The 55,621-nt window shown below is 64.8% G+C and carries 55 protein-coding genes, 1 other RNA gene and 1 pseudogene (2 of these 57 running past the window's edge); 22 read left to right on the forward strand and 35 right to left on the reverse strand.

Annotation, left to right across the window (positions count from 1 at the left end; all coding sequences use genetic code 11):
* A protein-coding gene (locus ACERIT_RS01925; protein WP_373673123.1) for an HTTM domain-containing protein crosses the window boundary here: on the reverse strand, positions 1 to 1,017 show its 5' portion. The gene continues 561 nt to the left of window position 1, outside the view; 1,017 of the gene's 1,578 nt are visible here — the first part of the coding sequence; its start codon is at positions 1,015 to 1,017; the stop codon falls past the left edge of the window.
* A 161-nt stretch (positions 1,018 to 1,178) separates the two neighbouring features.
* On the opposite strand from ACERIT_RS01925, the gene ACERIT_RS01930 reads away from it, so the two are divergent.
* Together ACERIT_RS01930 and ACERIT_RS01935 are read left to right on the forward strand one after the other, a co-directional pair.
* Entirely contained in the window at positions 1,179 to 1,676 is a 498-nt protein-coding gene (locus tag ACERIT_RS01930) for a metal-dependent hydrolase (RefSeq protein WP_373673355.1), read from the forward strand.
* A 120-nt stretch (positions 1,677 to 1,796) separates the two neighbouring features.
* Positions 1,797 to 1,946, forward strand: coding sequence for a hypothetical protein (locus ACERIT_RS01935; protein ID WP_373673124.1), 150 nt, complete (start codon positions 1,797 to 1,799; stop codon positions 1,944 to 1,946).
* Between the two features lie 10 nt (positions 1,947 to 1,956).
* Here the strand turns inward: ACERIT_RS01935 and ACERIT_RS01940 are convergent, their stop codons facing one another.
* Entirely contained in the window at positions 1,957 to 2,394 is a 438-nt protein-coding gene (locus tag ACERIT_RS01940) for a DUF5799 family protein (RefSeq protein ID WP_373673125.1), read from the reverse strand.
* Positions 2,395 to 2,558: 164 nt separating this feature from the next.
* On the opposite strand from ACERIT_RS01940, the gene ACERIT_RS01945 reads away from it, so the two are divergent.
* On the forward strand, positions 2,559 to 4,313 hold the full coding sequence (locus ACERIT_RS01945; protein ID WP_373673126.1) for a rhomboid family intramembrane serine protease: 1,755 nt from the start codon (positions 2,559 to 2,561) through the stop codon (positions 4,311 to 4,313).
* Here ACERIT_RS01945 and ACERIT_RS01950 read toward each other — a convergent pair.
* Positions 4,310 to 4,969, reverse strand: coding sequence for an METTL5 family protein (locus ACERIT_RS01950; protein WP_373673127.1), 660 nt, complete (start codon positions 4,967 to 4,969; stop codon positions 4,310 to 4,312). The genes ACERIT_RS01945 and ACERIT_RS01950 overlap by 4 nt on opposite strands.
* 3 nt (positions 4,970 to 4,972) lie before the next feature.
* A complete protein-coding gene (locus ACERIT_RS01955; RefSeq protein WP_373673128.1) occupies positions 4,973 to 5,374 on the reverse strand; it encodes a hypothetical protein in 402 nt (133 codons plus the stop codon).
* A 265-nt stretch (positions 5,375 to 5,639) separates the two neighbouring features.
* Here ACERIT_RS01955 and ACERIT_RS01960 point away from each other — a divergent pair, with 265 nt between their 5' ends.
* A complete protein-coding gene (locus tag ACERIT_RS01960; RefSeq protein ID WP_373673129.1) occupies positions 5,640 to 6,590 on the forward strand; it encodes a transcription initiation factor IIB family protein in 951 nt (316 codons plus the stop codon).
* Positions 6,591 to 6,601: 11 nt separating this feature from the next.
* Here ACERIT_RS01960 and ACERIT_RS01965 read toward each other — a convergent pair whose 3' ends face one another.
* From ACERIT_RS01965 to ACERIT_RS01985, 5 genes are all read right to left on the reverse strand, one after another.
* Complete coding sequence (locus ACERIT_RS01965) at positions 6,602 to 8,251, reverse strand: flippase activity-associated protein Agl23 (protein WP_373673130.1); 1,650 nt, start codon at positions 8,249 to 8,251, stop codon at positions 6,602 to 6,604.
* Positions 8,252 to 8,290: 39 nt separating this feature from the next.
* Positions 8,291 to 9,091 (reverse strand): ribonuclease H-like domain-containing protein, encoded by an 801-nt coding sequence (locus ACERIT_RS01970; RefSeq protein WP_373673356.1) that lies wholly within the window; start codon positions 9,089 to 9,091, stop codon positions 8,291 to 8,293.
* Between the two features lie 52 nt (positions 9,092 to 9,143).
* Entirely contained in the window at positions 9,144 to 10,109 is a 966-nt protein-coding gene (locus ACERIT_RS01975) for a cation diffusion facilitator family transporter (RefSeq protein ID WP_373673131.1), read from the reverse strand.
* Positions 10,110 to 10,172: 63 nt separating this feature from the next.
* Positions 10,173 to 10,694 carry a hypothetical protein gene (locus ACERIT_RS01980; protein ID WP_373673132.1) on the reverse strand — a complete coding sequence of 174 codons (522 nt, stop codon included), beginning with the start codon at positions 10,692 to 10,694 and terminating at the stop codon, positions 10,173 to 10,175.
* A complete protein-coding gene (locus ACERIT_RS01985) occupies positions 10,691 to 11,656 on the reverse strand; it encodes an RsmB/NOP family class I SAM-dependent RNA methyltransferase (RefSeq protein WP_373673133.1) in 966 nt (321 codons plus the stop codon). The genes ACERIT_RS01980 and ACERIT_RS01985 overlap by 4 nt, the downstream gene beginning before the upstream one ends.
* Positions 11,657 to 11,764: 108 nt before the next feature.
* Between ACERIT_RS01985 and ACERIT_RS01990 the strand changes: the two genes are divergently transcribed.
* Positions 11,765 to 12,505 carry a proteasome assembly chaperone family protein gene (locus ACERIT_RS01990; protein WP_373673134.1) on the forward strand — a complete coding sequence of 247 codons (741 nt, stop codon included), beginning with the start codon at positions 11,765 to 11,767 and terminating at the stop codon, positions 12,503 to 12,505.
* 22 nt (positions 12,506 to 12,527) lie between these two features.
* Here ACERIT_RS01990 and ACERIT_RS01995 read toward each other — a convergent pair whose 3' ends face one another.
* Positions 12,528 to 13,895: an isochorismate synthase MenF gene (locus tag ACERIT_RS01995; RefSeq protein ID WP_373673136.1), complete on the reverse strand. Its 1,368-nt coding sequence runs from the start codon at positions 13,893 to 13,895 to the stop codon at positions 12,528 to 12,530.
* 32 nt (positions 13,896 to 13,927) lie between these two features.
* Positions 13,928 to 14,521, reverse strand: coding sequence for a sulfite oxidase-like oxidoreductase (locus tag ACERIT_RS02000; RefSeq protein WP_373673137.1), 594 nt, complete (start codon positions 14,519 to 14,521; stop codon positions 13,928 to 13,930).
* A gap of 178 nt (positions 14,522 to 14,699) precedes the next feature.
* Between ACERIT_RS02000 and ACERIT_RS02005 the strand changes: the two genes are divergently transcribed.
* The 4 genes from ACERIT_RS02005 to ACERIT_RS02020 all read left to right on the forward strand — a co-directional run bounded on the left by ACERIT_RS02005 (position 14,700) and on the right by ACERIT_RS02020 (position 18,095).
* On the forward strand, positions 14,700 to 14,915 hold the full coding sequence (locus tag ACERIT_RS02005; protein WP_373673138.1) for a ribbon-helix-helix domain-containing protein: 216 nt from the start codon (positions 14,700 to 14,702) through the stop codon (positions 14,913 to 14,915).
* A 143-nt stretch (positions 14,916 to 15,058) separates the two neighbouring features.
* A complete protein-coding gene (locus tag ACERIT_RS02010; RefSeq protein WP_373673139.1) occupies positions 15,059 to 15,337 on the forward strand; it encodes a UPF0058 family protein in 279 nt (92 codons plus the stop codon).
* Between the two features lie 298 nt (positions 15,338 to 15,635).
* A complete protein-coding gene (locus ACERIT_RS02015) occupies positions 15,636 to 15,785 on the forward strand; it encodes a hypothetical protein (protein ID WP_373673140.1) in 150 nt (49 codons plus the stop codon).
* Between the two features lie 69 nt (positions 15,786 to 15,854).
* Positions 15,855 to 18,095, forward strand: coding sequence for an AAA family ATPase (locus tag ACERIT_RS02020; RefSeq protein ID WP_373673141.1), 2,241 nt, complete (start codon positions 15,855 to 15,857; stop codon positions 18,093 to 18,095).
* A 152-nt stretch (positions 18,096 to 18,247) separates the two neighbouring features.
* On the opposite strand, the gene ACERIT_RS02025 is transcribed toward ACERIT_RS02020, so the two are convergent.
* Positions 18,248 to 19,435, reverse strand: coding sequence for a redox-regulated ATPase YchF (locus tag ACERIT_RS02025; protein ID WP_373673142.1), 1,188 nt, complete (start codon positions 19,433 to 19,435; stop codon positions 18,248 to 18,250).
* Positions 19,436 to 19,571: 136 nt separating this feature from the next.
* Positions 19,572 to 19,778 carry a DUF5800 family protein gene (locus ACERIT_RS02030; RefSeq protein WP_373673143.1) on the reverse strand — a complete coding sequence of 69 codons (207 nt, stop codon included), beginning with the start codon at positions 19,776 to 19,778 and terminating at the stop codon, positions 19,572 to 19,574.
* Positions 19,779 to 19,916: 138 nt separating this feature from the next.
* On the opposite strand from ACERIT_RS02030, the gene ACERIT_RS02035 reads away from it, so the two are divergent.
* Complete coding sequence (locus tag ACERIT_RS02035) at positions 19,917 to 21,212, forward strand: amidohydrolase (protein WP_373673144.1); 1,296 nt, start codon at positions 19,917 to 19,919, stop codon at positions 21,210 to 21,212.
* Positions 21,213 to 21,301: 89 nt separating this feature from the next.
* On the opposite strand, the gene ACERIT_RS02040 is transcribed toward ACERIT_RS02035, so the two are convergent.
* Complete coding sequence (locus ACERIT_RS02040) at positions 21,302 to 22,672, reverse strand: geranylgeranyl reductase family protein (protein ID WP_373673145.1); 1,371 nt, start codon at positions 22,670 to 22,672, stop codon at positions 21,302 to 21,304.
* A 161-nt stretch (positions 22,673 to 22,833) separates the two neighbouring features.
* On the opposite strand from ACERIT_RS02040, the gene ACERIT_RS02045 reads away from it, so the two are divergent.
* Together ACERIT_RS02045 and ACERIT_RS02050 are read left to right on the forward strand one after the other, a co-directional pair.
* Positions 22,834 to 24,693 (forward strand): SLC13 family permease, encoded by a 1,860-nt coding sequence (locus tag ACERIT_RS02045; protein ID WP_373673357.1) that lies wholly within the window; start codon positions 22,834 to 22,836, stop codon positions 24,691 to 24,693.
* A 60-nt stretch (positions 24,694 to 24,753) separates the two neighbouring features.
* Positions 24,754 to 25,884, forward strand: coding sequence for a pyridoxal phosphate-dependent aminotransferase (locus ACERIT_RS02050; RefSeq protein WP_373673146.1), 1,131 nt, complete (start codon positions 24,754 to 24,756; stop codon positions 25,882 to 25,884).
* 24 nt (positions 25,885 to 25,908) lie between these two features.
* On the opposite strand, the gene ACERIT_RS02055 is transcribed toward ACERIT_RS02050, so the two are convergent.
* The 4 genes from ACERIT_RS02055 to ACERIT_RS02070 form a co-directional block, all read right to left on the reverse strand.
* Entirely contained in the window at positions 25,909 to 26,382 is a 474-nt protein-coding gene (locus ACERIT_RS02055) for a Zn-ribbon domain-containing OB-fold protein (RefSeq protein ID WP_373673147.1), read from the reverse strand.
* 2 nt (positions 26,383 to 26,384) lie between these two features.
* Positions 26,385 to 27,557 (reverse strand): 3-ketoacyl-CoA thiolase, encoded by a 1,173-nt coding sequence (locus ACERIT_RS02060; RefSeq protein WP_373673148.1) that lies wholly within the window; start codon positions 27,555 to 27,557, stop codon positions 26,385 to 26,387.
* Positions 27,558 to 27,738: 181 nt separating this feature from the next.
* Positions 27,739 to 28,182, reverse strand: a complete 444-nt coding sequence (gene cdd, locus ACERIT_RS02065; protein ID WP_373673149.1) for a cytidine deaminase — start codon at positions 28,180 to 28,182, stop codon at positions 27,739 to 27,741.
* A gap of 172 nt (positions 28,183 to 28,354) precedes the next feature.
* Positions 28,355 to 28,828: a MaoC family dehydratase gene (locus ACERIT_RS02070; protein WP_373673150.1), complete on the reverse strand. Its 474-nt coding sequence runs from the start codon at positions 28,826 to 28,828 to the stop codon at positions 28,355 to 28,357.
* Positions 28,829 to 29,172: 344 nt separating this feature from the next.
* Between ACERIT_RS02070 and ACERIT_RS02075 the strand changes: the two genes are divergently transcribed.
* The gene (locus ACERIT_RS02075; protein ID WP_373673151.1) at positions 29,173 to 30,426 is read left to right on the forward strand and encodes a Glu/Leu/Phe/Val dehydrogenase; all 1,254 of its coding nucleotides are present in this window, start codon (positions 29,173 to 29,175) and stop codon (positions 30,424 to 30,426) included.
* 9 nt (positions 30,427 to 30,435) lie between these two features.
* On the opposite strand, the gene ACERIT_RS02080 is transcribed toward ACERIT_RS02075, so the two are convergent.
* Entirely contained in the window at positions 30,436 to 30,831 is a 396-nt protein-coding gene (locus ACERIT_RS02080) for a thioredoxin (protein WP_373673358.1), read from the reverse strand.
* Between the two features lie 126 nt (positions 30,832 to 30,957).
* On the opposite strand from ACERIT_RS02080, the gene ACERIT_RS02085 reads away from it, so the two are divergent.
* Positions 30,958 to 31,872 carry a PLP-dependent cysteine synthase family protein gene (locus ACERIT_RS02085; RefSeq protein ID WP_373673152.1) on the forward strand — a complete coding sequence of 305 codons (915 nt, stop codon included), beginning with the start codon at positions 30,958 to 30,960 and terminating at the stop codon, positions 31,870 to 31,872.
* Positions 31,873 to 31,927: 55 nt separating this feature from the next.
* Here the strand turns inward: ACERIT_RS02085 and ACERIT_RS02090 are convergent, their stop codons facing one another.
* From ACERIT_RS02090 to ACERIT_RS02105, 4 genes are all read right to left on the reverse strand, one after another.
* Positions 31,928 to 32,380 carry a DUF5804 family protein gene (locus ACERIT_RS02090; protein WP_373673153.1) on the reverse strand — a complete coding sequence of 151 codons (453 nt, stop codon included), beginning with the start codon at positions 32,378 to 32,380 and terminating at the stop codon, positions 31,928 to 31,930.
* A gap of 126 nt (positions 32,381 to 32,506) precedes the next feature.
* Positions 32,507 to 33,709, reverse strand: a complete 1,203-nt coding sequence (locus ACERIT_RS02095) for a methionine adenosyltransferase (protein WP_373673154.1) — start codon at positions 33,707 to 33,709, stop codon at positions 32,507 to 32,509.
* Positions 33,710 to 33,861: 152 nt separating this feature from the next.
* The gene (locus ACERIT_RS02100; protein WP_373673155.1) at positions 33,862 to 35,304 is read right to left on the reverse strand and encodes a glycerate kinase; all 1,443 of its coding nucleotides are present in this window, start codon (positions 35,302 to 35,304) and stop codon (positions 33,862 to 33,864) included.
* Positions 35,305 to 35,406: 102 nt separating this feature from the next.
* Positions 35,407 to 36,132 carry a protein sorting system archaetidylserine synthase gene (locus ACERIT_RS02105; protein WP_373673156.1) on the reverse strand — a complete coding sequence of 242 codons (726 nt, stop codon included), beginning with the start codon at positions 36,130 to 36,132 and terminating at the stop codon, positions 35,407 to 35,409.
* A gap of 157 nt (positions 36,133 to 36,289) precedes the next feature.
* Here ACERIT_RS02105 and ACERIT_RS02110 point away from each other — a divergent pair, with 157 nt between their 5' ends.
* The 3 genes from ACERIT_RS02110 to ACERIT_RS02120 all read left to right on the forward strand — a co-directional run bounded on the left by ACERIT_RS02110 (position 36,290) and on the right by ACERIT_RS02120 (position 40,608).
* A complete protein-coding gene (locus ACERIT_RS02110; protein ID WP_373673157.1) occupies positions 36,290 to 36,742 on the forward strand; it encodes a plastocyanin/azurin family copper-binding protein in 453 nt (150 codons plus the stop codon).
* Between the two features lie 96 nt (positions 36,743 to 36,838).
* The gene (locus ACERIT_RS02115) at positions 36,839 to 37,705 is read left to right on the forward strand and encodes a sulfite exporter TauE/SafE family protein (RefSeq protein ID WP_373673359.1); all 867 of its coding nucleotides are present in this window, start codon (positions 36,839 to 36,841) and stop codon (positions 37,703 to 37,705) included.
* Positions 37,706 to 38,010: 305 nt separating this feature from the next.
* Entirely contained in the window at positions 38,011 to 40,608 is a 2,598-nt protein-coding gene (locus tag ACERIT_RS02120; RefSeq protein WP_373673159.1) for a heavy metal translocating P-type ATPase, read from the forward strand.
* Positions 40,609 to 40,802: 194 nt separating this feature from the next.
* Here ACERIT_RS02120 and gatA read toward each other — a convergent pair whose 3' ends face one another.
* Genes gatA through ACERIT_RS02140 form a run of 4 tightly spaced genes read right to left on the reverse strand, consistent with a single transcriptional unit; the run spans position 40,803 to position 43,129 of the window.
* Positions 40,803 to 42,086, reverse strand: a complete 1,284-nt coding sequence (gatA, locus tag ACERIT_RS02125) for an Asp-tRNA(Asn)/Glu-tRNA(Gln) amidotransferase subunit GatA (RefSeq protein ID WP_373673160.1) — start codon at positions 42,084 to 42,086, stop codon at positions 40,803 to 40,805.
* Positions 42,087 to 42,425, reverse strand: a complete 339-nt coding sequence (gene gatC / locus ACERIT_RS02130) for an Asp-tRNA(Asn)/Glu-tRNA(Gln) amidotransferase subunit GatC (RefSeq protein ID WP_373673161.1) — start codon at positions 42,423 to 42,425, stop codon at positions 42,087 to 42,089.
* 58 nt (positions 42,426 to 42,483) lie between these two features.
* Positions 42,484 to 42,795 (reverse strand): hypothetical protein, encoded by a 312-nt coding sequence (locus tag ACERIT_RS02135; RefSeq protein ID WP_373673162.1) that lies wholly within the window; start codon positions 42,793 to 42,795, stop codon positions 42,484 to 42,486.
* A 46-nt stretch (positions 42,796 to 42,841) separates the two neighbouring features.
* On the reverse strand, positions 42,842 to 43,129 hold the full coding sequence (locus ACERIT_RS02140) for a zinc ribbon domain-containing protein (RefSeq protein ID WP_373673163.1): 288 nt from the start codon (positions 43,127 to 43,129) through the stop codon (positions 42,842 to 42,844).
* A gap of 140 nt (positions 43,130 to 43,269) precedes the next feature.
* Between ACERIT_RS02140 and ACERIT_RS02145 the strand changes: the two genes are divergently transcribed.
* The gene (locus ACERIT_RS02145; protein ID WP_373673164.1) at positions 43,270 to 43,560 is read left to right on the forward strand and encodes a hypothetical protein; all 291 of its coding nucleotides are present in this window, start codon (positions 43,270 to 43,272) and stop codon (positions 43,558 to 43,560) included.
* 37 nt (positions 43,561 to 43,597) lie between these two features.
* On the opposite strand, the gene ffs is transcribed toward ACERIT_RS02145, so the two are convergent.
* An RNA gene (ffs, locus tag ACERIT_RS02150) (signal recognition particle sRNA) lies at positions 43,598 to 43,910 on the reverse strand.
* A 72-nt stretch (positions 43,911 to 43,982) separates the two neighbouring features.
* A complete protein-coding gene (locus ACERIT_RS02155; RefSeq protein ID WP_373673165.1) occupies positions 43,983 to 44,399 on the reverse strand; it encodes a hypothetical protein in 417 nt (138 codons plus the stop codon).
* A gap of 148 nt (positions 44,400 to 44,547) precedes the next feature.
* Between ACERIT_RS02155 and ACERIT_RS02160 the strand changes: the two genes are divergently transcribed.
* From ACERIT_RS02160 to ACERIT_RS02170, 3 genes are all read left to right on the forward strand, one after another.
* On the forward strand, positions 44,548 to 44,976 hold the full coding sequence (locus ACERIT_RS02160; protein ID WP_373673166.1) for an EamA family transporter: 429 nt from the start codon (positions 44,548 to 44,550) through the stop codon (positions 44,974 to 44,976).
* A gap of 130 nt (positions 44,977 to 45,106) precedes the next feature.
* The gene (locus ACERIT_RS02165; RefSeq protein ID WP_373673168.1) at positions 45,107 to 45,571 is read left to right on the forward strand and encodes a PH domain-containing protein; all 465 of its coding nucleotides are present in this window, start codon (positions 45,107 to 45,109) and stop codon (positions 45,569 to 45,571) included.
* Positions 45,568 to 47,268, forward strand: coding sequence for a PH domain-containing protein (locus ACERIT_RS02170; protein WP_373673169.1), 1,701 nt, complete (start codon positions 45,568 to 45,570; stop codon positions 47,266 to 47,268). Before ACERIT_RS02165 ends, ACERIT_RS02170 begins: the two co-directional genes overlap by 4 nt.
* Positions 47,269 to 47,307: 39 nt before the next feature.
* Here the strand turns inward: ACERIT_RS02170 and ACERIT_RS02175 are convergent, their stop codons facing one another.
* The 5 genes and pseudogenes from ACERIT_RS02175 to ACERIT_RS02195 form a co-directional block, all read right to left on the reverse strand.
* Entirely contained in the window at positions 47,308 to 48,066 is a 759-nt protein-coding gene (locus ACERIT_RS02175) for an ABC transporter permease (protein WP_373673170.1), read from the reverse strand.
* Positions 48,063 to 49,154: an ABC transporter ATP-binding protein gene (locus ACERIT_RS02180; RefSeq protein ID WP_373673171.1), complete on the reverse strand. Its 1,092-nt coding sequence runs from the start codon at positions 49,152 to 49,154 to the stop codon at positions 48,063 to 48,065. Before ACERIT_RS02180 ends, ACERIT_RS02175 begins: the two co-directional genes overlap by 4 nt.
* Before the next feature lie 132 nt (positions 49,155 to 49,286).
* Positions 49,287 to 50,693, reverse strand: coding sequence for a heme o synthase (locus ACERIT_RS02185; protein WP_373673172.1), 1,407 nt, complete (start codon positions 50,691 to 50,693; stop codon positions 49,287 to 49,289).
* A gap of 45 nt (positions 50,694 to 50,738) precedes the next feature.
* Positions 50,739 to 51,269, reverse strand: coding sequence for an adenylyltransferase/cytidyltransferase family protein (locus ACERIT_RS02190; RefSeq protein ID WP_373673173.1), 531 nt, complete (start codon positions 51,267 to 51,269; stop codon positions 50,739 to 50,741).
* 113 nt (positions 51,270 to 51,382) lie between these two features.
* A pseudogene (locus ACERIT_RS02195) lies at positions 51,383 to 51,871 on the reverse strand (Mov34/MPN/PAD-1 family protein); the annotation flags it as partial.
* Between the two features lie 141 nt (positions 51,872 to 52,012).
* On the opposite strand from ACERIT_RS02195, the gene ACERIT_RS02200 reads away from it, so the two are divergent.
* Positions 52,013 to 54,097: a DHH family phosphoesterase gene (locus tag ACERIT_RS02200; RefSeq protein ID WP_373673174.1), complete on the forward strand. Its 2,085-nt coding sequence runs from the start codon at positions 52,013 to 52,015 to the stop codon at positions 54,095 to 54,097.
* On the opposite strand, the gene ACERIT_RS02205 is transcribed toward ACERIT_RS02200, so the two are convergent.
* Positions 54,094 to 55,621 carry the 3' portion of a phosphatidylserine/phosphatidylglycerophosphate/cardiolipin synthase family protein gene (locus ACERIT_RS02205; RefSeq protein WP_373673175.1) on the reverse strand. 356 nt of this gene lie beyond the right edge of the window, so only the last 1,528 of its 1,884 coding nucleotides appear in the window; its start codon lies off the right edge, out of view; the stop codon is at positions 54,094 to 54,096. The genes ACERIT_RS02200 and ACERIT_RS02205 overlap by 4 nt on opposite strands.

The raw sequence follows: 55,621 nt of genomic DNA on the forward strand, positions 1-55,621 counted from the left end.
GGAATGATCAACTGGTTGCTCGGAGTGACCGCCCGACACCGACCGCCGGAGTGGAAGTATCCGGGTGACCGTCGTCTCGACTCGGTCCCACATGCCCGGACCGAAAAAGACGAGCAGCGAAACGAACGACACGAGCGGGAAGATCGCGATCGCCATCGTCACGGTCATGCCGAGATGTCCCCCTGCGATCCCCGCCGCAAGGGCCGTGCGTAGTCGTCCGGCGGCAAGAACGAGAAGCGGCGACACGACGAGCAGACCGAGCCAGAGGTAGTTGATCGCGGTCAACACGGGGGGCGACTGGGCGATCCACGGGCCCGCAAGGACGGTGAATTGGTCCATGCTGAAGGCGATCGCCGCTCCGTCTCCGGCGGCCCAGTGATCGCCTCGAAACTTGAAGATCGCATTCGAGACGTACACGAGCGTCACGTGAACGAGGAGAGTGACCGTCGCGAGCGAGGCTACTCGTTCCGGATCGTCGCCATCGGCGACGTCGACTCCGGTCCGGTCGTCAGCGCGGCCACCGGTACGTGTCGAATCGATCGACCACCGCGACCCGACCGGCAGAAACAACGACAGGGCTAGCAACTGCCACAAAAGCAGATCGCCGGAGTTGAGCACGAAGGGGTTTCGCGCCTGCAACGAGAGCGCCAATGCGAGCGAGACGGCGACGGCGATCCGGGTCCGGTAGCCGATGAGGAGCGCGAACGCCGCAATCGCCGCGAGCACGAAGAGGAACGCGACCCCGGCGGTCCCCGCGAGGGCCTCGGCGTGAACGTGCAGCGAGTACGTTGCAAGTGGCGGGTACGCGCTCGCGAGCGCCTCCCGCGAGAGCACGCCGGACTCCGTATAGAGCGCGGTCAGATCCCGACTCCGCATCAGGAGGTCGATCAGGATCACGGTCCCGAGCCCGATCCGGAACGCGGCGAGTCCGCGAGGATCGATCGCGGCTCGGCGACGGACGGGGGAAGCGATCCGGTCGATCGCGGCGTCAAGCCGGCGACGAGCGTGGAGGACCATCTATCCACGAACTATCGCGTTCCCGCGAATATGCTTTGTGGGGCCCAACGCAGCTTTGTGGAGTTTGACCAACACGGCTTTGTGGAGTTCGACCAACGCGGCGATCCCGAGTGCGGTCCGAAACCCGACGGTTCATGGTCCCCCAACGCCGACGGGGACGCGTGTATCGAACGGGTCATCTCGGCGTCTCGATCGCGGTTTACGCGCCGATCGGGGCGGGACTGTTCGTCGCCGGCGCCGATACGCTCGCAGTCCTCGCTGGCGCCGTAATGTTCTGGTTCACGATGTTACCGGACGTCGACCACAAACTCCCGATCGTCCCTCACCGCGGGCCGACGCACAGCCTCGTGTTCGCGGTCCTCATCGGCGGCGTGGGCGCGGCGACAGGAACGCTGGCCGCATCGGAATTCGGCATGACCGCCGCGATCAGTCTCGGGGCGTTCGGGTTCCTCCTCGGCCTCGCGACGGTCCTTGCACACCTACTCGCCGACGCCTTGACCCCCGCGGGCGTGCCGCTATTGTGGCCGATGTCCGGACGGACCTACTCGCTTTATCTGTGGGGGGCGGACAGCACGGTCGCAAACTACGGACTCTTCGTTGGCGGTGTGGTGACCGCGATCGGTGTCTTCGTGGTCGTCGCCCGTCTGGTTGGGTTCTGAGATCGCGATCGAGAACGTCCCGGATCGAAATCGATCGCAGCGACGCTCCTCGATTCGAGACCACACCGGGGCCGTCCCGCGGTCCGATCACTTATCACTCCTCCGGGCAGAGAACTGACCATGCCACAGATCCACCTCGATGAAGAGACGATCGAGCGCCTCGATGGTCTCCGCGCCGACGGAGAGGAGTACGACGAGTTGATCAATGAACTGATCAATATCTACGAGGTCGAGGAACTGACGCTATTTCACAGCGGCGACGCCGAGTGAGCCGGTCGGGTCACTCCTGGTAGGCGTTCCGAGTCTGCTCCCAGGATCCGGTCGACTCGAGGCGATCCTGTAACGCGTCGGCGTATTCTTGAACCAACCGCTCTGCCTCCGCGAGTCGATCGTCGTCGGCTCCATCGCCGAGACCGAGCGCGTTCCGAACCGCATCGAGAATTCCTCCGGATCCGCCGGCGGACCCGCCGCCACCCCCGCCGGCCGCGGGCATTCGCTGGCGGATGTTCTCGATCTCCGGCATCATCTGCGGGAGCTTCGAGGTGTCGGCGACGAGGCGGGCACGGTCAGGATCCTCGGGATGTTCGATTTCGAACTCCGTTGCGGTCATGATCAGGCCCCACTCCTGACTGGAAAACTCCGAGTCGGCGACGCGGTCGTTGAACTCCCGATCGACGGCCATCCGGTCTCCGACGATCGAGTCCATCCAATCGCTCATGGAAATCGATAGGCGGACGACTCAAAAGAACGTTGTGCTCGTCGACTTCGCGATCCCGGATGCGGATTCGAACGTGACGACGCGACGATATCCCCTTCGATGGCAGTCGATCTCCGCGCCACGTACCCCGCGGTTTCTTTAGCCATGGCGACCGAGTCGGGCGTATGATCCCCGACTGGCTGCCGCTCCATCGGTTGGTCATTCCGATCGCGTTCTGCCTCGCGTTCGCGGTCATTGTGGCGGTCGACCGCCCTCGGGGGTCCTGGGGGCGGAAGCTCCGATCGCGGCTCCTCCTCGGCGTTCCGTGGGGGACGATCATCGCCGTCGGAATCGTCATCTGCGTCTACCTGTTTGTTCAGCGGGGAATCGACGACCCGACCGATCCGGTCGTGATTCCGTTTCGTGCATGGTCGTACGTCTATCCGGAGGGAATGGTGCTTTCGGGACTCTCACACGCGAGTCTCAATCACGTCGTCGGAAATCTCCTGGCGACGCTCGTGGTCGGGAGCCTCGCCGAATACGCCTACGGTCACTTTCCGCGACGACGCGGAGCGATTTCCTTTCGAACGCTCGGCGAGAACCCCGTCTTCCGGGCGTTTCTCGTCGTTCCGGTCGCGATGATCGGCGGTGCCATCATCGCGAGCATGTTCTCGATCGGGCCCGTGATCGGCTTTTCAGGCGTCGTTTTCGCGCTGTGGGGGTTCACTCTGGTTCAGTATCCGCTCGGTTCGATCGTCGCGCTTGCGGGCGCCTCGCTCCTGAACGTTCTCTATCGGGCGTTTCGAAACCCGGTCGTCGAGGCCTCCGCTAACCCGTCCTACGGGGGACCGTGGTGGGCGAACATCTCGATCCAGGGTCACGCGATCGGGTTGATCCTCGGCGTCCTCATCGGGGCAGTCCTCGTCCGTCGGCGCGAACGACATGCCGCGACTCGGGGATCGATCGAACGCGAGAAGTGGACTCGACGGCCTGCGATCGTCGTCTTTACTGGCGTGTTGCTTTTCGCCTCCTCTCGGTCGCTGTGGGCGGTTTACTGGTTCCTCGGGAACGAACGATACGTGCTCTACCGGGCGATCGGGGTGGGCCTCATCGTGTTGTTGGCGCTGATAGTCGCGCTTGCGGCCGCTGGAGGTCGCGATCCGATCGTTCCATCGTGGGCAGTTCCGAATCCGGAGACGTTCCGGGAAGCAGTACGGTCGGCATCGCCACGAACGATCGGGATCGTGCTGTTGCTTTTCGGCTTCGGCGTGCTCGCGGGGCCCTCCATCGCACCGAATCTGAGCACCGTGAGTGACGAGGAGTTGCCCGGCGACCCGATCGAAGTGGAGGGCTATGAGGTGACCTACGCCGAGGACGTTCCAAACCAGATGGTGAACGTGATAGATATCGAGGCGTTCGATCGAACGACTCGGGTGAACACCTCGGGGGTGATCGTGAAAAACGCCGATCGCGGCATCTGGATCACCGCCGTCTCGCGGGGGAACCTCAAATACTGGGGGTCACGATCGGTCGAGATCGGCGGCCCCGGTTGGCGCGAGACGATCATCGCCCATCGAACCGGCTGGAAGGCGATCGGCACGGGGACGGCCTACCGCGTTGATCTCGAACACGCCGGCGATCGGCGAACGGCCTTCCGCTCGGATCCGGTCGAGGCCGAACCGACCATCGAGGGACGAACCGTCTCCGTCGCCGCAGTCGAGGGGGGATTCGAGGTCTCCGTGACTCGCGGAAATCGAACGAATTCGCGGACGAGTACGGAATCGAGAACGGAGACGGCACCACTTCCCGCGGAAAACGAGTCGGTCGAGTTACAGGGACTAACGCTCACGCGAGAGGAGCGTCGCATCTATGCGGAATCGAACGACACACGCGTTCGGGTGCTCGAACGGGAGCGATACGAAGGGCGCGAACGAAGCTAGGTGGCATCCGTCGACCGGGAGCGATCCCTCGGTCCGGACCACTCGATCCGGTAGACCTCGGTGTCGATCGTCTCGGTTTCGGCGTCGTGGTGTTCGAACTGGGCGTCGAGGTCGAACTCCGCTGCGAACGCGTGAGTCACCTCGCCGTCATGATCGGACGCGAACGACCGAAGGAATGCCTCACTACCGGCGTTGTGCACCGAATAGGACACGTCAGCGATCTTGCTTGCGGTCTCCAGGAACCCACGATCGGCATGGCGATGGCCGTGTTGTGCGCCGAAGGGGGGGTTCATCAGGACGGTCGTTTGCTCCGTCGGGCAAAGGGGGGCCCGGGTCGCGTCCGCCCGGATCCAATGGACGGGCGCGTTCGTCCCGACACGTCGCTCGTTCCCCCGGGCGGTCTCTATCGGGCCGGCGTCGATCTCGACGCCGATCACCCGCGCGGGTCCACGGAGGGCGGCCGCCAACCCGAGCATGCCGGTTCCCGTCCCCAGATCGACGACGGTCCGACCCTCGATGTCACCCTGGAGGTCGGCGAGATGGACGACGTGGGCAGCAAGTTCCGGCGGGGTGGGATACTGTTCAAGCGACGCGTCCGGCCGCTCGAAGCCCACGACGACCCCGAGTTTCGTCGCCAGGGAGCGTTTCGAGGCCATACCTCACCCGCCGATCGTCGAGTCGCCGGTCACTCGGAACGTAACTCCCTCTCTCGATGCGCGCTCTGAAAGCGCCGCGAGTGCGGGTTCGACCCGGTCGGGAGCCTCGATCTCGTCGACGGTGACCTCGATCCGACCGACACCGAGGAAGGCCGCAGCGCGGACGAAGCCCCGAAGCCTATCGGCCTCCTCCTGGGTGGCAATCGAACAGTCCTCGGCAAAACATGCCGTAACGGCGAGACCAGCGGGTTGATACCCCCGCCGTGACAGCTCGCCTTTCAGATCTCGGAGATATTCGGGAGCGGTGCTCTCGAGGTCCTCGCCGTCGATAACGACGGGATCGACGTCCGCGGGTCGACACCCCGTGATCGGTCCTTCGACGGCAGCGGAATCGGTGGTGCTCATGCACGGACATATTCTCTGGTTATACATATATCTTTGTAAATGTTTGGTGGTAATATCCCATGGCGGAATCGGGGGAAGATGGCGATCAAACTCCGACGGACAAGAAATCCGTCGCTTCGATCGTGAGGTAGCTCTCGAATCCCGACAGGGGCTTTCCTCCGGCGGCTCCGGCACACAGGGACGACGACGTTCGGGACGTAGCAGGGGTCATTTATCATCACCCTGTCACCAAGGTTTAAATACACCACTGACCACAAACCTTATAATGGAACGTCCGAGCAGACAGCGACAGCAGGAACAGGACACCGAACAGGAGGCCGACGAAACGCTGTCTTGTCCGGAGTGTGGATCTGCGGAGATTGTCACGGACGCCGACCATGAGCTAGTGTGTGATGACTGCGGGTTAGTTATCGACGAACAGCAGATCGACCGGGGCCCCGAATGGCGGGCGTTCAACCACTCCGAACGGCAATCGAAATCTCGAGTGGGCGCGCCGATCACGGAGACGATGCACGACAAGGGGTTGACGACGACGATCGACTGGAAGGACAAGGACGCCTACGGTCGATCGCTTTCCTCCGAGAAGCGGTCACAGATGCATCGGTTGCGCAAATGGCAAGAGCGCATTCGCACGAAGGACGCCGGCGAGCGGAACCTGCAGTTCGCGCTCTCGGAGATCGATCGAATGGCTTCGGCGCTCGGCGTCCCCCGGTCCGTTCGGGAGGTCGCCTCGGTGATCTATCGCCGCGCACTCGACGAGGACCTCATTCGCGGGCGGTCGATCGAAGGCGTCTCCACCTCCGCGCTATATGCCGCCTGCAGACAGGAGGGAATCCCCCGATCGCTCGACGAAGTTGCGGAGGTTTCACGCGTTCCCCAAAAGGAGATCGGCCGGACCTATCGGTATATCTCCCAGGAACTCGGCCTCGAACTCAAGCCGGTCGATCCGAAACAGTTCGTTCCCCGATTCGCCTCCGCACTTGACCTCAGCGAGGAGGTCCAAACGAAGGCAACGGAGATCATCGACGTCTCCGCCGAGGAAGGCCTGCTCTCCGGGAAATCCCCGACCGGCTTCGCCGCCGCCGCGATCTACGCCGCCTCGCTTTTGTGCAACGAGAAGAAGACTCAACGGGAGGTCGCAAGCGTTGCGCAGGTGACCGAGGTCACCATCCGCAACCGGTATCAAGAGCAGATCGAGGCGATGGGCTTTCGATAGCGGAGACCGCTTTAGGATTCTGCGGTCGCGAGGAATACGACGATCTCCCGGTTCCACAGGCCGAGCCGGACCGTTCTACTCTCGTGATCGGGAAGCCGCTCGGAAAGCGATCCCTCATGGGCCGGTTCCGCCAGTACGACGGCCGGCTCGCCGTCCAAATAGTTCGGTTCAGCAACGCTGGCCGTCTCGGCGCCGGTCCGTTCGACGTACCACGCCATCGGTAGCCGCTCGCGGAAGGCATCACGGTCCGTCTCTGTGTCGATCGGCGGGCGATCGAGGACCGATTCGTCACTCACCACGTAGGACTCGCCGACCCAGACGATCCGTTCGTTCCGAGGCGCCGCGCGCTGGAGCGATGCCTCCATCTCCCCGACGAGCGGTTCGAGATCGTCGGCCGGCTGGCCGTACTGTCCGAATCGATCGTCGGGGGACGGGTTCGTTCCGACGTCATCGAGGAGCACGACGGCGCCGTGTATCGCGACCGCCGCGAGAAGGAGCGTCGCTATTGCGGTGCGTGCGGCACGACGATCCCCGTCACGTTCACGGCGGCCGTATCGATATATCGCCGCCACCCCGACGCCGGCTGGGATCGATGCCGGAACGAGGACGTGAACAAGCGTCCAGGGCGCGGACACCGTCGCGACGACCGGGTACCCGATCACTCCGAGCCCAGCCCACGCCGATGCGAGAAGCACGACCCGCCGGTGTCGGTGCTTTGCCGGCGCGATGAGCCCGTATCGGTCCGCAAGAAAGCCGGCCAACGCGACCACGAGGAGGGGCCCCGAGGTGACGACGGCCGTTCCGATCGCATCCGAGAGAAACGGGAGTAACTCGGTCCCGGCCCGGCCGAGCACGCGAACACCGAGGAACGCCGCCACGGGCTCGCGCACGGTCTGCCGAGTGAACGCGATCGGATCTCCAAGCGAACTCCACACACCGCCGCCACGGGGAGCAAAAACGACTATCCACGTCCCCAAGAGCACGAAAACCGCACGCGCAAGCGGCGTCGCTCGCTCGACGAGCCACTGACCGGTCGCAGCGACGCCGGCGGCGAGCCCTCCGGACGTGCCCTCAATGCGGCTGTGGTCGGCAGCGACGAGCGACGCCGCGATCACGAGCACGAGCGTCGCGACGGCGAATCCCGAAAACCCGACGGCGATCACCCACGCTGCGACGCCGGCATAGAGGTATCCATCGTTGACGTCGATGTCGCCCGTCCACCGATGGAGCCAACCGACGGCGAAAAGCGCTGCTCCCGCGGCGAGAACGTCCCCGCGCAGGAAGCGACTGTAATGAACGAAAAGCGGTGTGAATCCCAAAACGACCGCGACCGCGATCGTCTCATCGTCCCGGAGCCGGTCACGAAAGGTGAGTGCAGCGGCTGGTAGCAGGCCGGAAAGGATCGCGACCGGAACTCTCGCGACGAAGTCACTCGGCTGGAACGCGGCGAGGACCCGTCCACCGATCAGGTACAAAAGCGGCCCGCCCGCGACCGGCCGATACTCGTGGACGCCGGTCTCGACGTACCGAAGCGTCCAGTAGCCGACCCGAGCCTCGTCCCAGTGGAGGGGACGGTCGCCGAGTCCGACCACCCGAAGGAGAATGGCGACCGCGACGATGGCGGCCACGCTGGTCCGCACCCGGACCGGATCGTTCGACATACCGGTGGTCTCGTCCTCGTGTGGCAGGAACGTTTCGGTTCACTCGTCGCGATCGATCCCGTCCGCCGACTCCGCCGGCCCCGCCGAAGCGAACGACTCGAAGACGTCCCGGTGGAGCGATTCACAGACCCGATCCGCCAGCGTCTCCAGGTTCCGCGTGTCCGCCCGGTTGTAGGAGACGAGCGTCTCAAGCGCCTCGTCGTCGCCGCGTTCGTACTCGTGCCACAGTCGAACGGCATCGCGTCCGGACAGATCCGGGCGATCTCGGCGAATCCCGATGTCGGTCTCGATCGATTTGAGCCCGCCGGAGAGACCGAGTCGGCGACACGGGTACATGAGATCGAGGTGGGGCGTGTCGACGTTGATGTCGAGTGACGTCTCGAGGAAGGGTACATCGAAGCGCGCGCCATTGAACGACGCAATAAGCGACGCCCCCGAGAGGCGCTTGCGGACCGCCTCCCCGGTCAGGTCCTCACCGCGGACCAGGGTCGTCGTCTCCCCATTGTGATGAAAGCTGACGGTCGTTACCCGGTCTCGGTGCTCGTCCAGGCCGGTCGTCTCGATGTCGAAAAAACACGTCTCCGATCGGAAGTCCTCGTAGAGCCGCCATCGCTCGGAACCGGGGAACGCGTCGTCGAAGAACCGGGCGTTTCTCTCCGCGAGGTGATTCCGGGCGTGGTCAATGAACGTCTCGATCCGCTCTGCGGTCGTCGATCCGACGCCCGGAACGTCGATCGAGGGGTCGAAAGCGTCCCAGTCGGTGATCCCCCGCTCCCATAGTCGTCGTTCCGTGGCCTCCCCGACGCCGCGAACGGGGATGAAGCTGTTCTCGATGCGCACGTCTCCACTCCAGCGTTCCGTCCCCTTGAAACTCGCGACGTGCCCGCCGACCTTACTCGGCGGTTCGATCGGGGACCGGATCCCCGTCATCGATCGTCGAGTCGCCTCCAACCGGCACATTCGCTTCGCTATCGGGGGCGTCCTTCCACTCGCCAAGTCCCGAGGGATCGAGGTGGACGTGTGCATCTCCGACCTCCGGAACGTCCCGAATCCGGGTGATGAGTTCCGTCTCCAGGTCGTGGGCTTCCCGAAGCGTCATCTCGCCGTCGACCTCGGCGTGGACCTCGACCTCGATGTCGGTCCCATCGTAGAACACCCGCAGGTCGTGGACCCCCTCGACGGCCGGATGGGAACGCAGGGATCCGCGGATCCGATCGTAGTCCTCATCGGGGGGCGCAGCGCCTACCAGATAGGTCACGTTCTCGCGGGCAATCTGGATCCCCTGATGGATGACGAGAAGACTGACGAATCCACCGGCGATCGCATCGAGGGATGGGACGCCAAGAAGGACCCCGAAGACACCGACGACGGCCGCAATGGACGTGTAGATGTCGTTGAGGCTGTCGATCATCAGCGCATCGAGCGCGGACGACCCCAGATCGACATTCACCCGCATCGTGTATCGATACAGCAGATACATATCGGCGATCGAGAACCCGAGTGCGCCGAGCAACGCGACATCGAAGACGACTTCGGGTTCGCCGATCAGCGCCGTGACGGATTCATAAAACAGGTTTCCGCCGAGCAAGACGATGATCGACCCAACGAAAAGCGCGGTCAACGGCTCGATCCGCTGGTGGCCGTGTGGGTGGGTCTCGTCGGGATCGGTGTAGACCGACCCGCCCCACACGAACACCACGAGACTCGCAACCAGGTCGGCCACGGAATGGGCGGCGTCGGCAACGAGAGCGACGCTTCCGAACGTGAGGCCGACCGCTCCCTCGACGACGATCTTCACCGCGTTTCCGAGAACGTTGACCCCGGCCGCACGCTTGAACCGCCGTCCCTCGCTCGTCATACCTCCACTCGGGGACCGGGCGTTCTTAAGCGATCGCGTCTCACTGCGTCCCGCTGCCCGTCTCTATCCCAATTGACGGCGGCTCCCCTTTGGAATCCGCGATCGCAACTCGCCATGGAGATAGAGCCCGACGCCGATCGGCTCCCGGCCGCCGGCGATCTCGTGGGCCGCGATGAGGTAGCCCCAATCTCCCTCCCACCGGTCGATCGGTTGGTCCTCGCCGGCCAGAAACGCCTCCGCCTCGTCGGGTTCGAGTTCGATCACGTTCCGGCTCGCGTGTCGGCCGAACCGTGAGACGGCGCGGGTCGTGGGCTTCCAGTGTTCCTGACGTGTCCGCAGAAACGTCATTCCAAGCGCCTCGATCCGGGACGGATTCGTGGCCTCGCCGGCGTACACCCAGACCTTCCCGGCGCCTTTCACGTAGAACGCGTAGGGTTCGAGGACGGCCGGCGGGATCCCGAATCGTGTCTCCCACCAGTCGATCACCTCCTCGCGCGTTGGTCGTCCGGGCACGGTTCGATCGTCGGCGGTCGCCGGGAGCCGGTCGAACCGTTGACCGACGTTCGTCGGTGAGTCGTCGGTCATGTCGCGGTCACCTCCTCCGATCGCCGTTTTGAGTTCTCGTTGGCCTCCCTTTCGCCGTCGGTGACGCGCAACTTCGCACAGAAGAACCCGCCGGTGTCGTTGTGGTGTGGGTAGACCCGGTGGGCCTTCTCCATCGCGTCGTCGAATCGTTCGCCCTCCCACTCCGTGATTCCTGGTTCCGTTCGGATCGGGAGATCGAACTCGACGAGTTCGCACGGTTCCGTCTCGAGAACGTGCTGGAGGACCGCCTCGTTCTCCTCGGGGGCGAAGGTACACGTGGAGTAGACCACGGTGCCGCCCGGCCGAGTCGCCTGGACGGCGCGTGCGGCGATCCCCTTTTGCACCCCCGCAATCGCCTCGACGTGTTCGAACGTCCACTCATCGAGGACGTCCGGATTCTTCCGACAGGTCCCCTCACATGAACAAGGAACGTCGACGAGCGCGTGGTCGAACGCCTCGAAGGGAAACGGCGAAAGCGAGAGATTGCGGGCATCCTGATTGCTAACGGCGACGCTCGTGGTCCCGAGTCGCTCCGCGTTATGTCGTAATGCCGAGAGCCGTCCGAGGTTGTTGTCATTTGCGACGACCGTCCCCCGATCGTCCATGTCGGCCGCGATCTGGGTGGTCTTGCTTCCCGGCGCGGCACAGGCGTCGAGGACGCGATCGCCCGGTTCCGCTTCGAGCGCGAGGGCCGGCAGCGTCGAGACCTCCTCTTGGCCGTGGATCCAGCCGTGGACGTACGGCCAGTTCGTCCCCGGACTTCCGTCGGGAAGTCGCAGGAGTCCCTCGTGCCAGTCGACCGGATCAAACGTGACGTCCTCCTCCCGAAGCGCTCGTCGAACCCGATCGGGGGTCGCCTTGATCGTGTTCACACGAACGACGGACGGAAGGGAGCGATCGCACGCCGCGAGGAACGCTTCCTCGTCGTCGACGAGCGGTACATACCGCTCGAGTGGATTCATACTGCCCATTCGGGGACGTCGGATTTGTCCATTTCGACTCACGGTGGGGACGCTCATCGCCTCGAACGCGCGGTTGCGTATAAGGGGATCCGCCCGAAACGATCGTCCATGGCACGGATCAGCGTTCTTGAGGACGATCTCGAACTGGATTCCCCGTTCCTCGTCGAAGGGCTACCGGGAATCGGTCTCGTCGGCAAGATCGCGGCCGATCACCTCGTCGAGACGTTCGAAATGGTGCACTACGCGAACGTCCACTGTGAGGGCATTCCGCCGGTGGTGAGGTATATCGAAGACGACCCGCAGCTTTCAACCCCCGTTCGTATCTACGCCGATCCGGGCCGGGATTTGCTCGTCCTCCAGAGCGACGTTCCGATCGCCCCGTCGGCCGCCATCGAGTTTGCCGACTGTCTGTCGGGATGGTTCGACGACCGCGGCGTCACGCCGGTGTACCTCTCGGGACGTCCCGACAACAAGGGGCCTGCGCCGCCGTCGGTATACGGGATTGCCGCCGGCGAGGGCGGAGCGCACCTGGAACGCGTGGGAATGGATGCGCCCACCGAAAGAGGACTCGTCAGCGGACCGACCGGCGCGCTACTTTCACACGCGGTCGAACATGGCGTCACCGCGGTCGGGTTCGTCGTCGAATCGGATCCGCAGTTTCCCGATCCCGAGAGTGCCCGCGCGCTTCTCACCCACGGCATCGGACCGCTGGCGGACGTCGAGGTACCGACGGACGAACTCGTCGACCGGGCCGACGAGATCCAGCGTGCGAAAGAACAACTCGCCCTCCGCATGCAGGATCTCGAGGAGGAAAGCACCGAGGCGCATCCGCTCCGGATGTATCAGTAGGTGTCGACGGCCACACGCACCATCAATCCCGTCCGCCCGCTTCGTTTCCTTCAGTCGCCTCCAACTCGTTCAGGATCGGCTGATACTTGAGTTGGATCTCGTCCCACTCCGTCTCCGCGTCGGAGTCGACGACGATCCCGACGCCGGCAAAGAGGGTAGCTTGTGAGTCGTCGGCCACTGCCGAGCGAATGCCGACGGCGAACGTGCCGTTCCCCGCGGCGTCGAACCACCCGATCGGCGCCGCATACCACCCGCGATCGAACGGCTCCGTCTCCCGGATCGTCGACAATGCCGCTTCGGGCGGAAGCCCGCCGACCGCCGGCGTTGGGTGTAACGCCTCGACGAGCGCCAGCACGTGGGTGTTTCCTTCAAGTTCCGCCGTGATCGGCGTGTGGAGATGTTGGACCGTCGCAAGACGTTTGACCCGTCGATCGCCGGCGGCAATCGAGGCCGCAAACGGCGACAGCTGATCGCGAATGGCGTCGACGACGAGTTCATGTTCGTGGACGTTCTTCTCGTCGGCGGATAACTCGGCGGCGAGCCATTCGTCCTCCTCCGGGGTCTCGCCGCGACCGGTGGTGCCTGCAAGCGCATCGGTTTTGACGGTTCGACCGCGCATCGAGACGAGCCGCTCCGGGGTCGCCCCGAGAAACGCGGCCCCGTCCGTGCTGGCCTCGACGAGGAACGGGTAGCAGTTCGGATGGCTCTCACGGAGCCGTTCGATCGTTGCGCCCCGGGAGAGTTCCCCCCGAAGCGTGGCCGCCAGGGCCTGTGCCAACACGACCTTATCGAGTTCGCCCTCGCGGATGCGGTCGATCGCTGCCTCGACGCCGACGCGCCACTGCTCGCGTGTTGTGGTCCGACCGAGTTCGGCGATTCCGGGGCGTTCGGGACGGTTCGATCGGGGACCGTCATCGAGCCCGTCGAACGTCTCCGTGGCCCGATCGAGTCGCTCCTCGACGTCCGCGGCGTCCGCATCCGGCTCGAGAGCGTTGACGGTGAGCCACGTCCCGTTGTCCGCATAGGTGACCTGCACCCGCGGCAGAACGAAGCGGGCCTCCGGAAACGACTCCCAGGGCGCCCCATCGGTCGCGTTCTCGTGAAAGGCGAACCCGCCGAACAGCCGCGGGCAGGCGGCCTCGGTCCCGGCGTGAACGTCACCCGAGGCGAATACCGCCTCCGCCGTCTCGCGGATCGACTCGAATCGATCGGGACCCGAGGCGGTGAGCGTGGCCGCGCTCCCGCCGGCGACGACGGTCGCCTCCGCCGGCGCTCCCCAGACGGTTCGTGGGCGAGGAACTGCCTCGAAGGCCGCCCGAAATCCCGGCTCCCGGATCCGGCGGGTGCGGCTCACGAGCCGCACGGCGTCGGCGGCGGGTGAGGGATCCATCGACACGTCCTCGGGGAGCGAGGGCCTTTATCCTAACTATACCGCTCCTCACACCAGGGGTTCGCGGTCCCCGAGTAGCCGCGCTTCTCCCAGTAGCCGCGCTCGGGTTCGGTGAGAAATTCAACGCCAGTCACCCACTTTGTCCCCTTGTAGGCGTACTTGTGTGGGGTGACGACGCGGACCGGCCCGCCGTGGTCGGCGGGCAGATCGTCGCCGTCGAGCGCGTGGGCGAAAAGCACCTCCTCGCGCGAACAGTCGGCAAGCGGGAGGTCCGTCGTGTAGCCATCGAGCGCGTGAAACAGGACGTGGACGGCGTCATCATCCACGCCCGCACGCTCCACGATATCGGGAAACGGGATTCCGGTGAACATACAGTCGAACCGGCTCCAGCCGGTCACACAATGGAAGTCCTGTTTCTGAGTGACCGAGGGAAGATCGCGAAACTCATCGAGATCGTAGGTCAGCCGGCGGTCGACGGCGCCGTACACTTCGAATCGCCACTCGGAAGGGTCACAGGACGGCGTCTCGCCCTTCGAAAGCACCGGAAACCGATCGGTGCACCGCTGTCCCGGGGGGAGGCGCTCGTCTCCGTACTCCCGGTAGAGATCCGTTACGTCGTCGGTCATGGCGACCGTTCGAGTTCGATTCACCTAGGGTTACCGACTCACCGAGGTATTTTCTCAGAAACATAACCCTTCTTCGATATCAAAAACAGAAATTTAAACGATCGCTCATTCGATTTTTCAGATTCGGAGAGTGCGACAGTAGATTTATATATCCCCTCCAATAACGAGCGAGTAGAGAATGCCGAAAGTCGAGATAACGATCCCGGAGCATCTGGAGATGCAGATCGCCCAGATGGTAGAACAGGGCGAGTTCCTCAACCGCGAAGAGGCGATAGAGGAACTGCTTTCGACCGGGATCAAGGCCTACAAGACGAGCGGACCGACCGATGAGGAGGAGGGCCCCGGATTCGAGGACGAGGGGATGATGGGCCACGAGGACGAGTACGTCTTTTGACCGCGACCGGCGTTCGATCTCGTGCGGTTCACGACTCGACGCTCCTGTTTGTACCGCTATCGTCCCGTCTGGAGGCCGATATCGCACCGTCCATGAGAGGGATCGCCAAAAACCCTTAAACCGATCTCCGCCCTAATGGATGTATGCACAAAGAAGAGCTTTTAGAGCTTCACGAGCAGATGGTGACGATCATGGAACACTTCCGCGAGCGCGAGGACGTCGATCCGGAGCTGTTCGAGCCGTACGAACAGCTCGACATCGACCCCTCCCATGTGCACAAATCCAAAAGCGAGCACAAACACGCGGTCTTCGTGCTCGGAAACGCACTCGCCTCGGCGATGAGCGAGGACGAGTTCTCGGCGGCCGGCCGCGTCGGCAAGCGGATGCAGGAGCTTGCCGAGGACGCCGAAGGCAAGATGTAAGCCTCGCCGGAGGTCGAACGAAAACCCGAGGTCGGATCGCTTGCAGGCCGTGATCGAGCGTCCTCTCGTCCCGATCCGAAGACGAAAGCGACCACTTCAGTCTACGAAACGCAGTTTCTTCTGGGGAGCCCGCTGACGGATATGAAACCCCGAAGTGCTCTCCTCGCGATCGGATCGTCGATAGCCGCGGGATCGGTCGCTGCCGCCGGCTGCCTCGTGCCCACCGGGGAAACGCCGGCGGGAGACGGAACCGGCAATCGCGGCGGTGGGGCCGGTGATGGGATAAACGGCGACGGTGATGAAAACGGCGACGGCACCGCTCCGTTCGCAGGCGTCGGGTGCCCCTCCTTCGAGGAGAACGCACGCGTTCCGGATCGTCGGGTTCGTCGACAAGGAGTCCGAGGATCCAAGCCGTATCGAGTACGTGGTGCTGTTCCAGGGCAAGTGATATCCCGGATCCGAACGGGGAACCATCCGCCGGGCAAGCCTCAAGACCGGCGGCGTGAAACGTCCCGGCATGAACGAGCTCGCGGGCATCGATCTCACCGTCCGTGCGGCCGCAAAGCGGGACGCGGGGCGGGGGATCGCCCGACTGCCGGAGGACGCGAGACGCGATCTCGGCGTCCTCAGTGGCGATACGATCCGTATCGAGGGCGAGGGGTCGACCGTGGCGAAGGTGTGGCCGGGGGGTCCCGACGCCACGGCCGGATCCGTCCGGATCGACGCCGACACTCGCGCGAACGCCGGCGTCAAGGTCGGCGATACGGTTAGCGTCGCACCGGTCGCCGTCGAGGACGCCCGATCGGTGACGCTGCGTGCACCCGTATCCAAGTCGGAACTCGATATCGACGAGGCCTCCTTCGAACGATCGCTCTCGCGCGCGCTTCGTGATCGGCCGCTCACCGCCGGCGAGACCGTCCACGTCGAACGCCTCGGAGGGCTCCGCTTCGAGATCGTCGCGACCGATCCGGACGGAACCGTTCGGGTGACTGACCGGACGGAGCTCTCGATACGGACCGGAGAATCCAGCGATGTGGTTGCGGACAGTACTGGGCGTCGCTCAGCGCCAGCAGGCGGGGAGTCCGACGGCTCTCGAACGGACGAGCAAGGTGCCGAACGCAGTGCCGCAAGCGAGGCTGGCGAGGCCGGCGAAACGACGACACCAGCGACGCGGCGAACTGGTGCGACCTACGAGGACATCGGCGGCCTCGACGAGGAACTCGATCTGGTCCGAGAGCTGATCGAGCTGCCGCTTTCGGAACCCGACATATTCAGCCGTCTCGGCGTCGATCCACCGAAAGGGGTCCTGTTGTACGGCCCGCCCGGGACCGGGAAAACGCTCATCGCGCGGGCGGTGGCCAACGAAGTCGACGCCGAGTTCATCACGATCGACGGCCCCGAGATCACCTCAAAGTACAAAGGGGAAAGCGAAAAGCGGCTCCGGGAGGTCTTCGAGCGTGCAAACGAGGAGGCACCCGCGATCATATTCTTCGACGAGATCGACTCGATCGCGGGCAAACGTGACGACGGCGGCGATCTGGAGAATCGAGTCGTCGGACAGCTCCTCTCACTCATGGACGGGCTCGATGCGCGCGGCGAAGTGATCGTCATCGGCGCAACGAACCGCGTCGACGTCCTCGATCCGGCCTTACGTCGCGGCGGTCGTTTCGATCGGGAGATCGAGATCGGCGTCCCCGGGGAGGCCGGACGCCGGCAGATCCTGGAGGTACACACGCGCCGGATGCCTCTCGCTGCCGACGTCGATCTCGGCCGGATCGCCGGGCGGACCTACGGCTTCGTCGGCGCGGATATCGAGAGTCTCACCCAGGAGGCGGCGATGACGGCCCTACGTCGCACCCGAGACGCGGGAGAATCGCTTGAGGGCGTCGAGGTCACGCGAGCAGACTTCGATCGGGCGCTCTCGGCGGTCGAGCCGAGCGCGATGCGCGAGTATATCGCGGAGACGCCTGAGACGACCTTCGCGGACGTCGGGGGACACGAAGAGGCGAAACGGCGGCTCGAACGCGCGGTCACCTGGCCGCTCAGCCACGCGCCGCTTTTCGAGGCGGCGAACGCCGACCCGCCGACGGGGATCCTGTTGTATGGACCGCCGGGAACCGGCAAGACGCTTCTCGCCCGGGCGATCGCCGGCGAGAGCGGTGTCAACTTCATACAGGTGGCCGGGCCGGAGCTTCTGGATCGCTACGTCGGCGAGTCCGAGAAGGCCGTCCGGGAGGTGTTCGAGCGCGCTCGGCAAGCCTCACCCACCATCGTCTTCCTCGATGAGATCGATGCCGTGGCGACCGCCCGCGGCGAGGGCGCCTCGGGCGGGGACAGTTCGGGCGTCGGCGAGCGGGTCGTCTCACAACTGCTCACCGAACTCGATCGGGCCGCCGAAGACCCGAACCTCGCGGTGATCGCGGCGACCAACCGCAAGAATGCGCTCGATCCGGCGCTGCTTCGTCCCGGTCGGATCGAGACCCACATCGAGGTCCCCCTCCCCGACCGCGGCGCTCGCGAGGAGATCCTCCGTGTCCATACGCGGGAACAGCCCCGAAGCGACGACGTCGACCTCGACGCAGTCGCCGAGGCCACGGAGGGACTTTCGGGAGCCGAACTCGCCGCCGTCTGTCGTGAAGCCGCGCTCGCTGCGATCGAAGACGTAGCGGAGACACACGGCGAGGACGCGGCCGACCATCCGGAGGCTGTCGAAGTGACGGCCGACCACTACGAGGCAGCCATCGCGGCGATTACCTGAATACAGGCGCTAAGGCCCCACCCTCAAGGAGCACCGTAGTCCGCGAAGCGGACAAGGAGCGCAGTAGGGTGGGGAGGAAGTCACCGGTCCAAAAGTGATGTTTCACCGATTCGAAAGACAGGTTCGGTTCGGGAGATGGCGAAATCAGGACGTCACTGGCCCGCGGTCGAGACGATCTTCACCACGTCCCCCTCCGAGAGCGTGTGATCCTCGCCGATCCGACGGTTCGACCGTGCGTCGATCGCATGGAGGTATCCCTCGCCGATGTCGGTGTGAACGGCGTACGCGAGATCGCGCGGCGTCGATCCCTGCGAAAGCAGGACGGCGTCCGGGAGGACGTTCCCCCGTGCGTCGGTCCATTTCGAGGCATCTTGGACGGGATAGGCCGTGAACCGATCGAGTCGATCGTAGACCGCTCTGTCGAGTGCCGACTGGATGCCAGTGCCGTCGAACTCCGCCATCACCTCTCGAACGGTTTCGAGTCCCTCCCGCTGTGCGTCCGTGAGATCTGCGCGGATCTCGAAGTCCTCGTCGCCCGGATCGTAGTCGATCGCGCCCGACTCCGCCGCGCGTCGCAAGGCGAGTTCGCCGTCCGCGGTCGCAAACACCACCGATCCGTCCGCCTGCGTCCGGAGTCGCTCGAGATTTTCCGGCGGGGCGACGTCAGCCTTGTTCGCGATGACGACGATCGGCTTGGTGCGCTGACGGAGTCGTCGCGCGAGTCGCTCGCGGTCGTCATCACTCCATCCGATCGGATCCTCGGGATACTCCATGTTTCGGAGGACGGCGGCGACGTCCGCCTCCGTGGCGCCAAAGCCGGTGAGCAGCTCCGTGATCGCCTCGTCGACGTCGAACTCCGGCGATCGTGATTTCCGTTCGACGCTCTCCCAGTTTCGGTCGACGATCCCGGCGAGCCAGAGATCCATCTCTCGCTCGATGAAGGCGACGTCCTCAAGCGGGTCTCGTGTCCCGATCGGTACCGGTTCGCCCTCCGCGTTCGTTCCACCGGAGGCGTCGACGACGTTGAGTATCACGTCCGCGTTCGTCAACTCGTCGAGAAACTGGTTGCCCAGCCCCCGTCCCTCGTGAGCGCCGGGAACGAGCCCGGCGACGTCCAGGAGTTCGATGGGGACGTAGCGTTTGCCGTCCCGGCAGTTCTCGTTGCCACAGCGTTCCGTCCGGTCGAGACACGGACACCGTGTTCGAACGTGTGTCACGCCACGATTGGCGTCGATCGTCGTGAACGGATAGTTGGCGACGTCGACGTCGGCCATCGTCGCCGCCGTATAGAACGTCGACTTCCCCGCGTTCGGCTTCCCCGCGAGCGCGACCGTGATCATGATACCTGGTTCCTCGTGGGGTCGAAAGCGCCTTTCGGTCCGGCCTGGAAGGCGATCATCGTCGCGATCCGGTCGTCTCAATCACGGAGCCAGTCATTGCGGTCACGGATCCGGTCGTCTCAATCACGGATCCGATCTACGCACCGGCGAGCACGTCGCCGACTCGACGCGGTTCGCCCGAGAGATCCGGGTCGGACTCGACGATCTGGAGTATCTCGTGATCGGTCACGTCGGGGTACTGTTTTTCGGTTGCCTCCTCGATCAGGTCGCGGTCGAGTCGAAACTCCGTGCCCTCGTAGACGACGTCGACGCCGTCGTCCTCGATTGAGAGGATCGTGGTCATATCGACGGAAGGTCGGGTGAACGTATAAGGGTGCGGCTCCAAGGACGGCTCCTCCCTCCGACTCGCGATCCCGGATCGGCGATCGAGATCGGTTCCCTCCGAATACACCTTTAAGCGCTCGCGAGTAGTGGCTGGGGTATGCACGTGAGTGACCTCGACCGCTATCGTCAGCTTCGACGCGAACTGCACCGCTACCCCGAGCCCGCATGGTGTGAGTTCTACACGACCGCCCGGATCGTCGAGGTGCTCGAGGAACGCGACCCGGACGCGCTGCACGTGGGGCGTGAGGTACTTGTAAGCGATCGGCGAACGGGCGTCCCAGAGGAGACCACACTCGATGAGTGGGCCGACCGCGCGCGTGAAGCAGGGGCCGACGAGTCGGTTCTCGAACGAACCGAGGGGGGACACACGGGCTGTATTGCCGTCTTCGAATGTGGGGACGGGCCGGTCGTCGGGCTTCGAGTCGACATCGACGGGCTCCCGGTGACCGAAAGCGAGAGCGAGGATCACGAACCCGCGGCCGAGGGATTCCGGTCGAGGAATGAGGGGTACATGCACGCGTGCGGTCACGACGGCCACATGACGATCGGGATCGGCGTGATCGACGCGATCCTCGAGGGGGAATTCGACGGCACCCTCGTGGCCTGTTTCCAACCGAGCGAGGAGAAGATCGCGGGTGGTGAGCCGATGGCCGAATCCGGCCACCTCGACGACGTCGAATACCTCTTCGCACTTCATCTCGGGCTCGATCATCCCTCCGGCGAGATCGTCTCCGGGATCGACGAGTTCCTCGCGATCAGACGCCTGCAGGCGGACTTCGAGGGCGAGCCCGCACACGCCGGGGCGAGCCCCCAACAGGGCCACAACGCCGTACAGGCGATGGCGACTGCCGTCCAGAATCTATATGCGATCCCGAGGCACGCGGACGGGAAGACTCGGGTCAACGCCGGAGTCGTCGGCGGGGGAACGGCAACGAACGTGATACCGAAGGAGGCATTCCTGGAGGGGGAGGTCCGCGGGAGCACGACCGCGCTCGCCGACTACATGTTCGAGAAGGCCGAACACGTCATCACGAACGCGGCGGATATGCACAGCTGTGACGTCTCGATCGAGTCGACGGGCGATGCCCCGAGCGCGACGAGCGACGAGGAACTCGCCGCGATCGTCGGCGAGGTGGCACGCACCGTCGACGGCGTGGACACGATACGCGACTTCGACGAACTCGGAGGAAGCGAGGACGCGACGTTCCTCATGCAACACGTCCAGGACCGCGGCGGGCTGGCCTGTTACGCCTGTGTCGGGACCGACCACCCCGGCGGTCACCACTCCGCCACGTTCGACCTCGTCGAAGACGATCTTCGGATCGGGATCGAGGTGCTCTCCGGCGCGATCGAACAGGTCGGTCGCGACGGGGTCTCCCCCTCCGGAGTCTGATCCGCCCTCTCGGACCGTCTCCAGTGGGGACGTCCCCCGTGACCGTTCTCGGGTGGTCGTTCCAGGGTGGCCGTTCCCGGATGCACCGATCAGTATTTCGACTCGGCGCCGGTCGTCTCGTAGATCCGGTCCATGATACCGTCTCGGGTATCCGTCCACTCGGTCATTCGGCCGGGCGAGGTCGGATATCGATCGTAGTGTTCGAGCAGCTCGTCGGCGAGCTGTTTGGTCTCATAGAAGTTCCAGATCGTTCCCCAGTAGCCGAAGCTTTTGATCGCACACTTCAGTTTGAGCCCGAAGGACATCGACGTCGATCCCTCATAGAGCGCCTCGGCGAGTTTCTCGCCGGGCAGCGCCGCCAGTAGTCCCATGAGGTCGTCGACGTCGACCGCGGTCGAGAGGACGTTATAGACGTCGAGGCCCGCGTATCGGCCGCCGAAGTGGTCCATCACGCGCTCGTTGTATCGCCAGAGTGCGTCCTCACCCACGTTGCCCTCGCTGATGGCCTGAACGGCCTGTTCGCCGGCGTACTTGCCGGCGTAGGCTGCGCCGGCGATCCCGCCGCCGGTGGTCGGATTCACGTGGCCGGCAGCGTCGCCGACCGCCATGTATCCCGGCGCGACCGCGGAATCATATGGCCGCCGCGTCGGCAATGCGGCGCCGAGTTTGTCGGTCACCGTCGCACCATCGAACTCCGGTCGCCGCCGCAGATCCCGTTTGAGTGCCTCGACAAGCGCCATCGGCTCCTCGTTCATCTGGAAGCCGAGACCGGCGTTGATCTCGGTGCTCGTTCGCGGGAAGTACCAGAGGTACCCCGCCGCACGCTCGGTCGGCTTGAACACGAGCGCGTCGTCCCACTCGACCGGCTCGGGAACTTCGACGATCTCTCGATAGGCCGAACAGAACTGTGAATACCGCACGTTCGTATCGAAGGTCGCTCCCGAGAAGTCGGCTTTGTCCTGCAATAGCGACAGCGATCCGGCGCCGTCTATCACCACGTCGGCCTCGAAGTCGATCGCCTCACCGCGACGCTTTCCGCGCAGACCGGTCACCCGGCCGTCGTCGTCCTGGAGTACGTCCCCGATGACCGTCTCGTAGTGGAACTCGACGCCGGCGTCATCCGCGGCGTCGATGATCTTCCGGCCGTACTCCCAGCGATCGATGACGGCGAGTTCGCCCGGCACGGGGATCTCGAGAACGGTGTCCTCCTGAGGGATCTCGAAGCGACCGTGGTCGATGCCGGTGTTCGTGAACGCCGATTCGATCCGTGATTTGGGGATCGCCTCCGGGAACGCGTCGGCACCCTTCAACGCGTCGCCGCAGGCGATGTGGCCGGCATCGCGTTCGTTCTTCCGCTCCACGATGGCGACGTCGAGGCCCTCCATTGCGATCGTCGTCGCCGCATAACATCCGGCGGTTCCTGCCCCCGCGACGACGACATCGTACTCGTAGGTGGTCATATGCTACCCGTCGCCGGCGCGGCGGCAAAACTCTTTATCCCGTATTCCGTCCTTTCACCGGCATCAAAACCGATTCGAGCCGATTCGCCGTCTTCGCGAGTCGGGTGGCTGTCACGTTCGTGCGGAAGGTTTTACCCGCCTCCGCCGTGGATCGCCCTACGATGTGGCTCTCGTTTCTGGGGCGGACGAGCACGTCGATCCCGCCGGTGACGCCCGAGATACTCCTCGTGTTCGCGATCATCGGGATCGCGCTCGTGTTGTTCGTCATCGAGCCACTGCCCATCGACATCGTCGCGGTGGCGATCCTGGTCACGCTCGTCATCCTCGAGCCGTGGACCGAAATCGATCCGGCCACCGGAGTCAGCGGGTTTTCGAGTCCAGCCACGATCACGGTCCTCGCAATGTTCGTCCTCAGTGAGGGGATTCGTCGATCGGGGCTCATCAACATCGTCGGCGCCGCGGTCGCCGAGCGGTTCGGCGACAGTCAGTTCAAACAGTTGCTTGCGGTGTTGGGGATCTCGGGAGGGACCGCCGGGATCATCAACAACACGCCGGTCGTCGCGATCATGATCCCCATGGTCAACACGATCTCGAAACAGACCGGAATCTCCCCGTCCAAGCTGTTGATGCCGGTGTCGTTCGTGGCGATGTTGGGCGGCACCCTCACGCTCATCGGGACGTCCACGAACATCCTCGCCTCGGACGTCTCCGCCCGGCTCATCGATCATCCGTTCTCGATGTTCGAGTTTACACAATTGGGCGTTCTCGTGCTCCTCACCGGAACGGTCTACATCGCCACGATCGGACGATATCTCCTTCCCGAGCGGATCACCGTCGACGAGGAGCTGATCGAGGAGTTCGGGATGGCGGAATACCTCACCGAGGTGGTCGTCCGTGCGGACTCGCCGCTTGTCGGTCGGACCGTGAACCGGGTCCTCCAGGGGACCGATCTCGACGTCGACGTCGTCCAGTTGGTCCGGGACGAACAGGTGTTCACGGAGCCGCTCGCGCGCAAGGAGATACGACCGGACGACGTCTTCGTGATTCGAACCGACCGACGGAGCCTGCTCGATCTTCTGGACACCGAGGGCCTCGATCTCGCTCCGGACGCCGAGGTCACGGAGGGAACCCTGGACGTCGAGGGCGAAAAGCGCGATCCCGAGGACGAACAGAGCCTGGTCGAGGTCGTCATCTCGCCGGAGGCCTCCATCATCGGCGAGACGCTCGAGACGGTGAACTTCCAGTCCCGCTATGATGCGACCGTGCTGGCGATCCGCCGCGGGGAACAGGTCATCCACGCCCGGATGGACGAACGTCCTCTTCGTGGTGGGGACACCCTCCTGATTCAGGCGTCCGACGACACGATCCGGCGATTCGGAAGCGATCGAAACTTCGTGCTGGCCCGCGAGGTAGCCCGACCGGACTTCAGACGAAAGCGGATCCCTGTTGCAGTCGGAATCGTTCTTACGGTCGTCGCGCTCGCAGCGCTGGAAGTACTTCCCATCCTCATCAGCGCGCTCGCGGGCATGGTCGCGATGGTCGCGACCGGTTGTGTCAAGCCGACGGAGGTCTATTCGTCAGTCGACTGGAGCGTCATCTTCCTGCTCGCCGGGCTCATTCCCCTCGGAGTCGCCATGGAACGAACGGGCGGTGCCGAGTGGCTTGCAAGCGTCGCCGTCGTCGGGACCGTCGGACTGACGCCGATCGTCGTGTTGGGCGTCTTCTATCTGTTCACCTCGCTCATCACGAACGTGGTGAGCAACAACGCCAGCGTCGTGTTGATGATCCCCGTTGCCGTCGACACGGCCGAGGCGATCGGTGCCGAGCCGTTCTCGTTCGTCCTGGCAGTCACCTTCGCGGCCTCGACGGCGCTCATGACCCCGATCGGCTATCAGACGAACCTGATGGTCTACAGCCCCGGCGGCTACCGATTCACCGATTTCATCCGGGTCGGTGCTCCGCTGCAGGCGATCTTGACCGTCGTGACGACCCTCGGGATCGTGTACTTCTGGGGCGTGTGAAAACGATCGCCCCCGGAGCGTGTGAGAAGAATTATTCGGGGGCGGATCCCTGCGTTAGGTATGGCATCACCGACCTTTTCGGACCGGATCGAGCGGATACCGGCAAGCGGGATCCGCGAGGTGTTCGACGCGGCGGGCGAGGACGCGATCAACCTCGGACTCGGCCAGCCGGACTTTCCCGCACCCAACCACGCTCGGGAGGCTGCCGTCGAGGCCATCCGTGCCGGCAGGGCGGACGGGTATACCCCGAATCGGGGGATCAAACCCCTTCGGGAGGCGATCGTCGCCAAACACGAACGCGATCAGGGCGTCGAGATCGACACCGATGACGTGATCGCGACCGCGGGTGGCAGCGAGGCATTACATCTCGCGTTGGAGGCGCACGTCGGCGATGGTGACGAGGTGCTCGTCCCGGACCCGGGCTTCGTCTCCTACGCCGCGCTCACGACGCTCACTGGTGCCGAGCCGGTCTCGGTCCCGCTCCGTGAGGACCTGACCATCGATCCCGCGGCGATCGAGGACGCCATCACCGAGGACACGCGAGCGTTCATCGTCAACTCGCCAGCGAACCCGACGGGCGCCGTCGCCTCCCCGGAGGACGTCGAGGAGTTCGCACGGATCGCCCGGGAACACGACGTCCTGTGCATCTCCGATGAAGTCTACGAGTACACGGTTTTCGAGGGCGAACACCGATCGCCGATGGAGTTCGACGCCGGTGGCAACGTCGTGGTCGTCCACTCCGTCTCGAAGCTCTACTCGATGACCGGTTGGCGACTGGGATGGGTCACGGCGGAATCGGAGCGCATCGACCGCATGCTGCGTATCCACCAGTACGTTCAGGCGTGTGCATCCGCGCCCGCACAGTTCGCCGCCGAAGCCGCGCTCACTGGTGATCAGTCCATCGTCGAGGAGATGACCGCGTCGTTCGAACGGCGCCGCGACCTCCTGCTCGATGGCTTTGCGGAGATCGGTCTCGAGTGTGCGACCCCGAGCGGCGCCTTCTACGCGATGCCGAAGGTCCCGGACGGCTTCATCGAGGAGTGTCTCGATCGCGGGGTGGTGATCGTCCCGGGCGAGGCGTTCGGCGACCACGGCGAGGGATACGCACGGATCTCGTATGCGACCGACGAGGCGGAACTGGAGGAGGCACTCTCGGTAATGGGGGCGGCCTACGACGCCGTCGTCGAGTGACGCGAGGCGAACTGGCGACGGATCTCAAACCGGTTCGAAGACGTGTAGCGGCCAATCTTCCTCGTGAGAGAGCGCCGCGTCCGGGAGTTCGTCGGGGCCGCGAACCGTCACTCGAACGCCCATTCCGATCTCGGTCTCCTCGTAGGCCGCCTCAAGGCGCCCCGTCAGGCGCGCTCCCGTTCCGAGTTCGACGATGGCGACGGTAAACGGTGCGAGATCGACAAACCTCGGTGGGGGTCGTGCAACTTCGGTGTAGGAGATCACCGTCCCGGTGTCGGGCTGTCGCTCGATCTCGAGATCACGGCTGCCGCAGGCGTAACAGGCCGGCCGAGGAGGGATCAGCCGCGTGTCACACGCCGAGCATCGAACGCCGAGTAGCACTCCGTCGGCTAACGCGTCGAAAAATCCCGGGAGCGTGTAGGGGTTTTCCGCAGTCACGTCGTCCGGGGTCCGGGGAGGCCCGTTCGTGGCCGTCCAGTCGGGGGCGTCATCGTCCATCGTCAGGTGCCTCCTACTGTGAGGACGTGTGCGACGGTAGCGGCGTCCGCAACGCCGCCCTCGTTGATCAGGAGTGCGGTGTCGGCACCAGGAACCTGACGGTCACCTGCCCGTCCGGTCAGTTGTTCGTAGGCCTCGACGGCCTGGGCGAGTCCGGTCGCTCCGATCGGGTGTCCTCTGGCCTTGAGTCCCCCGCTCGTGCTGAGACGGACGTTCGTCCACCCGTCGGACCGCTCGGCGGGCGGGCGTGAACTCTCGAACCCGCGACCACGGGGAGCGAAGCCGGCGGCCTCGGCCAGCAACGCCTCGGAGATCGTGAAGGCATCGTGGACCTCGGCGACGTCAACGTCCTCGGGATCGATTCCGGCTCCATCGTAGGCGCGCTCGGTAGCAACGTGTGCTCCCTCGATGACCGTCAGATTCCGGTCGGCGACGCCGATGTTGTTCGTTGCGGCTCCGGATCCCGCGACGCGAACCGACGTCGCTCGTGAACCGACCGCGGAGGCGACCTCCTCGCTGGCGACCAGGACGGCCGCCGCGCCGTCGCTGATAGGCGCGCAGTCGAACAGTTTGAGCGGTCGTGCGACGTACTCCGACCCAAGCACGGTCTCCACGTCGATCTCCTCGCCGAAGTGGGCGCGCGGATTCGCCGCCGCATTCTCGTGGTTCTTGACGGCGATCCGCGCGAGATCCGCCTCGGTCGCGTCGGTCTCGTGGAGATATCGCTGTGCGAGGAGCGCGTACTGGCTGGGCGCGGTGACGCCCGAACGCTGTTCGAGCGGTCGGTCGAATGCCGCCGAAAGCGATTCCGTCGCCAGCGCGGAACCGCCGGCCGTCATCTTCTCGATCCCGCACGCGAGAACGGCGTCGTGAGTTCCCGTTCGGACGTCCCTGACGGCGTGACGCAACGCCAATGCCCCCGCCGCGGCGCAGGCTTCGACGCGTTCGGCCGGCGTAAACCGGAGTCCACACCACTCCGCGAGGATCGTCCCGTACAGTATCTGGTGTTCGTATCGCTCGGACTGGTTGCCGACGTAGACGGCGTCGACGATCTCGGCCGGATCGGGTACCCCGTCGAACGCCTCGGTCATGGCCGCGGTGAAGAGATCCCTACCGGTGAGGTCCGTACTGCCGATCGGCGAGAGCCCGACGGACACGATGTGGGGGTCTGACACGCTCGCGTGTTCGGAAGGTCCGTTCTTAACAGTTCGGCAGGTCATCACGCCAGCCGGATTCGAATCCCGCCTCACCACTGGGCACAACGGCTAAGCGAGCCTGTGCCAATCCGGGTGACGTGCACCGATGCTCACAGTCGCCACGATTACGGTGCTCACCCGGCAGAAACTCGGTTGGGGTTTAGTCGTCCGCGCCCTCGCCCTCATTCGTCGCCCCTTCGTCGGCCGCCTCAGAAAGCATCTTCGCGGAGATCGCCGCCGGAAGCAACTCACCGAGGACGTAGGTCGTCGATTCCCCGTCCCCCTCGTCACAGACGATCACCAGATCCGGGTCACAGAATTCCACGAGCGTCTGGCGACACATCCCACACGGCGTCACCCCGTCGCGAACGCCCGAGGAAACTGCCAGCCGATCGAACTCCTCGTGCCCGTTTGTGACCGCCTTCGCGATCGCGACTTCCTCGGCGTGAAGGCTGTTCGAGTAGTTCGCGTTCTCGAGGTTGCAGCCGGTATGGATGGTCCCGTCCGCGGTCCGGAGCGCGGCACCGACCGAGTACTCCGAATACGGGACATGAGCGTTCGTGAGCGCGTCTCGAGCTCGCTCGATCAGCGGATCGATGTCCATATGCACCCCATCGGTGACGCTTGCGATAAAACCCACGAGGCGGTCATGAATGGGATGGCGATCGGTCGGATGGCGATCGGTCGGATGGCGATCGGTCGAGCGTGGTCGGCCGATCGCGGTCGGAACGTCGGTCACCACGCTCAGGACGTCTTGTTCGACCGATCGCAGGGCGCTACTTGCTCGTGGCGCGCTTTTTCGAAAGAACCGTGCGGTCGAACTCGCAGACGAGCCTGTCGTCTGCCGGGTCGTCGCCCTCGATCGCGAAGGCTTCGACGTGCATCGTGACGACCCCTCGATCGCCGTCGCTCGTCTCGCGTTTGTCGGTCACCGTCGATCGAGCACGTATCGTGTCGCCGTGAAAGACGGGGTTCGGGTGTTCGACCGCGTCGTATCCGAGGTTCGCAACGATGGTTCCGTCCGTCGTCTCGGGAATGGTGAGCGCGACGGCGAGCGAGAGGGTGTACAGGCCGTTGACGATCCGCTCGCCGAAGGTCGTCTCGGCGGCGAAGGCCGCGTCAAGGTGGAGCGGCTGTCCGTTCATCGTCAGATCACAGAACCGCTGGTTGTCCGATTCGCTTATGGTGCGCCGTGTGGCGTGATCGATCGTTTCGCCGCGTTCGAACTCCTCGTAGTGGCGCCCGGTCACACGTGTCCACTCCGGCGACTCCGTATTAATCCTCACGACCAAGCCGAACCAGGGCTCGACGGAGCGTCTTCTTCTCGCCCAGCGATCGCCCGGCGATGCTTCGGAAGGCGGCCACAACCGACGCCGATGTGATCGACACGGGTCACCGATTGGTGACGGAATGACCGTGTTTGGTAACCGAATACCCGCATTTAGTGACCGAATAGCCGTGTTTAGTGCGAAATTCCGGTGTTCGATGACTCGTTTCGGTTCTTCCGTTCACCGCGTGTATGAGTTGGCAATGGGTACCACGATGGCGACTCCGAGACGGTACAGTTAACCACGCGCATATATCTTTATCGCGTATGTCGAACGATGCCAACCCGTTCGAAAGTCTCCAAGAACAAATCGGCGATGCAGCCGCGCACCTCGATGTCGACGAGGGCGTCATCGAGCGGCTCCAGAATCCCGAGCGAATACTCGAGACGAACCTGACCGTCGAACTCGACGACGGATCCCTCGAGACGGTTCGGGCCTACCGATCGCAGTTCAACGGCGACCGTGGTCCCTACAAGGGTGGAATTCGGTATCATCCGGGCGTCACGCGTGATGAGGTGAAGGCGCTTTCAGGATGGATGGCGTATAAATGCGCCATAGTCGACATCCCCTACGGCGGCGGAAAGGGCGGGATCAGCATCGATCCTGCACAGTACTCCGAAACCGAACTCGAGCGGATCACTCGTGCGTTCGCGACTGAACTTCGCCCGATCATCGGCGAGGACCGCGACATCCCGGCACCCGACGTCAACACGGGCCAGCGGGAGATGAACTGGATCAAGGACACCTACGAGACCCTTGAGAACACGACCGCGCCCGGCGTCATCACCGGGAAGGCGATCGACTCCGGCGGCTCCGAGGGTCGCGTCGAGGCAACTGGCCGCTCGACGATGCTTGCCGCACGCGACATTTTCGACTGGATCGGCAAGGAAATGGTCGGCGCATCGGTGGCGGTTCAAGGATACGGAAACGCCGGGTGGATCACCGCAGACCTTCTCGAAGACCTCGGCGCCACGGTCGTGGCAGTCTCCGACTCCTCGGGTGGGATCCACGATCCACGTGGGTTGGATGCCAAGGACGTCAAAGAGCACAAAAACGACACCGGAAGCGTCGTCGGATACGGGGAGACGACGGAGATCACGAACGAGGATCTGCTCACCCTCGACGTCGACCTACTCGTCCCGGCCGCCCTTGAGAACGCGATCGACGCCGAACTCGCGGAGGACGTGCAGGCCGACGTCATTTCCGAGGCCGCAAACGGGCCGCTCACGCCCGGTGCCGACGAGGTCCTGGCCGACCGCGACGTCTGGGTGGTCCCGGACATCCTCGCGAACGCCGGGGGCGTCACCGTTTCCTACTTCGAGTGGGTTCAGAACAGACAGCGGTTCAGCTGGAGCGAACGCAAGGTGAACGAGGAACTCGAGCAGGTCATGTCCGACGCCTTCGACGCGCTCATCGATGCCTACGAGGAGCACGACCTGCCGAACCTTCGAACCGCGGCCTACGTCGTCGCGTTGAAACGCGTCGTCGACGCCTACGAGCAGGCCGGTAACTGGCCCTGATCGGTCCGTTTATGCCGTCGCGTCGGCCGACTCGAGCTGCTCGGCCAGGTGGGCGGCGATAGGCACGTCGGCCGACTCGACGAATCGAGCGACTTCCTCGCCGTTGCGCTCGACGACGACCGTCGGGATCAACTCGATCCCGTACTCCTCGACGCCGGGCCCGTGCTTCGACCCGTCGTCGTCCTTCTCGACCGGATGATGTTCGATCCGGTCATCGGGCACGCCGGCCGCATCGAGGGCGGCCGCGAAGTCCGGAAGCTGGCTTCGACAGTCACCACACCAGTCGCCGCCCCAGACTTTGAAGACGTATTCATCGCTCCCAAGAGTCTCGATCACGTCCTCGTACCCGGCCGGGCTCCACGCCGTGTTCGGCTGCATCGTCCGTAGCGTCATGGCGAGGGATATGGACGCCTCGCTTATAAGCCGCGTGTCGGCGGCCGGTTTCGACGGCATCGAACCGCTCGTGGCGCTCGGTCGTCCCCCGTCGCGCGACCGGAGAGGGTTTAGGCCCCCTCGACGTAGTCACCACCGATGGACGACGGCATCCTCGAGAGCATCGGATCGCCGCTGGTCCGCGTCTCGTCTCCCGAGGGGACCACGGTGGCCGCAAAGGTCGAATCGAAGAATCCCGGCGGATCCGCAAAGGACCGTCCCGCGCTCTACATGATCGAGGCCGCGGAAGAACGCGGCGAACTCTCACCCGGCGACGGGATCGTGGAGGCGACTTCCGGGAACACCGGGATCGGGGTCGCGACGATCGGCGCCGTAAAGGGCTATGACGTCACGATCGTGATGCCCGAATCGAAATCACCCGAACGTCGCGAGATAATGCGCGCCTACGGCGCCGAGATCGAACTCGTCGAGGGGAGCATCGCCGCGGCCAACGATCGGGCCGACGAACTCGAGGCTGAGGAGGGACTCATCCAGCTTCGGCAATTCGAGAATCCGGCGAACCCGCGTTCCCACTACGAAACGACCGCAGCGGAGATCCTCGAACAGCGCGAAGAGCGACCGATAGATGCCCTCGTCGCCGGCGTCGGGACCGGCGGAACGATCACGGGGATCGGCAGGCGGCTTCGGGAGGAGTTTCCGGACCTCCGGATCGATGCCGTTGAGCCGGCCGAAAGCGCCGTCCTCTCCGGCGAGGACCCGACTGGTGACTCGTTTCAGGGGATGGGTCCGGGATTCGTTTCCCCGAACCTCGACGTCGAACTGCTCGACGAGATACACCCGATCGAGCTGTCCGACGCGGAGGCGGAGTGTCGTCGGCTCGCTCGCGAGGAGGGGATCTTCGTCGGCCAGTCCTCCGGCGCCTCGAACCTCGCCGCGAAGACGGTCGCCCGCGAGCTTCGGGACGCCGGCACCTATGCCGGCGAGGAGCCGCTCGTGATCACGGTCTTTTGGGATAGTGGCGAGCGATACATGTCGACCGGGATGTTCGATTGAGGCGTTCGACCGGCCGGGAGTCGATCGGTGATCCCACCCGTCGGATGGGGGTCGCTCACGTCGAGAACTCGGCCTCGGTGACGCGGACGACGACCGTCCCCTCGAGGTCGTCGCGATCGCGTTCGGGAACGGTTCCCTGCTCGCGAAGGACGTATTCTGGATCGACGAGTTCGCCGTCGCGAACGCCGAAGATCTTGAGCCGGCGGTCGGTCTCCTCGGGCGGAACGTCCCCGTCACGAACCAGACCGGCGAGGTCGGCTGAGAGCCATTCGTCGGCATCGATCGAGGGATCACGGACGAGCGACTCCGCGACGAATCGGTCGCGGTACCACTTCAGATCGTTACAAAGCGAGACGGCGGCACCGAGACTCACGGTCTCGACGGCGAGGGCGTTCTCGAAGGGTTCCTCGATCTCGTAGGTCGAAAGTGCCTCCCGGGCAGTCTCACGGGAGAGCAGCTCGTAGGCGAGAGTCACCGTCGGATCCCCGACGAGACACACCGTCGTCATGCCGAAGAGAAGCCGCCGTATGGCCAAATCGGTTGTGGTCCCGTTTTCCCTTTCGTACCAGATATGACCGTTCCGTCCTGAACGGCGGTGTCGATCGCTGACGTGGACGGAGCGCCGATCGCCGAATTAAAACGTCGAGACGTCGCCGTCGATGACCCGCTTCGTCACGCCCGTGACGTCGGCGAGTTCGGCATCGACGATCGCCGCCACGTCGTCCTCGATATCCGAGAGTTCGATTCCATCGACCGTGACCAGTTGGACGTCGGCCACGTGCGGTTCGTCGATCGGTCGCCCGATTTGTGAGAGAAGTCGAACCTGCAGATCGCGGATGCCGTCGATCTGGTCCGTGACCGACTCGGCGATCTCCGTCGAGAGCAGGTTGTAGATCTTTCCGATGTGGTTGACCGGATTCTTTCCGGAGGTCGCCTCCATCGACATCGGTCGGTTGGGGGTGATGAGCCCGTTGGCACGGTTGCCGCGGCCAACCGACCCGTCGTCGCCCATCTCCGCCGAGGTGCCGGTGACGGTGAGGTAGACGGAGCCCTCCTCGTAGTCGTCGGCGGTGTTGACCTCGACGTTGATCTCCCGGTCGGTTCGGTCGCGGGCGAGTTCGGTCACGAACTCGGCCACCGACTGGACGGCGTCATCGTATGCCTCCAGGTCATCGATGTACCGGTCGACCATCGCCGCCGCGACCGTGATGTCGATCCGGTCGCCCTCACGTTTGCCCATGACCTTCACGTCGGGGCCGAGTTCGGGATGATCCGCGTGATAGCTCGTATTGAGTTCGCGTTCTGTGTCGTAGACGATCCGTTCGGTCTCCGTGGGGGGTGCGTGGCCGACCCCGAAGGACGTATCGTTGGCCATCGGAACCTGCTTTTCCTCCTCGCCGAAGACGTCCTGAAGGTCGCCGGATCCCTCACCGAGCCTGATATCGACGATGACGTCGGTTCCGTACTCCAGTTCGGGGACGGTCTCCGAGAGGTACTCGCGTGCGGCCGCAAGTGCGGTCGAATCGACCGGCAGATGCGTCCCCTCGTACTCCTTGGTCGCGCGACCGACGATGAGTATGTAGATCGGTTCGATGACCTCGCCGCCGCCGAACTCCGGAGCCGCGGTGCCTGCAACCAACTGCGTCTCGTCGGTGTTGTAGTGAAGCACTTTCCCGACGCGGTCGAGATACAGACGTGAGAGTGCTCTCGAGACGGATTCTGCGATCCCGTCGCTTATCGAGTCGGGATGGCCGACCCCCTTCCGCTCGACGATCTCGACCTCCTGGTCCTCGACGGGACGGCGGTCGAGACGACTGACCTGGATATTCCGGCTCATTACCGATCGGTATCACATGCGATACGGTATAACTTGCGGAAAGAGTTTGCCCGTGAGTAATTCCTCACGTGCATATCAACGGATCGAACAGGGGATCAGCGATCGAAGGGTAGTTCTCGAGGATCGAGCCGTGGATCGATCCTCGACTCCGGTTATTCGCCCGCATCCTCGGGGACGACGATCACCCGCAGGTCGTTCACGTTCGTTCCGGTCTTGCCCGTCTCGATCGTCGCCGACGCACGCTCAAGGGGGGGCGTCACGTCGTTGGTTGCGAGCGCGTGAGCGGCCTCGGCCGGCGTGATCGGTCCGTCCGCCGAGACGGTCTCAGCGCTCACGATCGCGCCCGCGTACTCCGTGGGCCCGTCGATGCCGTCCGTGTCGACCGCGGCCACGACGACCCCGGAAACGTCGAGTTCGAGCGCGGCCGAGAGCGCGAACTCCTGGTTGGGTCCGCCCTCGCCCGACTCCGTGACGGAGACGGTCGTTTCGCCGCCGGAAACGACGACTGCCGGCGGTTCAATGGGGTTTCCGGAAGCGACGATCTCCTCTGCGATGCCGGCGGCGGAGATCGCCGCTTCCGCCGCCTCACCACGGATCCGCGAGGAGAGGACTATCGCCTCCCCGTCGGTTCGAGTCGGGGTATTGGAATCGGCTCCCGAGATCCCGGAAGCCGCGTCTCGAGCGGCCAGACAGGCCGACAGTGAGGAGGCGAGAAGGTGGATCGACACGCGATCGAATATCGGATCCCCGGGCTTTGGTGTCTCGGGGATCTCGCCGGCGACGCCGCGGTCAAGTCGATCACGGACCATGCTCGGAACGTCGAGATCGTATCGATCGACGACGTCGAGGGCGTCCTCGAAAGTCGTCTCGTCGGGAACGAGCGGTCCGCTGCCGATCGTACCCGGATCGTCACCGACGACGTCCGAACAGAGCAGACAGGCGACGTCGGGTGACCCCTCCGCCTCGGTCCCGAGTGCGGCGGCGAGACGACCGCCCTTGATGGCGGAGAGATGTTTGCGGACGGCGTTGATCTCGTCGATCGTCGCGCCCGCCTCCAGCAACGCGGATGTCGTCTCCTGAAGTTCCGGGAGGCCAATATTCCCGGCGGGAGCCGGCAGGAGCGCGCTCGCACCCCCGGTGATGACTCCGAGCACGAGCGTTCTCGCGCCACAGGTCGTGGCTCGATCGAGCACCGCGCGGCCCCCGGCGACGCCCGCCTCGTCGGGGACCGGATGACTCGCCGTCTCGACTTGTACGTGATCGGTCTCTCGTGGATCGTTCGTCACGATGACGCCGTCGGTGATCCGATCGCCGAGGATCGTCTCCAGTTCGACGGTCACGGTGGCGGTCGCCTTCCCGCCGCCAAGGACCACGAGCTCCTCGTAGTCGGAGAGATCGTACTCGGTCTCGTCGATCCGAAGGACATTCCCCTCGAACTCGATCGACTCGTGGACCACCCGTCGCGGGTGCGCGGCGTCAATCCCGGCGGTCAGACAGTCCAGCGCGAGCGCATGTGTCGGTGATCGAACGTGCACATCACGGTCGCGGATCCGAACTCCCTCTCGTGGCGTGGCCGGATCGGCCTCGTCGTTCATACCGGGTGAGCGGTCGGGGAGGACATAAACGTCGTGCAACGGCACGGATTCGGTGTTTCTGACCGTGCCATCCCCGATCTCCCGTCACGGCTCATCTCCGGATCAAACGTCGTCCGGGCCGTTTCCGCTCCCGACGGCGCCGATATCGAGGCAATCGCGCCAGTAGAACCAGGGCCCGAAGACGAGATAGCTGCCGGCCAGAAACAGCAGGGCGAACGCGAAGACCCGTCCCCAGTACCCGGTGTGAACGATCGCGACGGCCTGAACGACGCCCATTATGGCGGCGTCCTGGGCGTGGAGGTCCGGGTAGGTCACCCGCGAGACCATGAGTGCCGCGAGCACGGTGGTCAGGCCGACGAGCACGATCGGGTCGCTGTAGCCTGCGAGGACGGCGGCAGCGATCATCGTCGCGGCCAGTGTCGTTTGCACTCCCTTCGTCTCCTCGCTTTCGACGTCGTAGGCGGAGTACAGTCCGAGGCGAGTGACCCCCATGGCCACGTAGACGGCGGGCACCGCGATTCCGAGGAGAAACATCGGGTCCGGAAACGCGGCACCCGCGTCGATGGTGGTTATCGCGACGAGCGTCGCCGGTGCGACGCCAAAGGAGGCAACGTCCGCCAGCGAGTCGAGGTGCTCTCCGGCTTCCGAGGACCCGCGAGCACGTGCGATGATCCCGTCCAGCGCGTCGGCGATGGCTCCGAATAACACCAATCGTGCGGCGAGTTCGACGTCGATCGTCGCGGCGATCACGGCGACGAACCCCACCGCTGCGTTCGTGACGGTGACGGCGTCCGCGAGCCCGAATCGCCCGGCGAACCGCGGCTTCATATCCAGCGAGTCGGCCAGCAGGGCTTTACGTTTTGTTATCCCTGGGCCCCCTCGTGGATCGGTTCGGTCCCGTCCGCGGTCGGCGCCAAACGAGTGCGTTCTCACGATTCGAGAGCGGACCGCGATACATAAACCGCGGCGACTCCCACCGTCGTGTATGCAGCGCAGACGGTTCCTCGCTCGTGCTGGCAGCGCGGCGACCGTGGCGTCGACGATCCCGCTTTCGGGCTGTCTCGGGAGTTTGGGGACCGGAAACGGAGGAGCCGGAGACGGCGATTACCCCTACGACGTCGGCATGACCGCCACGACCTTTCGTCCCCAGGAGGTCACGATCGCGGTCGGCGAGACGGTCACCTGGCGCAACACGAGCGCGCGAACCCACACCGTCACGGCCTACGAGGACGCGATCCCCGAGGATGCCGAATACTTCGCGACCGGGGGCTACGACGACGAGGAGACCGCACGCGACGAGTGGTGGAGCAACCGCGGCGGCGCTCTCGAGAACGCCGACGAATTCACCCACACCTTCGAGATCCCCGGCCGATACGATTACGTCTGTATCCCCCACGAACAGGGCGGGATGATCGGCGCCGTCATCGTCGAGGAGTGATCGATGGAACGATCGCCGGACGGGTTCGTCGCTCCCGACGCGATCGCCGGAACTGCGGGCGGCCTCGCGGACGGGAGCATCGCCACTGCCCTTCAGATCTCGGCCGCCGATCTGTTCGGGGTTGACGTCGCACTCTTCCTGCTCGTCGGGCTGCTCGGTGGTGCCCATTGCATCGGGATGTGTGGTCCGCTCGTCACGGTCTATGCCGACCGGATGGGAACGGGATCGGACGGCGGAACGGTCGGAGAGGGCAGTTCCACAACCACTCGGGAAACGACGACCGGAGCGACGGGGTCGGATCGAGGGCGGAACCGGGGACGAGAATCACATCTCACACCGTACGAGGTCCGCCAACACGCGCTTTTCAACGTCGGGCGGGCGACGAGCTACACGCTCATCGGTGCGCTTTTCGGAGCCCTCGGCGGGGCGCTTCTCGTGACTGCCGACTCGCTCGCGTCGGCTGCCGGCCTCGTTCGCGGCGTCGTCGGCGTCGTCGTCGGGGTGTTCGTGGTCGCCATCGGTTTGCGGTACTTGTTCGCTCGGGCGTCCACCGGGATCCACGTGCCGGGCATCGAACGAGTGACCGGCTGGCTCCTGACGTACGTCGATCGGCTGGCGAACGGTCCCGGGATCGTCGTTCTCGGCGGACTCCACGGGCTGTTGCCCTGTCCGATCCTTTATCCGGCCTATCTCTACGCGTTCGCGACGGGATCACCCCGATCGGGTGCGATCGCGCTCGCGGCGCTCGGGATCGGGACGATCCCGGCCGTCTTCGCCTACGGGACCGTGATCGAGGCGGTCGATGCGGTTCATCGCCGCCGACTCCACCGTCTGCTCGGGGTCGTCTTCGTCGTGTTGGGATACGTCCTGTTCGCCCATGGCCTGATGAGCCTGGGCATCTCCATACCCCATCCGATGTTCCCGTTCTACGATCCCCTGAGCGGCGCCGGCGGTGCCGCCTGATCGTGGGGGACATCACCCCTGATCGGGACGGTCATCACATCCGATCGGGGCGGATGTCGTACCCGATCGGGACGATCTTTATATCCGATCGAGACCGACGCCGATCGTGCCGATCGGCTCCGATACACAACAGTCATCCACGTCCGGTCCCAACCCCCGCAGAGAGCAGCACCAATGGAACCCGTCGTCCTCCGAGGGCAACCAATTTCGACACCCCATCGTCCCGTATCGGCCGGCGTGCCGGACGATGGGCGTCCCTCGACGGCCCGCACTGACCCGCGTACCCCGACGATCGATTCGCAACGATGACACAGACCGATTCCCCGACGTGTACGCTTTGTGACCTCCCGGCGACGGACGTCACCGACGAGGCCGGCAACCGCTTTTGCTGTCCGGGCTGTCGGGACGTCCACGAGGCGCTCGACTCGGTGGCGGCGATCGACGCCGACGACGTTCGCGAGCGAGCGAGCGAGGCGAACGACGCCACGGAATCCGATCCGGATCCAGTCCCTGAGGATCATGAGTCGACGTTCCTCGAGGTGGAAGGAATGCACTGTGCGACCTGCGAGGCGTTCATCGAATCCGCAGCCAAAGCCGAGGCTGGCGTGAGCGCTGCCAGCGCGAGTTACGTCACGGAGACGGTTCGTATCGATCACGACCCGGAAGCCGCCTCCGACGCGGATCTTCGGGAGGCCGTCTCGGGACTCGGTTATAACGCTTATTCGCGCGATGACGCCTTCAGACGACGACGAGCCGACGCTATCGCGACCGTTCGGCTCGCGGTCGGCGTGCTCGTCGGGATGATGGTGATGTTGCAGTACATCGCCATTATCTATCCGACCTACTTCGACGGACTGTTCTACACCGAACGGACCGCCCAGTTTCTCGCGGACGCGTTGAGCCACGGATCGAGCACCTACTTCTACGGCTTCGTCGGAATCTTGACGACGATCGTTCTCGTGGTGACCGGGAAGCCGATCCTCAGGGGTGCCTACGTAAGCCTTCGAACCCGATCGCCGAACATGGACCTTCTCGTCGCGCTTGCGGCGGTGAGCGCGTACGCCTACTCGGTGCTCGCCATCGCCGTCGGTGCCGAGCACGTCTACTTCGACGTGACCGTGGCGATCCTCGTCATCGTCACGATCGGGAACCACTACGAGACGTCGATCAAACGCCGCGCCACGGAGCTTCTTTCGGATCTCACGACCGTGCAGGTCGACGAGGCGTGCCGACTCGTCGACGGTTTGGATGCAGGTGTGGAAACGGAAGGAGGTGCGAGAGCGGAAACGGGAACGGAGGGGAGTGCGAGAGCGGAAACTGAAACGGACCCCGACGGCACCGAAACGGTCCCACTCGACGACCTCTCGGCCGGTGATCGAGTCCTCGTCCGGGCGGGCGAGCGCGTCCCGGTCGACGGCGAGATCGTGGACGGCGAGGCCGCCGTCGACGAGGCGGTCGTGACCGGCGAGTCGCTTCCGGTGGACAAACGGCCGGGCGACCCGGTCGTGGGCGGGTCCGTCCTCGCCGACGGCGCGCTCGTCGTCCGGGTCGGCGAGGACGCCACGAGCAGCCTCGATCGCATCGCCGAGCTCGTCTGGGACCTTCAGAGTTCGAACCACGGGATCCAGGCGCTTGCCGACCGGCTCGCAACCGTGTTCGTCCCGGTCGTGCTCACGCTCGCGGCCGTCGCCACGGTCGGTTATCTCCTCGCCGGCGCCGGTCCCACGGACGCCATGCTCGTCGGATTGACGGTTCTCATCGTCTCGTGTCCGTGCGCGCTCGGGCTCGCGACGCCACTCGCCGTGGCCTCGGGGATCCGCGACGCGCTCGAGCGCTCGATCGTCGTCTTCGACGAGACCGTCTTCGAGCGCGTCCGGGAGGCGGAGACCGTCGTCTTCGACAAAACGGGGACCCTGACGACCGGCGAGATGCGCGTTCTCGACCACGATCTGGAACCCGACCTCCTGGATCTCGCGGCCGCCCTTGAGGGGCGTTCCGCACACCCGGTCGGGAAAGCGATCGCGGAGGCGACTACGGGTGAGGCGGCGTCGGTGGCGACGCCGCCCGAGCAACTCGGCGAGGACGGACCGGTCGCCACCACCGACGGCGGAGAATCCGCGGTTGCGACTGTCGCCCGCGACGAGGAAACCGGATCGGCTGTCGAGTCCGTCGAATCCTTCGAGAGCCATCGAACCGGCGTCTCCGGCGTCGTTGACGACGTTCAGGTCCTCGTTGGCCATCCCGCCCTCTTCGTCGAGCAGGGATGGACGCTCCCGGAGGACGTCGCGGAGACGATCGAGGAGGCGCGCGCCGTGGGACGCGTTCCGGTCGCGGTCGGTCGTGACGGCGAGGCTCACGGGACGATCGTGGTCGGGGACGACCTGCGCGAGGAGTGGGAAGCGACCTTCGACGCGCTCGGCGATCGCGACATCGACGTCGTCGTCCTCACCGGTGACGACGAGCGGGCGACGTCCGTCTTCGCCGACCACGAGGCCGTCTCCCGGGTCTTCGCTGGCGTGCCTCCGGAGGGGAAGGCGGAAACGGTCGGACGACTCTCGACCAGGGGAACGACGGTGATGGTCGGCGACGGAACCAACGACGCGCCGGCGCTTGCGCGGGCCGATCTCGGGATCGCCCTCGGCGGCGGCACGGCGATGGCGGCCGATGCTGCCGACGTCGCGATCGTCGACGACGATCTCCGGTCGGTCGGGACCGTTTTCGATCTGGCGACGGCCGCCGGGACGCGCGTGAAACGCAACATCGGTTGGGCGTTCGGTTACAACGCGATCGCGATTCCCCTCGCGCTCGCTGGGCTGTTGAACCCGCTTTTCGCGGCGATCGCGATGGGAACGAGCAGCCTGCTCGTCGTCGCGAACTCCTCGCAGGTGCTGTTAGACGAGTAGCAGTAGTCCGGGTCGAGGCCTGCCATCCGTGTCGGTGGTTCTCGCTCCCGTTCTCGACCGTGGACACTCGCCGGTCCAGTCGGTCTCGATCGTCAGCGGATCCACGAACATCTGGTCGACGACGCAGTATTTCTCGGTCGCCCGTTCAAAAGGGGCTCTCGTCTCTAGATCGTCGCGTATCCGATATCCGCCGCCTATTGGCTCTCGACGGCGCTTGCGGCGCGAACGATCGTTTCCTCGTCGTACTTCGGTCCGATCAGCTGAAGGCCGACGGGAAGCCCCTCCGATCGACCGGCGGGCACGGAGATCGCGGGCAGGTTCGCGAGGTTGACCGGCGTCGTGTTCGCGTCGGCGAGATACATCGTGAGGGGGTCCTCGAGTCCCTCGCCGAGCTCGAAGGGGGGAATGGGCATCGTCGGCGAGGCGATCACGTCGACCTCCTCGAAGGCCGCCTCGAAGTCCGAGCGGACCCACGCGCGGGCGTCCTGTGCCTTGCTGTAGTACTTGTCGTGGTAGCCTGCCGAGAGCGCGTACGTCCCGAGAAGGATCCGCCGTTTCACTTCGGCTCCGAAGCCCTCCTCGCGCGTCCGGGCGAACGACTCGTTCCAGTCGCCGTCGCCGTCCGCCGAGTGACCGTACCTGACGCCGTCGAAGCGCGCCAGGTTCGAGGAGGCCTCCGAGGTCGCGATGACGTAGTACGCCTGGACGGCGTGTTCGACGGAGGGCAGGGAGACGGTCGTCGTCCGTGCCCCCTGCGCTTCGAGATCGTCGATCGCGGCCTCGATCGTCTCGACGACGCCAGTGTCCGCGCCCTCGAACAGTTCCTCCGGAATACCGATCGTCATCCCGTCGACGTCACCATCGGCGGCAGCCGCGTAGTTCGAGTCGGCGCCGACCTCGCGGGTCGTGGCGTCGTTCGGATCGGGACCGGCGATCACGTCGAGGAGCGCGGCCGCCTCCTCGACCGTGGGTGCGAGCGGGCCGATCTGCTCGAGGGAGTTGGCGTACGCGACGAGGCCGTACCGGGAGACGAGCCCGTAGGTCGGCTTGATCCCCACGACGCCACAGAACGCGGCCGGACAGCGAACGGAGCCGCCGGTGTCGGAGCCGAGTGCGAGGTCGGCCTCGCCGGCCGCGACGGCCGCCGCGGAGCCGCCCGAGGATCCACCGGGAACGCGATCCGGGTCGACCGGGTTTCGGGTCGGCCCGAAATGCGATGTCTCCGTGGTCGTTCCCATCCCGAACTCGTCCATGTTACTCTTGCCGACGATCGTCGCTCCAGCGTCGGTAAGCCGCTCCACGACGGTCGCCGAATACGGCGGGACGTACCCCGAGAGCATCCGTGATCCACAGGTCGTCTCGACGCCGGCCGTCGAAATGTTGTCCTTGACCGCGACGGTGGCGCCATCGAGCGGCCCCTCCCCGGTGGGATCGATCGATTCCTCGGTGATGAATGCGTTGAGGTCGGTCTCGGTCATCTAGGACACCCGCGGCCCGATGAAGTAGCCATCCTCGGTCTCCGGCGCGTTCTCCAGCGCTTCCTCCTGGGTGAGTCCCTCCGCGACTTCGTCGGGACGCATCACGTTGACGAGCTCCTCCTCGCGGTCGTGTTCGGGGACCTCATCGAGTGCATCGAAGTATTCGAGAATGTCCGCGAACTGCTCGGCGAACGCCTCCCGCTCGTCGGGATCGAGGTCGACGCGAGCCAGTTCGGCGACGTGTTCGACCTCCTCGACGTCGACGACGGGATCGCCCTCGCCGTCGCCGCCGGCGTCGTCCCCGTCGTGATCGGACCGGTTTTCGGACGAATCGCTCATACCGAAGGGTGTTACGGCCGGGGAGTAAGGGTTTCGAATCGGGCGACCGATCGGGACCTCACATACCCATGTCGGCGGCCGGATCGGGGATGGGAAGTTCCTCGACGGAAACGTCGAGCAGTTCCGCCGCGTGATCGAGCGCCATATCGAAGCCGTAGTAGCGCTCCAACTCCGTGCCGTCAGGGCCCTCACGAACGGACACCATCGCATAGCCCTCGGCATTCTGGGCCAGCACCGCGGTTCGCCCGTCCCGATCGAACGTGAGCACTCGCTCGTCGTCAGTGTGGACGTATCGTGCCGTGATGGCCCCGTTCGAGGCGGTCGCCGGCGTCTTCTCCGTGCTCCGATCACCGGTCTCGAAATCGGTCATGGGATCGGTTCGGCCGGCGGATCCTCGTACCTGTCGATCCGCTCACTCATCGGGGCCGACCTCGCCGTCGCGCCTTTGCGTCGAGATAGGCGGTGTAGCCGCCGAACGCAAGCCCGAGGCCCATGACGGCGAGTGCGAACCCGACCCAGCGGGAGAGGCCGACGGTGAACACGCCAAGCGGAACCCCAAAAAGCAGTGACGTTACGCCGAGTCCGCCGAGTCCGGCCGCCAGGATCGGCGATGGTTGCAGTTCGCCGCAGTGGGGACAGACGCGTGCGTCCTCGTCGATCGTCCGATCGCATGTCGTACACTGGACGGGTCGTCCTTCGGACACGATCGGAATCCACGGGGGCACGAGTCATAAGCTTTTGACGACGTTCGGCCTGTGGTGGGAGAAGCGATCTTCGCGGTGGCGTTCGTCGGCGTGGGCTCTCGTGCCATATCCCTAAGGTGGTCGACCTCGTACCTCGGCGTATGAGCGAGGACGATCCCTGGACGACGATCGATCTGGAACGAGCCGACCAAGCATCGGTCGACGTCAGCGTCGGCGAGAGCGACCTCTCGGTGGGGCCACCCCAGGAGTTTCCCGACTACGCAGCGATCGACATCGAAACGGCCGGAAACGGTGGGGTCACCATCAGTATCGAGGCAACCGCAGGCGACCACGGAACGGGGCTCGCCAGTGCGGAGATCACGGTCGAGGAGGCGAGGCGGCTCCGCGAACTCCTCGGGGATGTGATCGAGCGGGAAAGCGGCACCGAGTGAGAGACCGCCGACTAGTGAACGTAACGGATGATATGAATGGTGGACAACCGGGATCGCCCGGCGTTCCGGCGCGGGGAATCCCGGTTGCCTCCTCCACCCCGCGACCCGACGAGCGACGCACGTTCGATGATGGGCTGCTCGCTTCCGCGCCTGACCCGATATCATCGACAAACCACGACGGACCGCTCCTGCGAGCGGGCGACGTGGACCGCTGTCCCCGTCGGACGAGGTTTCCACGTTGGCTTCCGGGGCCCGAGCCGGTCCGGCCCGGACTCCCCCGGCGTTCGGTCCCCGCTGAAGACTACCTCGCGGGTTTCGAGCGGGGCCTAACCGCCCGACCTAGTCCATTAACTGATAGTCCACACCGACATAAGGGCCTTTCGTTGTCGCAGGGACGACGAGCCCGGAGAGTGAACAAGCGGTCACGCCAGCACCGAGCGTGCATACGCGCCAGCGGTTACGAGGACCGTGATCGACGCTACGGCGACCACAATCGGGTGCCACTCGATCCAGCGGTACTCCCGGGGAAAGCTGTACAGTACCGTCTGGTCGATCGACGCCCACCAGAGTCCGACGAGCCCGACAACGACAACGCCGAGAACGACGAGAGCGCCGGCCATGGTCTCCGGATCGACGTTACCGCGCTCGGCCGAGGCGAATCCGACCGCCCCGACGAGCGTGAAGGCGACCACGGCGGTGAGCCCGACCGGCCCGGCGGCGTAGTAGGCACCAACCAGTTGGGTGTATCCATCGACCAGCACGAAGGGAGCGGCGGCGACGATCGCCGTGATCAGACACGCGAGCGCGCCCATCCGGGATGCGACCTGACGGCGTTCCATGCCGATCGGTCGCCGCCGTGACGGTTAAAACTGGACGATCGCGACGAACCGATAGGCCGATCGTTACTCTCTCGAATCACGTCTCAAAAAAACTTCGGAACTCGGGATCGGCGGGGCAGTTTTACACTCCCCTCACGAACCGACGTGTATGGCATCCTACCTGCCCTATTCACTTCTTGCCGTCGCGGCCTATGCGCTCGTCGCCCCGCTCATGCGGATCGCGACCTCCGGGACGGACGCGATCCCGAGCGACATCGCCGCGGCCATCTCCAACGTGATCCTCGTGGTAGCCGCGATCACGATCGCAGTGGCGGGTGGACAGGATATTTCGGCCCACCTCACGAGTTCCAAGATCGGCTACGTGCTCGCTGCCGGCTGCTGTCTGGCGGTCGGGATACTCGCGTATTACCGCGCGTTGGCGCTTGGACCGGTGAGCGTCGTCACGCCCATCTTTGCGACCTTCCTCGTGTTCAGTTCGATCATCGGCATCCTCGCGCTCGGTGAATCGTTTTCCGCGCGCAAGACGATCGGTATTCTCCTGGCGATCGGCGGGATCTACCTCGTCTCGACGGCCTGACTCATCCATCGGGTATATCGTGGTGCGGGGAACGTTCCGGTCTGGTCTGTCACTGGGGCTCGTCGCGGAGACTTATACGGGACGACGCATAATCGGGGGATATGTTCGCAGTCCCTCGGGAGGAGCGACGGTGACGAAACGAACGTTGCACCCGCGCATTCGCGTCGTGTGGGCGTTTCGAGCGGTTCTGCTCGCGACGATCCTTGCGTCGATCGCGTTCGGAGCAACGGTCGTCTTCGACGTGCCGGAGTGGTTCCCGCTTGCAGTCGGGGGGGTCGTTCTCTTCCTCACCGTCACCCACGCACTCTTGCGATATCGCCGATGGAGCTACGAGATCCGCGAGGACGCGCTGTATCTCGAACGCGGCGTTTTTACGCAGGTCAGAACGGTGGTCCCTCTCGTTCGGATCCAACACGTCGACTCCCGTCGCGGACCGACCGAGCGACTCGTCGGACTCGCCTCTTGTGTCGTCTACACGGCCGGATCGCGCGGCGCCGACGTCCGAATCCCCGGACTCACACCGGGGGATGCAGACGACCTCCGTGAGCGGCTGAAGACGCTGGCGATTCGCGCGGAGGGGGAGGACGCGGTGTGAAACTGGCGCCCGTCTCGATCCCATATCGGGCTGTAAGAACGGTCTCGAGTCTGCTCGTCGCGATATTCTTCATCGGGACGGCTGGAACCTTCGAGTCGGTGCTCGCGATCGCCGCCGGCAGCCTCGCTTTGGTCGGCACGCTTGCCTACGAAGTGGCCCGTTACCGTCGCTTCGAATACGAGCTGACCCCGGACACCTTCGACATTCGCTCGGGAGTGATCTCGCGTCGCGACCGGGAGATACCGTATCGTCGGATCCAGAACGTCGACATCTCCAGAAGCGTCGTCCAGCGTCTTCTCGGGATCGCGGCCGTCGACCTCGAGACGGCGGGAGGCTCCTCGACTGAAGGGGCGATCCGGTACGTCACCGCCGAGCACGCCGACTGGCTCAGATCCGAGATCCAACGGCGAAAGGGACGCGCCGAGACTGAAAAAACCGCGGCGACGGACTCCGGAATTGGTGAAACGAGGAGCACCGATGTGACCGGAGCTGGGACCGAAATGACGCTTTTCGCCCTCTCACCGGTCGAGCTTGGACTGGTCGGCGCGCTCTCGTTTGATCCACGACTGATCGGCCTGCTCGCGTTTCTCGCGTCGGGGTCGGTCCCCGTCCTCTCTGGGGCTTTGCCGGATCTCACCGCGATCACGATCACGATGGCAGGTATCGGTCTGTTCGGAGCTGTGATCGTCGGATCCTGGCTCCTCGGTGCGGCGCTTGCGGTCTCAAACTACTACGGATTTACTCTCAGCAGGGCCGGCGATGAACTACGATACGATCGGGGGCTGTTCCGGCGGTATTCAGGGTCGATCCCGATCGAAAAGATACAGAGTCTGCACGTCACCGATAACCCGGCGAAACGACTCGCCAATTACGCCACGTTGACGATCGAGACCGCAGGATACGCGCCCGGCGGAGGTGGGGGCGGCGAGTACGGCAGCCAGGCCGCCGTGCCGATCGCCCGTCTCGACCGCGTCCTCGATCTGGCACGGGAGGTCGAGGCGTTCGGTGATCCCGAGTTCAAACGACCACCCTCGCGGGTCCGGATCCGATATGCGATTCGATATCTGGCCATCGTCGCCGTTCTTACGGCGTTCGCGTTCGGCGTCGATCGGTATGTCTCGGCGTCGCTACCGTGGTACGGCGTCGCCGGCCTCTCGATCCTCGTGCCGATCGCGGCCCATTATAAGTGGGTCCACCGGGGCTACTGGCTCGGCGAGGACCACCTGCTCACGCGATCGGGGTTCTGGCGACGCGGGATGAAGATCATTCCGTACTACCGGATCCAGACGGTCGTCGACACGCGAACCGTCTTCCAGCGCCGGTGGAACGTGGCAACCGTGGTCGCAGACACCGCCGGAACCGGCGGGTTGATGCAGCACGAGGCGGCCGCTCTCGACGTGGATTCAAGCGACGCCGCACGACTTCGATCCGAACTTGAGCAACGACTTCAGCGATCGCTTTCGGCCCGTCGAAGTGAGGACGGATCCGACGGAGAGGCCGTCTTCGAGTGGGCTGATCCGGTTTCCGGCCCGGAAGCAGTCTCCGATCGGGACGTGGATGATGCGGATGGCATCGATTCGGACGCGAACGCGGATTCGGACGCGAACGCGAACGTCAGCACGGACTCGGATACGAACGCGAACGTCGACGCGGGCGTGGACTCGGGTTCCAGAAACGAGGCCGATCGTGATCGCTAACCAACTGATCCGTTCAGTTCCGGGATCGCCGTCAGTCGATCAGTCCGTGCGGGGCAGCGATCGAGCACCGACCGCGAGCGCGACTACCGCCAGTACGGAGAGCACCGCGAGCTCCGTTCCCCACGTGGCGCCGTCATAGTACGTGATCGCGCGAACCCCACGCGCGAAGTAGGTGAGTGGCGAGATCTCGACGACCGGGAGGAACCATCCGGGAAGCAACGCCGGCGGGATGAACGTCTCCGATAGAAAGAGGATCGGGAGTGCGATCGTGTTGCTCGCGGCGATGACGCCGTCCTGGGAGTCCGCGAACGAGCCGAGAAGCGCACCGACTCCACAGAACGTCGCGACCCCCGCAATCACGAACGCCGGCACCGCCAGCAGGGACGGTGTTACGCGGACAGTCGCGTCGGTGATGGCGACGACGAGACCGAACACGAGCAGGCTCGCTACGCCGATGATCCCGACGTTCACGAGCGCGTGTGCGAACAGCCACTCGCCGCGTGAAAGCGGCGTCGTCGACAACTTCTCGAAGCGATTCCCGTCACGATGGCGTGCGATCTCCGATCCGACGCGCGAAAGCGGAGTGAACAGGACGACGACGCCGATGTATCCGGGGAGATAATATCCCGCTGGCTTGGCGAACAGGCCGCCGCCGGTCGGCTGCGTCCGGACGAGCGCGCCGAAGATCACGACGAGGATGACGGGGAAAAAGAACGTGAAGAAGACGGCCGTTCGCCGACGCAAAAACGATCGCGTGGCCGCAAGGGATTCCGATCGCACGCGTCCCAGCCGGCTCATTGATTCCCTCCGCCAGCGTTCACGGCGTGGGCAGTCGCCTGATAGGCTTCACCGGTGAGTTCGAGGTAGACGTCCTCTAAGGTCGGCTCACTCCAGGAAAGCGACTCGACGTCGACATCCGCGTCGGTCAACGCCTCGACGACCGTGTCGATCGCCCTGGGTGAGACCCCGGTGACGTCGATGCCGGCCGCTGCCTCCGCCTCCCCGTTCCGGGCGGCTTCGAACCGTGTGTCCGTCTCGACGGCCTGCAGGGCCGTCTCGATCGTTTCTTCGCGTTCCACCGACAGCCGTACCGAGAGGGTGGCCTCGCCGCCGTGTTCCTCGACCAACTCCGATGGCGATCCGATCGCGACGATCCGCCCATCACGGATCAACCCGACTCGATCCGCCAGTCGCTCGATCTCGCCCATGGCGTGGCTCGTCACAAGCACCGTCGTGCCGTCCGCGGCCAGTTCCCGGATCAGTCGGTGGACGTCCTGCCGGCCCGCCGGGTCGATCCCCGTCGTCGGCTCGTCGAGAAACAGCATCTCGGGATCATTGATGAGGGCCGTCCCGACGCAGACTCGGCGTTTCTGTCCCCCGGAGAGCGTCTCGTACCAGGCGTCGGCATCGTCCGCGAGTCCGACGTCGGAAAGCGCCGACTCGACCGACCGCGAATCCGCGTACAACCCGGCGTAGTACTCGAGGAGTTCACGTGCCGTGAGCCGGGCGGGCGGATCGAACGACTGGGGAAGCAGTCCGATCCGCTCGGGATCGACCGCAGTCGGAACGTCCCCGAGCACTCGAACCGTCCCGTCGACGACCGTGGTCCCGGTAAGCGCCCGAACGAGCGTCGTTTTGCCGGCGCCGTTGGGCCCGATGAGCCCGAACACCTCGCCCGAAGCGACCGTGAGATCCACCCCCTCGAGCGCGCGGACGTCGCCGTATTCCTTTCGAACGTCGGCCGCCAAGAGGGCTGGATCATCTCCATCGCCGCGATCGGTGTCGTCGGCTGGTGCGGTCCCGTCCACGTTCGACCCGCCATCGGGAACGACATCCGCCGACGCCGGAGCGCCGTCGGTGCGGTCCGAACGGAGGTCCTGGATCATGACTGTCGCTCCGTCTCGAACGCGCCTAAGGATTCCTCTTTGCGGCTGATCGATGGTGGATCGAGATCAAATCGATGGCGGATCGAGATCCGATCGAATGCGAGGGGAGAACGCGACCGAATGCCGGTCGACTCACACTACAATCGAGTCGAGTACGACCGCCAAAAGCAGGAGTCCGAGGTATGCGTTGGAGGCGTGGAACGCCCGAAAGGCCGCTGACTCGGTGCGTTCGTAGTGGAGCCTGACGACGGCCCACAGGAAGACCGCTCCGAGCGTGACGCCGACGCCGACGTAGAGCGCACCGAGCGCGTCCGCCGTCGCCGCAAGCACCGCGGCCGCAACGAGCGTGGCGCCGAGATACCACAGAATGTGTCGGTGTGTCGCCGTCTCGCCACGGACAACCGGCATCATCGGGAATCCTCCACGCTCGTAGTCGTCCTGATACGCGAGTGCGAGGTTGTAGAAATGTGCGGGCGTCCACAGGAAGATGAGCGCCGCCAACAACAGCCCGCCGCCGCCGATCTCACCAGTCACGGCCGCCCAGCCGATGAGCGCCGGCAGCGATCCCGCGGCGCCGCCAAGTACCGTGTTCTGTACCGTGTTCGGCTTGAGAACGAGGGTGTAGACCACGCTGTAAAACACGATCGCCAGCAGCCCCAGAGCCGCCGCGAGAGGATTGACGAGCCAGAACAACCCGACCGAGAGGAGGGTCAGAAGGAGGCCGAACGTGATCGCACGCCGAACCGAGACGAGATCGACTGCCAGCGGTCGGTCCGCGGTCCGTTGCATCCGACGATCGACGTCGCGTTCGAGGACGTGGTTGAACGTTCCGGACGCTCCAATCGCGATCGATCCACCCGCAAGCGTCAATGCGACCGTCCGCGGCGTGAATCCCGATCCGCCGGCAAGCGCCATTGCCGCGGCGGCGACGAGACATAGTAGCCACATCAACCGAGGCTTCATCAGGCGGACGTACGCCGCGGCCGTCGCCTTTATCCGCGGCCAGCCGGTCTCGGGTACGGTCCCGGTCGGATCGTTTTCGAACGATGACGCCTCGGCGTCGGTCGGACGAGTCGGGGAAGGAGACGGGGATTCGTTCGAATCACCGGTTTCCTCTTCTAACCACCAGGTCAACGCGGCCATCGAGGCGGCGAAGATCACGATTCCGACGGCGAGATGGAGCACGGACGTCGTCGACGCATCGGCGATCGCGACGTACGCGCCGAGGCCCGCCTGAAGGGGATACGCGAGAGTCACGATGGAAAGCGAGACACGAACCCGGCGGGACGTCGAGCGACGGAACGCGGAGACGACCGTGGCCACGACGAGCGCGCCCACGCCGAGTGCCAACAATCGGTGGCCGATCGCGATCCATCCGACCGTCTCCGCGGGGAGCGTATATCCGTTGCCGCAGGCCGGCCAGGCGGCACACGCCGTTGCCGCGTTTGAAAGCGTCGTCGTCGCGCCGACGACGAGAAGCAGATACACGCCCATCGTCGTCGCCGCGAGCAACGCCGGAAATCGGTCCTGGCGAGTCACCAGACACGGGTTGGGAACGGCTACATATAGCTTCGGCGCTTCAGCTTACGGACGCGGATCGTCGGAGGCGTCCCCGTCCCTGCGAGATCCGTCCGTCCCGGGGGCCGCACTTGTTCCGTCGACCGCCTCAGGAGTTCCATCCGCATCGCAGCCGCGTTCACGAAGGACCCGATCGACGATGCGTCCGGTCGAGAGTAGCTCTCCGTCGTAGCGCTTCTCACGGGGGCTCGCCCGCTCGACCCGGCAGTCGATCCCTCGATCCGCCAGGTCGGCGGCGATGGCGGCGTCGTCGTGATGTTGGTCGTACCCGAGAACGATGACGTCGGGATCGAGGCGGCGAACGGGCACGAAGATGTCCGATTCGTGGCCCAGATGGGCCTCATCGACCGGATCGAGTGCGGCGACCATCTCACGTCGTTGCTCCTCCGGGAGGATCGGCCGTCGCTTGTGAGTGATGTTCGTCGTACGCGCGACGATCACGTGGAGTTCGTCGCCGTAACTGGCCGCGTCCCGGAGATAATGGAGATGCCCCGGGTGGAGCAGATCGAACGTTCCCTGCGCGAGCACACGGGTCATCGGAGCCACCTCAAGATCGATCGACTACCGCCATCCTCCTCGTTGCTTCCTCCGTCGTCAATTCCTCCGATATCGCGTCCTCCGTCTCGGGGAGCGCCTCCGTCGTCGATCTCGCTGCCCTCCTCCCGCAGTTCGCGATCGATGTCCGCCTGGGTAAAATCGAAGAAGTGTGACTCGGGCAGATCCACGTCGAGCACGTCGAGCGTCGTCGGGCGTCCGTCGTTGTCGAACGCCTTCCAGTCGCTCCAGCCGTAGGGCGCCCCCACGATGATATGCACCTCTCCCTGTCCAAAGGTCGCGAGATCGGCGTCACTCGGGTGGAGCACGCCGTTCGGGTGCGAGTGGACCGAACCCACGGACCGCAAGTCGTTCGGCTTCATCGTCGATCGAACGGTCGCGCTCACCGGATTCGATTCCGTTCCCGGAATCACGAGCACGTCGGTTATCACCTGTCCACTCCGGTCGAGATCGAGCTTCCGGGCGTCCTCGGTGCGGAGGAATCCCATGTACTCGTTCGGGTGGGTGTCCTCGCACGCTTCGAGGATGAAGTCCATCGTCTCCCGGGCGATCCCGAGGAGATCCTTCGACCGAAACAGGCGCATGGTCGATCCTGGGCACCGTCGACTCAAAGGGATTCCGGACGCCGTCGCCGACCTCCCTCGCTCGGGCAGTGGAACGTCGAGCGTCCGAAACGAGAAGCCGAGATAATAAGCTTAACACGCACCGGCCGCGAATCGCTTGCCATGAGCGACCATGTCGCCGGGGATTCCGGCACGCGGGACGATTCGAGTCCCGAATCCGACGCCAACGATTCGACGGAGGCCGACAACTTCGAGCAGGTCGACGAGTCCGAGACCACGGATCGGTCCGATGAAACCGACGGATCGGCCGACGACCAACTCGAAGACGAGCGACCGGACGGAGACCAACCCGAAGACGAGCAGGCCGACGATGATCGGGAGGACGACGATCGCCCGGTCGTCTACGATCTCGCGCCGGATTGTACGCGCGCGGATATCGAGGTCGGCGCAAACTATCACGCGGAGGTCAACGGAGTCGTCGACTACGGGATCTTCGTCGACGTCTCCGATTCCGTCTCCGGGCTCGTCCACGAATCGAACCTCACGGGGACCTACGAGGTCGGCGACCGCCTCGTCGTCAGGCTCGAAGAGGTCCGCGAGAACGGCGATATAGCATTCGACGACGTCGAACTCCGAGAATATCAGACTAACATCGTCGAACACGAGCCGGATATCGCGCGGATTCGCGCGCTCAAGCCGGCCGAGAACGTTATCCTCGAAGGCGAGATCGTCCAGGCCAAACAGACCGGCGGTCCGACGATATTCGCGGTCTCCGATGGAACGGGGATCGTCTCGTGTGCGGCCTTCGAGGAGGCCGGCGTTCGAGCCTATCCCGACCTCGAGGTCGGCGATCTGGTTCGTGTCGAAGGCGACGTCGAAACGCGCCAGGATGCGCTCCAGATCGAGGTCGACTCGATGGCCGAACTCGAGGGGGAGCGCGCACGGACTACCCGTGACCGGATCGACGACGTGCTCGCGGAACGGTCCGAACCGGCCGATATCGATCCGCTCATCGAGTGGGAAGCCTTCGAGCCGATCCGCGATGACCTCATTGCGGTCGCGAGACGACTCCGACGAACGGTCCTTGAGGGACGGCCGATTCGGGCCAGACACCACGCCGACGGCGACGGAATGTGTGCGGCGATTCCCGTTCAATACGCACTCGAGAACTTCATCCGGGAGATACACGAGGGCGCGGATGCACCACAACATCACTTCAAACGGCTGCCAAGCAAGGCGCCATACTACGAGATGGAGGACGTCACTCGCGACCTCAACTTCGCGCTTGGCGGCCGCGCCCGACACGGACAGAAGCTCCCGCTTTTGTTGATGCTCGACAACGGCTCGACCGAGGAGGACGTTCCCGCATACAAGAACCTCGCCCACTACGACATCCCGATCATCACCGTCGATCATCATCACCCCGACCCGGAGGCCGTCGACCCGCTTTTGGACGCCCACGTTAATCCGTATCTCTACGGCGAGGACTACCGGATCACGACCGGGATGATGTGCGTCGAACTTGCTCGTCTCATCGATCCGACGATCGACGACGAACTCGATCACATCCCCGCCGTTGCGGGGCTCTCGGACCGATCGAAGGCGGAGGCGATGTCGAAATACCTCTCGTTGGCCGAGAGCGAGGGATACGACCGTTCGGACGTCCTCGACATCGGCGAGGCGCTCGATTACGCCGCTCACTGGCTGCGATACTCGGAAGGGAAAACGCTCGTCAACGACGTCCTCGATATCGACTGTCCGGACGCCACTCGTCACGAGAAGCTCGTGGAGTTCCTCTCCGAGCGGGCCGAACGGGACGTCGATCGACAGATCGACGCCCTCGAGGAACACGTCGAACACGAACGGCTCGCCTCCGGCGTTCGACTCTACCGGATCGACCTCGACGAATACGCACACCGATTCACCTATCCGGCACCTGGCAAGACGACCGGAAAGCTCCACGACGTGAAAGTCAAGCAGACGGGCGATCCGGTCATCACGATCGGCTACGGGCCGGACTTCGCCGTACTCCGGTCGGACGGCGTCCGTCTCGACATCCCGACCATGGTGACCGAGTTGAACGAGGAGCTTCCGGGAGCCGGCGTCTCCGGCGGCGGACACCTGGTCGTTGGCTCGATCAAGTTCGTGAAGGGACGCCGACAGGAAGTCATCGAGACGCTCGTCGGAAAGATGGCGGACGCGGAGATCGACGAGGCGCTCTCGTCGGCGACCGTGCTTGAGGATTAACCAAACGACACTTCCCGCCGAGCGACGATCACGGCTGCGATCACTGCCACTGCGACCCCGCCCGCCATCCCGACCGGAAGCTGAACACCACCGCCGCGCCAGTCCGCAGCGTAGATCGTCCGAAAGTACTCGGCCGCTTGCGGACTCTCAAGAACGACGAGCACTTCGCGATTGGTCGTTGCCGCCGCCTCGTTCCAGTTGAGACTCCCTATCACGACCGTATCGTCGATCACCATCCCCTTCGCGTGAATCTTCCCGTATCGCCCCCGAGGCTCCGTCACCGCGACCGAAAGCGGAAGGTCGTCCCGTGTGGCCCGGCGGTTCAACCGGTCAGCAAGCGCCGCGTTCTCCTCCCGGTCGTACCACGCGTTCGAGAGCAACACCCGGCTGTCGACGCCCCGATCCGCCGCGCGAACGACCGCCTCAAGCAGTCGCCATTCCGGTCCCGCGGTCCGGGGAACCAGTACGAGTATCCGCTCGTCCGCGGCGTCGATCCGATCCACGAGCCGATCGACCGCGTTCTCCGGAGCCAACAGGAGTTCCACCTCGCTCGCAGTCGTCCGACGTGGTTCGAACCGGGTCGGAAACGACTCCGTCGACCGTGTGGACTCGTGAGCCGTCAGATTGGAGCGGACACGCCGCCAGGCGAGTGCGTCGAGAGCGGTGGCATCCCTGATGAACACGCCTGCCAGTTCGTTCGCGAACCGCCCATTGTACACGACGGCACCCCACCCTCGATTTCCGGCCCCACCCGTTCCGGAGGGCTTCCAATTTTCGGTGAGGACCAGTGCCCGGTCGTCGACGACTGCGTATTTGGGATGATGAAACGAGAATCGCCGTCGATCCCCGGCGAGCACGCGCGGTTCGATCCCCGCTTCGACGAGTCTGTCAAGCGTTCGGGCGGTCCCCTCCGAAAGTCCGCCGACCGGCCGACCCTCGATCAGCACTCGAACCGTGACTCCACGCTGATGGGCCTCGATCAACTCCTCGGCGATGCGGTCGGACTCGAAGGTGTATCCGGCGAGCAGGATCCGGTCGTCGGCTCCCGTGAGGGCGGAGTGGGGAACCCCGCTTGCGTCCGGGAGGACGAAGACGTCGACATCGGCGGACCCGATTGACGCCGGGAGGTCGTGGGGCTCATAGCCGTACGGTCGCCAGCCTCCGGCGTGTGTTCCGTACTCGCCCCCTTCCCAGTGCCGATTCCACACTTCCGTCTCCGGGGCTCGATCGTAGGCCACCTCATCGACCGGAACTCCCTCGTGGACCAGTACGATCCGGTCGCCTTCGTCCGAAAGCGGGAGATAGTTCGGAAGACGGGAGACCGATCCGCGAACGTGGACGGACGCGGCCGCCGGATCCTCACTTAGCGCCACCCGACCGGAGACGTTCCTGGGGAGCGGCGTCTCGTGGTGGCCGTCCGAAAGCGACCAGTTTCCGGAGACCGGGAGATCGACGATCAGATATTCGCCCACGTCCCCGTCGGCGACGGGATTGGGGTACAACTCGACGATCGTCCCGTTCGGT

The organism is Halopenitus sp. H-Gu1, from assembly GCF_041821145.1.
Classification (GTDB): Archaea; Halobacteriota; Halobacteria; order Halobacteriales; family Haloferacaceae; genus Halopenitus.

Excerpts from the sequence above, each read along its gene's own strand:
- ACERIT_RS01935 (WP_373673124.1), top strand. The coding sequence starts at position 1,797 with ATGCCACAGATCCACCTCGATGAAGAGACGATCGAGCGCCTCGATGGT.
- ACERIT_RS01940 (WP_373673125.1), bottom strand. The coding sequence starts at position 2,394 with ATGAGCGATTGGATGGACTCGATCGTCGGAGACCGGATGGCCGTCGAT.
- ACERIT_RS01945 (WP_373673126.1), top strand. The coding sequence starts at position 2,559 with ATGATCCCCGACTGGCTGCCGCTCCATCGGTTGGTCATTCCGATCGCG.
- ACERIT_RS01950 (WP_373673127.1), bottom strand. The coding sequence starts at position 4,969 with ATGGCCTCGAAACGCTCCCTGGCGACGAAACTCGGGGTCGTCGTGGGC.
- ACERIT_RS01955 (WP_373673128.1), bottom strand. The coding sequence starts at position 5,374 with ATGAGCACCACCGATTCCGCTGCCGTCGAAGGACCGATCACGGGGTGT.
- ACERIT_RS01960 (WP_373673129.1), top strand. The coding sequence starts at position 5,640 with ATGGAACGTCCGAGCAGACAGCGACAGCAGGAACAGGACACCGAACAG.
- ACERIT_RS01965 (WP_373673130.1), bottom strand. The coding sequence starts at position 8,251 with ATGTCGAACGATCCGGTCCGGGTGCGGACCAGCGTGGCCGCCATCGTC.
- ACERIT_RS01975 (WP_373673131.1), bottom strand. The coding sequence starts at position 10,109 with ATGACGAGCGAGGGACGGCGGTTCAAGCGTGCGGCCGGGGTCAACGTT.
- ACERIT_RS01980 (WP_373673132.1), bottom strand. The coding sequence starts at position 10,694 with ATGACCGACGACTCACCGACGAACGTCGGTCAACGGTTCGACCGGCTC.
- ACERIT_RS01985 (WP_373673133.1), bottom strand. The coding sequence starts at position 11,656 with ATGAATCCACTCGAGCGGTATGTACCGCTCGTCGACGACGAGGAAGCG.
- ACERIT_RS01990 (WP_373673134.1), top strand. The coding sequence starts at position 11,765 with ATGGCACGGATCAGCGTTCTTGAGGACGATCTCGAACTGGATTCCCCG.
- ACERIT_RS01995 (WP_373673136.1), bottom strand. The coding sequence starts at position 13,895 with ATGGATCCCTCACCCGCCGCCGACGCCGTGCGGCTCGTGAGCCGCACC.
- ACERIT_RS02000 (WP_373673137.1), bottom strand. The coding sequence starts at position 14,521 with ATGACCGACGACGTAACGGATCTCTACCGGGAGTACGGAGACGAGCGC.
- ACERIT_RS02005 (WP_373673138.1), top strand. The coding sequence starts at position 14,700 with ATGCCGAAAGTCGAGATAACGATCCCGGAGCATCTGGAGATGCAGATC.
- ACERIT_RS02010 (WP_373673139.1), top strand. The coding sequence starts at position 15,059 with ATGCACAAAGAAGAGCTTTTAGAGCTTCACGAGCAGATGGTGACGATC.
- ACERIT_RS02015 (WP_373673140.1), top strand. The coding sequence starts at position 15,636 with ATGAAAACGGCGACGGCACCGCTCCGTTCGCAGGCGTCGGGTGCCCCT.
- ACERIT_RS02020 (WP_373673141.1), top strand. The coding sequence starts at position 15,855 with ATGAACGAGCTCGCGGGCATCGATCTCACCGTCCGTGCGGCCGCAAAG.
- ACERIT_RS02025 (WP_373673142.1), bottom strand. The coding sequence starts at position 19,435 with ATGATCACGGTCGCGCTCGCGGGGAAGCCGAACGCGGGGAAGTCGACG.
- ACERIT_RS02030 (WP_373673143.1), bottom strand. The coding sequence starts at position 19,778 with ATGACCACGATCCTCTCAATCGAGGACGACGGCGTCGACGTCGTCTAC.
- ACERIT_RS02035 (WP_373673144.1), top strand. The coding sequence starts at position 19,917 with ATGCACGTGAGTGACCTCGACCGCTATCGTCAGCTTCGACGCGAACTG.
- ACERIT_RS02040 (WP_373673145.1), bottom strand. The coding sequence starts at position 22,672 with ATGACCACCTACGAGTACGATGTCGTCGTCGCGGGGGCAGGAACCGCC.
- ACERIT_RS02045 (WP_373673357.1), top strand. The coding sequence starts at position 22,834 with ATGTGGCTCTCGTTTCTGGGGCGGACGAGCACGTCGATCCCGCCGGTG.
- ACERIT_RS02050 (WP_373673146.1), top strand. The coding sequence starts at position 24,754 with ATGGCATCACCGACCTTTTCGGACCGGATCGAGCGGATACCGGCAAGC.
- ACERIT_RS02055 (WP_373673147.1), bottom strand. The coding sequence starts at position 26,382 with ATGGACGATGACGCCCCCGACTGGACGGCCACGAACGGGCCTCCCCGG.
- cdd (WP_373673149.1), bottom strand. The coding sequence starts at position 28,182 with ATGGACATCGATCCGCTGATCGAGCGAGCTCGAGACGCGCTCACGAAC.
- ACERIT_RS02075 (WP_373673151.1), top strand. The coding sequence starts at position 29,173 with ATGTCGAACGATGCCAACCCGTTCGAAAGTCTCCAAGAACAAATCGGC.
- ACERIT_RS02085 (WP_373673152.1), top strand. The coding sequence starts at position 30,958 with ATGGACGACGGCATCCTCGAGAGCATCGGATCGCCGCTGGTCCGCGTC.
- ACERIT_RS02090 (WP_373673153.1), bottom strand. The coding sequence starts at position 32,380 with ATGACGACGGTGTGTCTCGTCGGGGATCCGACGGTGACTCTCGCCTAC.
- ACERIT_RS02095 (WP_373673154.1), bottom strand. The coding sequence starts at position 33,709 with ATGAGCCGGAATATCCAGGTCAGTCGTCTCGACCGCCGTCCCGTCGAG.
- ACERIT_RS02100 (WP_373673155.1), bottom strand. The coding sequence starts at position 35,304 with ATGAACGACGAGGCCGATCCGGCCACGCCACGAGAGGGAGTTCGGATC.
- ACERIT_RS02105 (WP_373673156.1), bottom strand. The coding sequence starts at position 36,132 with ATGAAGCCGCGGTTCGCCGGGCGATTCGGGCTCGCGGACGCCGTCACC.
- ACERIT_RS02110 (WP_373673157.1), top strand. The coding sequence starts at position 36,290 with ATGCAGCGCAGACGGTTCCTCGCTCGTGCTGGCAGCGCGGCGACCGTG.
- ACERIT_RS02120 (WP_373673159.1), top strand. The coding sequence starts at position 38,011 with ATGACACAGACCGATTCCCCGACGTGTACGCTTTGTGACCTCCCGGCG.
- gatA (WP_373673160.1), bottom strand. The coding sequence starts at position 42,086 with ATGACCGAGACCGACCTCAACGCATTCATCACCGAGGAATCGATCGAT.
- gatC (WP_373673161.1), bottom strand. The coding sequence starts at position 42,425 with ATGAGCGATTCGTCCGAAAACCGGTCCGATCACGACGGGGACGACGCC.
- ACERIT_RS02135 (WP_373673162.1), bottom strand. The coding sequence starts at position 42,795 with ATGACCGATTTCGAGACCGGTGATCGGAGCACGGAGAAGACGCCGGCG.
- ACERIT_RS02145 (WP_373673164.1), top strand. The coding sequence starts at position 43,270 with ATGAGCGAGGACGATCCCTGGACGACGATCGATCTGGAACGAGCCGAC.
- ACERIT_RS02155 (WP_373673165.1), bottom strand. The coding sequence starts at position 44,399 with ATGGAACGCCGTCAGGTCGCATCCCGGATGGGCGCGCTCGCGTGTCTG.
- ACERIT_RS02160 (WP_373673166.1), top strand. The coding sequence starts at position 44,548 with ATGGCATCCTACCTGCCCTATTCACTTCTTGCCGTCGCGGCCTATGCG.
- ACERIT_RS02175 (WP_373673170.1), bottom strand. The coding sequence starts at position 48,066 with ATGAGCCGGCTGGGACGCGTGCGATCGGAATCCCTTGCGGCCACGCGA.
- ACERIT_RS02180 (WP_373673171.1), bottom strand. The coding sequence starts at position 49,154 with ATGATCCAGGACCTCCGTTCGGACCGCACCGACGGCGCTCCGGCGTCG.
- ACERIT_RS02190 (WP_373673173.1), bottom strand. The coding sequence starts at position 51,269 with ATGACCCGTGTGCTCGCGCAGGGAACGTTCGATCTGCTCCACCCGGGG.
- ACERIT_RS02200 (WP_373673174.1), top strand. The coding sequence starts at position 52,013 with ATGAGCGACCATGTCGCCGGGGATTCCGGCACGCGGGACGATTCGAGT.